This is a genomic window from Roseovarius atlanticus, from assembly GCF_001441615.1.
Lineage (GTDB): Bacteria > Pseudomonadota > Alphaproteobacteria > Rhodobacterales > Rhodobacteraceae > Roseovarius > Roseovarius atlanticus.
This window is the reverse complement of sequence record NZ_LAXJ01000008.1, coordinates 56845-110440: the sequence shown is the minus strand read 5'-3', so window position 1 is coordinate 110440 and position 53596 is coordinate 56845. Positions and strand designations below refer to the sequence as shown.

Below are 53596 nucleotides of genomic sequence, written 5' to 3'. Positions count from 1 at the left end.
CCTGCACATGGCCACCTTCAAGTCGCGCGACCTCGACCGCGTGATCGACGCCATCAACGGCACCGGCTATGGCCTGACCTTCGGCCTGATGACCCGCATCGACGACCGCGTCCAGCACGTGACCGAGGCGGTGCACGCGGGCAACATCTACGTCAACCGCAACCAGATCGGCGCCATCGTCGGCTCCCAACCCTTTGGCGGCGAAGGGCTTTCCGGAACCGGCCCCAAGGCGGGCGGCCCCAACTACCTCGCCCGCTACACGTCCCGCCCCGCCGAGCAGACGGATGCCACCTGGGACAGCACGATGGACGCCAAGGCGGTCCAATCGGCGCTCGACAAGACCGCCAAAAACCACACGCCCCAGCCGGTCGAGGCCCTCGTGCTGCCCGGCCCCACCGGCGAGTCGAACCGCCTGACGGCCCATGCCCGCCCGCCGCTGCTCTGCCTTGGTCCGACCACGGACATGGCCGAGGCGCAGGCCAAGGCGGTCGAGGCTCTGGGTGGCCGCGCCCTGCGCACCACCGGCCAAGTCGAGCCGGACGCCCTCACCACGCTTTCTGGCTTCTCGGGCGCGCTCTGGTGGGGCGATGCCGACACGGCCCGCGCCTATGCCAAGGCCCTCAGCCAGCGCAAAGGCCCGATCCTGCCGCTGATCACCGGCCTGCCCGATACCGGCCACGTCATGGGCGAACGCCACGTCTGCGTGGATACGACGGCGGCGGGCGGCAACGCGGCCCTGCTGGGCGGCGTCGCCTGACACGGACAGCTCCTCCCGGGCCGCCAGCAGGCGCGGTCCGGGGGGCGGCACACCACCACCCGCCATCCCGCCCATTTTCTGCGCAGAAAATGGCCTGGAAAATACGCATTTTCCAAAACAGAATTTGCGCAAATTCTGCCCGCCCCACCTCACGCGCCCGCTTGACTGTCTCGCGGCGCGCGGCCACTTTGCGCCCATGATCCCGATCCGCGACCATAACCCCTCGGGGCGCACCCCATTCGTCACCTACGGGCTGATGGCGCTCAATATCGGCATCTTCCTCAGCTACTTTCCGGGGCTCTCGAGCGATCCGCGTGCACTGATGGCGTTCTATTACGACTGGGCCATGGTCCCGGCATTGGTCACCGCCGAAGGCACCTACAGCACGCTCATCACCTCCACCTTCCTGCATGGCGGCTGGATGCACCTCGCGGGCAACATGCTTTTCCTGTGGATCTTCGGCGACAACATGGAAGAGGAGTTCGGCCATATCGGCTACCTCCTCTTCTACCTCGCCTGCGGGCTTGCCGCCAGCGGGGCACAGCTTGTCTCGGCCCCGCTCAGCCAGGTGCCCACGGTCGGCGCCTCGGGGGCCATCGCGGGTGTGATGGGCGGCTACCTGCTCCTCTTTCCCAAGGCCAAGATCGACATCTTCATCTTCCTGGTGTTCATCATCCGCATCATCTCGGTCCCGGCCTGGATCATGCTGGGCCTGTGGTTCATCTTCCAGCTATTCGGCGGCGCGGGCAGCAGCGCCGACGATGGCGGCGTGGCCTACTGGGCCCATGCCGGCGGCTTCGTCGCCGGGCTCGCCCTCACGCTGCCGCTCTTTTTGCGCCGGGGCGGCCCCGCCTATTGGGACCGCACCGAGGGCCATCCGCCCCACCCCGAGGCGAAATACAAGCTCAGCCGCACGAATATCCCCAAGGTCACGCGCAAATGACCCTGCACAATGCCAGCTGCCATTGCGGCGCCGTGCGCTTCACGGTCGATATCGACGGCCCCATCGAGGGCGCGATGCGCTGCACCTGTTCCTTCTGCCGCCGCCGCGCGGCCCCCAATATCAGCGTCCCGCTCGAACGCCTGACCATCACCGATGGCGCCGACAACCTGACGCTCTACACCTGGGGCACCGGCACGGCACAACACTATTTCTGCAAGACCTGCGGGATTTATACCCACCACCAGCGCCGCTCGGACCCCAATGAATACGGCGTGAACCTGGGCTGCATCGACGGCCAGAACCCCGCCGAACACGAGCCGATCCCATGGAACGACGGCGTCAACCACCCCTCCGATGCGAAACCGGGCTGACCGGCCTCAGGTGTTCCGGATGATCCCCGCGAACTTGTCGAAAATCGCCTCGTTGGCGCACACCACGTCGCCCCGCTCCAGCAACTCGGCGCCCGGTGTCAGCGACTCGACGAACCCGCCGGCCTCTTTCACGATGATCACACCCGCCGCGATATCCCAGGCGTTCAGCTTGCGCTCCCAGAACCCCTCGTAGCGGCCCGCCGCCACATAGGCCATGTCCAGCGCCGCAGACCCCCATCGCCGCACGCCCGCGCAGGTCGGCATCAGCCGCGCCAGGTCCTGCAACGTCGCCGGCAGGTCGCCGCGCCCACCGAAGGGCACGCCGGTGGCAAAGATCGACTCGATCATCTTGCTGCGCCCCGACACCCGCAGGCGCTTTTCGTTGATGAACGCGCCCTCACCCTTCTCGGCCAGGAACATCTCGTCTTTCGCGGCGTCGAAAATCACGCCCGCCACGACCTGCCCCTTGTGCTCCAGCGCGATCGAGACGCACCAATGCGGCAGCCCGTGCAGGAAATTCGTCGTCCCGTCCAGCGGATCGACGATCCAGCGCCGCGTCGGGTCCTTGCCTTCTTCGCCGCCGCCTTCCTCGGCCAGCCAACCATAGGTGGGCCGCGCGCCCATCAGCTCTTCCTTCAGGATCGCCTCGGCCGCGATGTCGGCGCGGCTGACGAAATCGCCCGCGCCCTTCATGCTGACCTGAAGGTTCTCGACCTCGCGGAAATCCTTGACCAGCGACCGCCCCGCCTTGCGCGCGGCTTTCAGCATGATGTTGAGATTGGCACTGCCAGGCATGTCACGGGGCTCCTTTGGGGTCAGGCCGCGCGTATACGCGCGCCGGTCGCGCACCGCAAGAGGCCGCAAACGCCCGCACGGCGACGCCCCCTTTCCACCCGGCCGCCCTGCCCCTAGGCTGGCTCCGAAACCCGCAATAGGAGTCGGCGCCATGGACAAGGTCAGCTTCACCCAGATGAAGGACGGCACGAAGGAAGATTACGAATTCCTGACCGCCCACGAAATCGACCACACGAAACACACCGCCAAACGCCTGCTAAAGGCGCTGGTCGAGCTGGACGAAGGCCTCTCGGGCTACCAGATCACGCGTCTCGGGCATTCCCTGCAATCGGCCACCCGCGCCTGGTGCGACGGCGCGGATACCGACTGGGTCGTGGGCGCGCTCCTGCACGATATCGGCGACATCTACGCGCCCTACAATCACGACGAATACGCGGCCACGATCCTGAAACCCTTCGTGCGCGAACAGGTCACCTGGTGCGTCGCGACCCACGGCGATTTCCAGATGCTCTACTACGGCCACCACCTCGACGGGGCCGACCCGAACAAGCGCGACCGCCACGCCGGCCACGCCTATTTCGAAGACTGCGCCGAATTCTGCGAACGCTGGGACCAGGCCTCGTTCGACCCAGGCTATGACACCCTGCCATTGGAGTTCTTCGCGCCCATGGTCGAAGAGGTCTTCGCCCGCACGCCCTATGACCCGGATGTCATCCGCCCAGGCGCGCGCGAACCGCTGGTCAATCCGGGCATAGCCGCCGAACGCGGCTGAAACCGCCGCGCCCCGTCACCCGGGGCGCGACCTTGGCGGGCTAGTCCGCCGATACGATCGTCGGCGCGTCAGGATAGCTGGTGCAGGTCCCGTGGCTGCCCGCCGGGTCCTGGCAGGCGGCATTCAGGATGCCCCAGATGAAATCGATCTGCGTCGCCGTGACCGTGGGCCCGCCCACGCCATAAAACCAACTGGGATTGGGTGCGCCCATCTCGACCTGCTGATAGCCCATCAGGTTGGGCCGCCAGCCCGATCCCACCCCGGCGAGGGTCGAAGTGCCGTCCGCGTCCGCCGCCGCCTGCGAATGACAGGTCGTGCAGCTGGCCGAGTTGACGAACCCGCCCTCGGTGATCGTGGCACCCATGCCCGTGGGGATGCCCGTGGCCGTGGTGAACGTGGTCTGGGTGCCCTTCAGACGGTAATTCGCCCACGCCGGATCCTCGGCGCTGATCACCCGCGGGTCCGGATCTGTGGCCGCGGTGGCGATGCCCATCTCCTGGAACAGCGCCTGCAACTCGGCCGTGCTTTCCTCGCCCGTCTCGGCAGGGTCATAAACCTCGCCACTGACGAACAGAGGGTCATTCCCCGTCACCTTGTCGTCGTTCAGCTCGATCTTCGGCGGGATGAATCCGGTGCCGAAATTCGCGCCCTCCTGCGCCGTCGGGTTCACGGCATAGCCGAAACTGTCATTGCACCCGATATAGTCACAACGCCCTTGGTTGGCGACATGCTCCACCGCGTACCAGTGCCACGTTGGCAGGTCCTTCGACGCGTTCGTCATCGCCAGCATGTAGTAATAGCCCGGCACCTGCTCCTCCCCGCCATCGCCGTCCAGATAGACGGTCAGATAAGGATAATCGGGGTTGTTGGGCACGTCGCTGCCGTCGATATCCTGGATAAGCCCCTGGTCCATCAGTATATCCTGATGCAGGAAATCCACCTTCACCATCACCGCGTCGATCGGGAATCGCACCTCCAGTGCATGTGCGCCCGCGATGTCACCCGCCTTGATCGCCGCGTTCTGCGCCCGGTTGCGTGCGCCCAGCCCCTCGCGGGAATAAAGGTCGTTTCGATAGATGTAGTCGGTCATCGACTTGTTGCGGAACACCAGCTCCAGCTCCAGATCCCGCAAGAGTCGCCCGGGGTCGATCTCGTCGGCGGGCACAAGGCCCCGGTGATTGATCACCCCCTGTGCCGGCTTGCCGTTGGGCGTCGCGGGCAGCGGACTGATGGGGTCGTAATCCGCCCTGAAAACCGGGCACTGCGTCGGCTGATCGCCTTGCACCGGCGCCGCGTCGGGATCACAGCAATTGCTGGTCACCTCCGCGCTGCACAGTGGCAGCGGGCTCTCGGGCCAGATCGTCTGGTCGATCCCCCAGGTCCAAAATTCCGCGGCCACCGCGTTGACCAGCTGCGCCCAGGCAAAGGCATCCGGACAGGTCGCCGCCCCCGACACCGCGTTGATCCCGGCGATTGCGGCCGTGCCGTCCGTCACCTCCACCGCGCAGGTGTCCGCATCCTGCACGAAACTGCGATACAGCATGAACTTTTGCAGCCCGTTCGGCCCGTCCTGCGCCTGAACCGGCAGCGCCGCCAGTCCCGCAACGCCGGCCAGAATGGCGGCCCGTCCGGTGAATCTCGATATCATCATCTGAAAAACCCTTCGTTTGCTTGAAATAAACCTGTCGGTCACTCGCACCCAATGGGCTTACCTTACGTAAGTCCGCGATTCCCGCTAAGGTTTATTTTGATTTTTTTGTTTACCTTTAAATTGTTCCGCTGCACCGCGCCGCGCCGCGCCCCAAGAAAATAACGCCCGCGTCTTTCCCTCGCCCTGCCATTTGGGTATTCCGGCCAAGACTACATTTTCCAAGCACGGGACCCGCATCATGGCGATGGAAAAGACCTTCAACGCAGCCGAGGCCGAACCGCGCCTCTCGTCCGCCTGGGAAGACAGTGGCGCCTTCAAGGCCGGCGCCAACGCCAAGCCCGGCGCCCAGCCCTATTCCATCATGATCCCGCCGCCCAACGTGACGGGCAGCCTGCATATGGGCCATGCGTTCAACAACACGTTGCAGGATATCCTGATCCGCTGGCACCGGATGCGCGGCTTCGACACGCTCTGGCAGCCCGGCACCGACCACGCCGGCATCGCCACGCAAATGGTGACCGAACGCGACATGGCCGCGAATGGCGAGCCCACGCGCGTTGAGATGGGCCGCGAAGAGTTCGAAAAACGCGTCTGGCAGCAAAAGATCAAGTCGCGCGGCACAATCATCGGCCAGCTCAAGCGCCTCGGCGCCTCCTGCGACTGGTCGCGCGAGGCCTTCACCATGTCCGGCGCACCCTCCGCCCCCGAGGGCGAAGAGGGCAATTTCCACGACGCCGTCATCAAGGTCTTCGTGGACATGTTTGAGAAAGGCCTGATCTATCGCGGCAAGCGCCTGGTCAACTGGGACCCGCATTTCGAGACCGCCATTTCCGATCTCGAGGTCGAGAACATCGAGACGGCAGGCCACATGTGGCACTTCAAGTACCCGCTGGCGGGAGGTGCAACCTACACCTATGTCGAGCGGGACGAGGATGGAAATGTCGTGCTGGAGGAAGAGCGCGACTATATCTCTATCGCCACCACGCGTCCCGAGACCATGCTGGGCGACGGCGCGGTCGCGGTTCATCCGTCGGATGAAAGGTACGCGCCAATCGTTGGAAAACTCTGCGAAATTCCCGTCGGCCCAAAAGAACACCGTCGCCTCATTCCGATCATCACCGACGACTACCCAGACCCGAATTTCGGCTCGGGCGCGGTCAAGATCACCGGCGCGCATGACTTCAACGACTACGCCGTGGCGCAGCGCGGCGGCATCCCCATGTATCGCCTCATGGACACGCGCGGTGCGATGCGCAACGACGGCGCGCCATACGCCAAGATGGCCGAGATCGCCATGGCCGTGGCCAAGGGCGAGCGCACGCTGACCGAGACCGAGGCCGACACGATCAACCTTGTTCCCGACGACCTGCGGGGGCTCGACCGGTTCGAGGCGCGCGAGAAGGTCGTCCAGCAGATCACCGACGAGGGTTTGGCGGTCATGGTCCCCGTCCAACACGAGGACAATAGTAGGCCGGGGTTCACCCCGGCCCCCGAGGACGGCGCCGAGCCGGGGTCAACCCCGGCCTACCTCCCACTCGTTGAATCGAAACCCATCATGCAGCCCTTCGGCGACCGCTCGAAGGTCGTGATCGAACCGATGCTGACCGATCAATGGTTCGTGGCCACCGACAAGATCGTCGGCCCCGCCATTGAGGCGGTCAAGTCAGGCGAGGTCACCATCCTGCCCGAGCAGGACCGCAAGGTCTATTTCAACTGGCTGGAGAATATCGAGCCCTGGTGCATCTCGCGCCAGCTGTGGTGGGGGCACCAGATTCCGGTCTGGTACGGCTTCGACCTCAGCGCGCCCGAGTTCCGCGATGACGAAGGCGACGGCGCGCTCGATCTTGTTGAAATGCTTGACGTTCTCAACGAAAGCCACTTCGCGCCGCTGATGGAATGCGGCCATGACTTCGAGGCTACCGCACAAGCCTTCGCGGCACAGCTCACCGACCTGCCCACGCCCCTGCAATCCATGACCGTGGTCGAGGCCAAGGACCGCGAGGATGCCCTGCACAAGCTCGCCTCCAGCCTTGCCGACTACACCGCCAGCCAGGATCCCACACATCTTGTCTACCCGGTCTGGCGCGATCCCGACGTGCTCGACACCTGGTTCTCGTCCGGTCTCTGGCCCATCGGCACGCTGGGCTGGCCCGAAAAGACCCCCGAGCTGGAAAAATACTTTCCCACCAGCGTCTTGGTTACCGGCTTTGACATCATCTTCTTCTGGGTCGCCCGGATGATGATGATGCAATATGCCGTCGTCGGCGAAAAGCCGTTCTCGGATGTCTATGTCCACGCGCTGGTGCGCGACGAGAAGGGCAAGAAGATGTCCAAGTCGCTCGGCAACGTGCTCGACCCGCTGGAACTGATCGACGACTACGGCGCGGATGCCGTCCGCTTTACGCTCACGGCCATGGCCGCCATGGGCCGTGACCTGAAGTTGTCGCCGCAACGCATTGCAGGATATAGGAATTTCGGCACCAAGCTCTGGAACGCCGCCCGTTTCGCCGAAATGAACGAGGCGGTCGGCAGCGCCGGCGTGATTCCGCAACCAAAGCAGACCGTAAACCGTTGGATTCTCGGCGAAACCGCGAAGACCAAGGCGCTCGTCGATACGGCACTTTCGCAATACCGCTTCAACGATGCCGCCAATACGCTCTACGCCTTTGTCTGGGGCACGGTCTGCGACTGGTACGTGGAGTTCTCCAAGCCGCTTCTGCTCGACGGCGAAGGCGACGTGAAAACGGAAACGCAGGACACCATGGCCTGGGTCATCGACCAGTGCCTGATCCTGCTTCACCCCATCATGCCCTTCATCACCGAAGAGCTCTGGGGCACGCTTGCCAGCCGCGACGGGATGCTGATCCACGCCGACTGGCCCACCTACGGCGACGAGTTGATCGACGCAGAGGCGGACGCCGAGATGAACTGGGTCATCGCCCTGATCGACTCCGTCCGCTCCGCGCGCGCGCAGGTGCATGTGCCCGTCGGTCTCTACACGCCACTCCTCGTCACCGAGTTCTCCAAATCCGCGCGTCTTGCTTGGGACAACAATGCCACCATGATCAAGCGCCTTGCCCGGATCGAGAACCTCGAAGTGGTCGAAAGCTTCCCCAAGGGTTGCATCACCATCCCCGCCGAGGGCGCCAGCTTCGGCCTGCCGCTGGCCGACGTCATCGACGTGGCCGAGGAAAAGGCCCGGTTGGAAAAAACCCTGGGTAAGCTGGAAAAGGAACTGGGCGGCCTGCGCGGCCGACTGAACAACCCCAAGTTCGTCGAAAGCGCCCCCGAAGAGGTGGTCGAGGAAGCCCGCGAGAACCTCGCCGCCCGGGAAGAGGAAGAGAGCAAGCTGCGCGCCGCCCTCGACCGTCTGGCCGAACTGGGCTGACCCCGCACTTTCATTGTTCCAAAAATACTCATGACGCCACGTCCACCCCGGGCGTGGCGTTAACCTTTCCAGGCATTGACGCCCGACACCGACGCCGTGCCACTGGAATACCGACGCGATACCGACACGCGGTTTCACCGGTAACCATTACACCCTTCGCCTTGCACCCGGTCCGGCTTTGACGTTACCTCTCCGCATGACCGGCCCACGCTATACCGATATCGTCCGCGCCCTGCCCGCCTCCGTGCCCTTCGTCGGCCCCGAGGTCCGCGAGCGCGAAACTGGCAAGGCTTTTGCCGCCCGCCTCGGCGCCAACGAGAACGTCTTCGGCCCTTCGCCCAAGGCCATCTCGGCGATGCAGGAGGCGGTAGGCGACATCTGGAAATACAGCGACGCCACCAGCCACGATCTGCGCCACGCCCTGGCCGTACATCACAATGTGGACGCTGAAAATATCGTTGTGGGCGAAGGGATTGACGGCCTTCTGGGGTATCTCGTCCGCCTGCTGATCGAGCCCGGCGATTCCGTCGTCACCTCTGACGGTGCCTATCCCACCTTCAACTACCACGTGGCGGGGTTCGGCGGAGAGCTGCACAAGGTGCCGTACAAGGACGACCACGAGGATCCGGCCGCGCTCTTAACCAAAGCGAAAGAGGTTGGCGCGAAACTCGTCTACCTCGCCAACCCCGACAACCCGATGGGCACCTGGCACGACGGGTCAAAAATCCGCGCCGCGCTTGACGATCTGCCCCACGGCTGCCTTTTGATGCTGGACGAGGCCTATATCGAATTCGCCCCCGACGGCACCGCGCCGGAGATACCCATAGACGACCCGCGCGTCATCCGAATGCGCACCTTTTCAAAGGCTTACGGCATTGCGGGCGCCCGCATCGCCTATGCAATGGGTGCGCCCGACCTGATCCAGAGCTTCGACAAGATCCGCAACCATTTCGGCGTCAACCGCGTGGCCCAGGCCGGTGCCCTGGCCGCCCTTCAGGACGAAGACTGGCTTCAACAAACGATCCATCGCATGGCCGAGGCCCGCGACCGCATTGCCCAAATCGCCGCCGCCAATGGCCTGCACAGCCTGCCGTCCGCGGCCAATTTCGTCGCTGTCGATTGCGGCCGGGACGGCGATTTTGCCCGCGCCGTCCTGAACGAACTGATCGCACGCGACCTTTTCGTGCGTATGCCAGGCGTTGCCCCTCTGAACCGCTGCATCCGCATCAGCTGCGGCCGCCCGCAAGACCTCGATCTGCTTGAATCTGCGCTCCCCCAGGCGCTTGCCGCCGCGCGGGCATAGAAATTAGCTGACAGACCCCTTGGGCGTATTACTATCGGTGTCATGCAACGCCGCCAGATGCCCGAAGCACCGAATTACACCAATGCCGCATTGATAATGGGGCTGGTCAATTTGCTTTGGATTTTCATGGCCTTGTGGATCATGTTCGGCCTGCCGGTGGTGATGGCGGTGGGCTACGGGCTGAATCTGCTGATCACGCGATTCCGTCGTTCCAACGCCTAAGGCGCAGCCAGAACCTGCGCCGCTGCCTGCACCGCACCATCGCCATGCGCGATATTCAGCGCACTCAGCCCCGCCTCCACCGCCCCCAGCACGCCCAACAGCGCGTGACCGTTCAGGTGGCCCATGTGCCCGATCCGGAAATATCCCGTGCTGCGCGGATCGTCCTCGGTCTGCATCCCCAGCCCGATGCCCAGCGTGACGCCCATATGCGCCTCGACCCACTGGCGCAGCTCTTCGCCCAAGGGCTTGCCGATCGCCAGAGAGGTCACTGCCCGGCTGCGCTGTGCCGCGTCCGCGATATTCAGCCGCAGCGGCCCCTTTGCGCCCCACGTCTCGCACGCGGCCCAGACCGCGCGGGCCAGCCGCTCGTGCCGGGCCCAGACCGCCTCGATCCCCTCTTCGGCAAGCATATCAAGGGCTTCGCGCAGACCGTAAAGGTGATGCGTCGGCGCCGTGCCGCCGAAATACTGGTAGAAAAGCTCCGGCTCGGTGCGCGGCACCCAATCCCAATACCGGCTGACGCGCGGAACCGTCCGGCGCACATCCGTGGCCTTGTCGTTGAAAAAAACGAACCCCAGCCCCGGCGGTGTCATCAGCCCCTTCTGGCTGCCCGCGACCATCACGTCGACACCCCACGCGTCCATCTCGAACCGGTCACAGGCCAGCGAAGCGATGCAATCGGCCGCCAGCAGCGCGGGATGCCCCGCCGCGTCCATCGTGGCGCGCACCCCGGCCACATCGTTCAGAACCGACGAGGAGGTGTCCACGTGGGTGACCAGCACCGCCTTGATTTCATGCGCTTTGTCCGCCCGCAGCGCGTCCTCGACGGCCTGTGCATCGACCGGCGCCTGCCGCCCGAAATCCAGCATCTGCACCTCGATCCCGCGTGCCTCGGCCACCTCGGCCCAGCCATGCCCGAACCGCCCCGTGGCCAGCACCAGCACCTTTTCCCCGGGCTGCACCGTGTTGGCCAGGCTCGCCTCCCACGCCGCGTGGCCGTTGCCGATATAGATCGCCGCATGTCCCTTGGTGCGCGCCACGCCGCACAGGTCCGCCACCAGCTTCGGCATCATGTCCACCAACTCGCCCGCATAGATATTGGGCGAGGCACGGTTCATCGCCCGCAGTACCCGGTCGGGCATGACCGAAGGGCCGGGAATGGCCAAGTAAGGGCGTCCGCCGGCACCACTCATCACGCGTCTCCATCTCAAGAATTGCGTGCAACTTAGCCGCATCGCCAGCGCCGTCAATCGCCCTTGCTTGCCATGGGCGCGGCCTGCCCCTACATGGGGGCGTCACGGCAGACGGCGAAGGGCCTTCATGAAGTTCATCAAGCGGATCACCGATTGGGAGCGCGCCTTACGCGCCTCCTACAACACGGACCTGTCGACGCCGGAAAACCGCCGCCGGGCGCGAATCTACAACCTGTGGTTTGACCACGAGATCCTGCGCGGCGTCTGGACCAACTTCTTTCAGGTCGCGCCGGGCGTCTACCGATCCAACCACCCCACGCTCAAACGCTTCGCCAAGATGAAGGAAAACGGCATCAACACGGTGCTGAACCTGCGCGGCGATTACCCCTCGGCGCATTACCACACCGAGGTCGAGACGTGCCGCACCCTTGGCCTGAACCTCGTCAGCATCAGCCTTCAGGCCCGCCACGCGCCGCCCGCCGAGGACCTTTTGAAGCTGATCGACACATTCCGCACGCTGGAAAAGCCATTCGTCATGCACTGCAAATCGGGTGCCGACCGTGCCGGGCTCGCCTCGGCCATCTACCTTCTGGTGATCGAAGGCGCGCCGCTCGACGTGGCCCGCCGCCAGCTTGGCCTGCGTTACCTGCATGTCCGGCGCTCCAAGACCGGCACGCTCGACCATATCTTCGACGTCTACGAGGCCCGCAATGCCCAGGCGCCCATCTCGTTCGAGGATTGGCTGAAGACCGAGTACGATCACTTGGCCCTGCAAGCCGATTACGAGGCAAAGAACAAACCCTGGTTCTGAGCGCGTTCAGTATCGCCGTGCCAGCTCCTCGGGCCGGACCCCGCCAAGGTAGCGCAACAGCAGCCACAGGTTCCGCCCGCCCCGGCGCAGCCAGCCGTCGCGCCTGTAGCGTTCCGCGCTGGTCGTCACTGTCGCCGGTAAAAGCGCGACCCGCCTCCCCAACGCCCGCGCAAGCGCCACATCCTCCATCAGCGGAATGTCCGGATAGCCCCCGGCGGCATCGTAGTCGGATCGCGACAGCAAAAGCCCCTGATCGCCATAGGGCAAGCCAAAGACCTTGCTGCGCAGGTTGGCCCAACCCGCTACGATGACCGGCGCCAGCCCCCTGGCGTCGAAGGACAGCCGGAACGCCGCCGCACCCTGCCCACTTGCGATATGCGCCTTCACCACCTCTGGCCATCCCTGCGGCAACGCCGTGTCCGCGTGCACCACCAACAGCCACTCGCCCCGCGCCACGCCCACGCCGCGCCGTAACTGCCCCCCGCGCGACGCCGCCCCGGTGACCAGCACCGCGCCCGCGGCCTCGGCAATCCGCGCCGTCGCGTCGTCCGATCCACCGTCCGAGATCACCAGCTCGCGGATCAACCCTGCCTCCAGCCCCTCGGCCAGTGCGGGCAGCGCCCGCGCCAGCCCGGCCTCGGCGTTCAGTGTCGGCATCACCACGGAAAGTTTCGCCCGCATCGCTGCAAACCCTGTCATTTCATCGCCGGTTTCTTATATGACGCCCATGACAAAGACGAGGCCCCCGATGACCCGCAAGATATTCCAGATCACCGGCGCCGATTCCCGCTCCTTTCTTCAGGGGCTGGTCACCAACGATATCGCCAAACTGGACCACGGGCTGGTCTATGCCGCCATGCTGACACCGCAGGGCAAGTACCTCGCCGATTTCCTGCTGGTACCATGGGACGGTTCGATCCTGCTCGATGTCGACGAAAGCCTGGCCGACGGGCTGCTTCAACGGCTCAACATGTACAAGCTGCGCGCCGATGTTCAGATCGCGCAGACCGACCTGGCCGTCTGGCGCGGCACCGGCGACCGCCCCGAGGGCGCCTTTGCCGATCCGCGCCACCCCGCCTTGGGCTGGCGGCTTTACGGCGCCGAGGCCGGCGATGACGGCTCCGATTTCGAGGCCATCCGCGTGACCCACTGCATTCCCCGCACGAATGTCGAGCTGACGCCTGACACGTTCATCCTCGAAGCCGGGTTCGAGCGTCTGAACGGCGTCGATTTCCGCAAGGGGTGTTATGTCGGGCAGGAAGTGACCGCGCGGATGAAGCACAAGACCGAACTGCGCAAGGGTCTCGCGCCTGTCGCGGTCGAGGGCAGCGCCCCGGTCGGCACGCCGATCACCGCCGACGGCAAGACCGTGGGCACGCTCTTCACCCAAGCCGGCGACCGCGGTATCGCTTATTTGCGCTTTGATCGTGCGAAAGGCGCGATGCAGGCCGCATCGGCGACCGTCACCCTGCCAGAGTGACGCGACGTCTCGACGCAGCCGGCGCGCGCGGCACCCGCCCGTGGGTCAGGCGCGTTCGGCGTATTCCATCGTCTCGGTGTTGACGACGATTTCCTCGTCGGGGCCGACGAAGGGCGGCACCATGACCTTCACGCCGTTGTCCAGAATCGCCGGCTTGAAGCTGTTGGCGGCCGTCTGGCCCTTGACCACCGGCTCGGTCTCGACCACGCGGCAATTCACTTTCTGCGGCAAGGTCGCGTTCAGCGCCTCGCTTTCATAAAATTCGACGGTGATCGTCATGCCGTCCTGAAGGAAGGGACGGCGCTCGCCCAACAGGTCGGCCGGCAGTTCGATCTGCTCGTAAGTCTCTGAATCCATGAAGACAAGCATCCCGTCCGTCTCGTACAGGAACTGCTGATCCTTCTGCTCCAGCCGGACGCGCTCGACTTTGTCGGCGCTTCTAAACCGCTCGTTAAGCTTTGATCCGTTACGAAGGTTGCGCAACTCCACCTGGGCGAATGCGCCGCCTTTGCCCGGCTTCACATGATCCACTTTGACGGCACTCCAAAGGCCGTCATTGTGCTCGAGGACATTACCGGGACGAATTTCGTTTCCGTTGATTTTGGGCATTGTGGCGAAACCATGGCAAGAGGTTGATCAGTGTTCGGCCAAACCTATATCTAGCGAAGCGATGGCGTGCAAGACGACCATATATCGTGCTGCAAATGCAGCAAGCCATGCGCAAGATGCAAGGGTGATATGCGATTGGGGACTATCCGAATCGATGAAAAGCCGTCATAACCGGCGGCACGCCTGAAACACAAGAGCAATAAAAACAAGGACGAAACATGAAAGATTTCGTTGACGGTACGGCTTTCAACGCTGAACAAGGCAACCGTGCCCGCAAACTCTTCGCAGCCGTCGTACTGGCTGCACTGGACGACGCCATTGCCGATGACAAGAAATATGGCAATGGGCCGGAGCAGATTGCTCGCTGGGCGCGCTCGCGCGACGGTCGCGAGGTCCTGTCCTGCGCCGGGATCGACCCGAACGAACGTGTCGTTACGGGTCTTATGGAATTCGTGGGCAAGGGTGTGCGCACCTCTGTCGCCCTGTCGCGTGAGGAAAGCGAGCGTCGCAATGCCGCCGCCGCGCAGGCCGAAGCTGCCTGACACGCGTCTCTTCCGAAATTGAAATAGCCCTGCCCTGACGGCAGGGCTTTTTCTTTGCGCGCTCAGGTGGCGAACACAAAGGCCCAGATGAACAGCGGGAACAGTTCCAACCCCGCCAGCCCCGCGATCACCAGCCGCGACCGCACGCTGGGAAACCGCCACATCAGCACCCCGCACAGCAGCGCCGACAGGCCCATCTCGATCGGCCCGACCACCCCGGCATGGTACGCGCGGTCCCAGTAACTGATCGGGCTTTGAAACACCCAGTCGGTGAGCGGCCAGAAATGCGGCCGTCCGTCATCGTGGTGCAAGGGCAGGTCCAGCGCCAGGTGCATCAGCCCCGAGGCGGCGAAGACCATGCCGTTCCGCGCGCCCCGCCACCACGCCAGCCCGAACACCGCGCCCCAGACAAGAAACGAATTGTCGATGCGAAACACCTGCTGCCAAGCGTCCGAGAAATACAGCGTGCCAAAGACATATCCCGCATCAAGCCGCAGCAGGTAAAGCGCCACCGCAACCATGAAATACAGCGACACATCCGGCGCCAGACCGCCGGCCACCGCGGCAATCGTGCGTCGCCGGTCATGCGGGCGGGCAAAGGCCGCAGCGGCGAAAATCACGTGGGCCGGCGTGTTCATGTCTTCCCTTTCTGCCGGGGCGACGTTTTGCGGCCTTCGGGTGACAAACCGTGGACGTCGCAACATCCGCCCTGATCCGCAGCCTGTCGGTTGTTTTGGACCGGCCACGCACTGTGCTGAACAATACCGTCAAAAGACCGGGTCACGATCATCACCGCAGGCCTAGGCGCAGACGTTTCGTGGCGGGCAGCTTTCTCGCGGCCTTTGTCGCCGGTGTCAGGCAACCTTCGGACATGGCGTTCGACGCATCTGCTCACGCCGCCGGCCAATCAATGAAACATCGCTCTGACCACCGACAGTCGTCCGCCAGGGCAGAGCCGCGCAGGCGTTATTCCAGGTTCTGCCCCATCATCGCGCGATGAATTTCGCGGCGGACCAGCTTGCGGACGTTGCGCGTGATCCGTTCGCCCAGAGTGCCTTGCAATTCCTGCCGCACGATCTCGCTCACCAGGTCGCGCAACGCGTCCTCGTCCAGAACCGCGTCGGCATCCTCGCGGTACCAGGACGTGTCCTCGCTTTCGGCACCCGCCCGGGCCGCAGAGGGCCCATTCGCCTGTGCGTGCGTCGCAGGATCCTCACGCTCCACGCTCTGTCGGGTTGCCTCGGCCTGCTGTGATGCCTGATCCGAGTCCAACGCGGCCGCGTCTTCACTGCTTTGCTGGGCGTCCGGTTCGGCGTCGTGCGATGTATCGCCCCTGGCCGTGCGCGACGCAAAGACCGGCTCCGCCGGTTCCAGGTGATCTTCCCACGGAAGCGGTTCGGTCTGTCCGCCCGCATAGGCGTCTTCCGACGCGCCGTCAGGCTCCCACTGGTCGTCACGCGCGGCAACGGCGGCCTCGACCTCCGCAATCCGCGCCTCCAGTTCCGACGTCACGACCTCACGCTCCGGCGTGTCGTCCGCGCTGCCCTCGCCGTCCTCGGCAGATGTCGCGTATTCGAACGCAACATCATCGTCTTCGGCAAAGGTCTCGTTCTCGAAATCGTCGTCCTGTTCGTCCGCAGCTTCGGACAGACCGTGGTGCGCCGCGTCCGCTCCCTCGTCGGGATCGGTCTCTGCGCCAGGATCGTCTTCGGCCGTCAACCATTCCTTCAGATGTGCGTCATCAGTGTGCGGGTCGGCGTCAGGCGACTCGCCCGACATCTCGAATGGTTCCGCGTCATCGTCCTCGTGCAGCGCGGCGCTGTCTTCCGCCTGCCCGGTCTCGACTTCTTCGGCAGGCGCGTCGGACGGGATCTGCCACTGCTCAAGCGTCAGGTGTTCCGGTTCTTCCTCCGGCAGCGGCTCGTCGTCATGATCTGCATCGTGCTCGAACCTGGCCGCATCGTCGTTCGGCGCGCCCGGCTCGACCCGGAACGACTGCGTCAGAACCAGCCGCGCATCCCCCGCAGGCGTCGCGGCCTCCGGCGTGACATCATCGGACGGTGCAGGATCGACCTTCGGCGCGCCCGCGCCGGCACGATTTGGTCCCGTGTCCCGGGATGCGGCGGATTTTTCGACCGACACAAGCCGGCGAATAGACGACAGAACGTCCTCTATTTCCGCATTCGAGACGGGATCAGACATGCTCAACTACCATTCTTGCCTGCGCTCCAGTGTAGCGGCTGCCGCAAATTCGCACAACATTTTAGAACGCCGCCTTTTAGGCGCTTTTGCCGTTCCTGTCCCGGCTTGCCCGCGTCGTCACTGACGCCCGAGCGATTTCAGAACCCGGTCCAGCTGCTGCCCCTGCCGACTCAGCGGCACCGGCGCATCCTTGACCAGGTTGTAATAGGCCGCCGGGTCGTAGGTCTGGACGTTCAGGTTCAAGTCCTTCGCCGTCAGCTGCCCGATGGCTGAAAGCACCTGGTAGGCCGCAATCGCCACGTCGACATCCGCGGAAATCAGAGTACTCCGCGCGTCCAGCAATTCCTGCTCGGCGTTCAGCACGTCCAGCGTCGTGCGCGCGCCCAGCGTCGCCTCTTCGCGCACGCCGCGAAACGCCACCTGCGCGGCCCGCACCTGCTCTTGGCTGGCCTCGCGCACCACCCGCGCCGATTGCAGGATGGCAAACGCGTTGCCGACGTCCTGCACGACCGCACGACGCACCACGTGAAGGTTGCCCCGCGCCGCGTCGCGCTGTGCCTGCGCCTGGCGCTTGGCCGAGCTCAGCAAACCGCCCTGATAGATCGGCGCGCGCATGTTCAGCCCGAAACTGCCCGACCGGCCATAATCGCTGGTGTCCAGTTCTTCGCTGATCCCAAGCGTGCCCTGGGCGGTGAACCTGGGTTTCATCGCGGCATCCGCGGCCAGGATCGTCAGATCGGCCGCGGCCACCCTGCGCTGTGCCTCCAGGATGTCGGGATGGTTGCGCACCGCGATGTTCTTCGAGGTTTCGATCCCGCCGGACAGATTCGGCAGCTGGCGCGGAGATTGCAGGGTCCCGGGCTCTCGGCCCACCACGGCGATGTATTCCTCGATCGCCTGCGCCAGGTTGCCTTGCGCCTGCGCAAGCTCCCCCTGGGTGCTGGCCACACGCGCCTCGGCCTGGGCTACATCGGTCCGGGTGACTTCGCCCACTTCGAAACGGTCCCGGGCGGCGCGCAATTCCTGGCGCAACAGGCGCAGGTTGTTCTGGCGCAACGACACGAATTGCCGGTTGCGCTGCACGTCGTAAAAGGCAGCCACCGCCCGCAACAACACCTGCTGCTCGATGCTGCGCAGAGCTTCGCGCGTGGCCAGCACCGTTTCCTTGGCGGCGTCGATCTGGAACCGCGTCTGGCCGAAATCGAACAGCAACAGCTCCAGCGTGACACCGGTGCTGAACGTGACATCGCGGTTGGTGTTGATCAGGTTATTGGCGCGCGCCTTGCCGAAATCCCGCGTGATGTCGGCCGTCCAGTTGATGATCGGCCTCAGCCCGGCCACCGCCTGCGCCACATCCTCGTCCGCCGCCCGCAACAGCGCGCGGTTCTGCTCCAGCAGGCCGCTGTACTCGTAAGCCCAGGCCAGCGTTTGACCCAACGTCTCGGACTTCGCGGCCCCCGGCAGCGCGGTCATGCCCGCGAGCGCTACAAGGCCCGCCGCCACCCAATGCTTCAGCCCGGTAAACCGCGTGGCCGCCGCTGTGCGTGCCGGTTTGCGTCCGGCTTGCTCCTGTACCATCATAGGGTAAACGCCGCGTGCCGCTCGAAGCCGGCCAGAACCGGCGCACCCGCGTTGAATGCGAATCTCCAGCTCATCTCGCCATCAATCTTGTACCCCACACGCATCGCGCCCAGCCCTCCCTCGGCGAACAGGCAGGCGATGCGTCCGCCTTCCTTGATCTGGTCGGTGATCGCCTCGGGCAGATGCTCGACCGCGCCCTGCAGCATCACCACGTCATAGGGGCCGTGCTCCGCCGCGCCCTCGGCCAGCGGGCCTTCGTGCACGATGACATTGTCCGCACCTTGCTCTGACAGGATGCCGCGGGCCTCTTCAGCCATGTCCTCATTCTCTTCGACGGCGACCACGGCCTCGGCCATCCGGGCGGCGACCGCCGACGAGTATCCCAGCCCGCAGCCCAGGTCGAGCACCAGCTCGTCAGCCCGAATATCCAGCGCGTCCAGCATCTTGGCCAGTGTTCTGGGCTCCAGCACCACACGTCCGCCGCCAAGGTCGACATTCTCTCCGACATAGGCCGCCTCGCGCAGGTGGCGCGGTACGAAAGCCTCGCGCGCGACCGACAGCATGGCGTCGATGATCGGAAACTTGGTGACATCGGAGGGGCGCACCTGGGTGTCGACCATCATGGTCCGGCGCACGGCGAAGTCGGTCATTCGGTCATCCCTCTCGCTGTAGAATCCTGCCTTGGGTTTTGCCACAAACCCCCGCCCCTCACAATGGCCATAAACCGAGCGGTACAGATTGCCTCGGCAAGTGTATCCGAACGGTCCATTTTTCCGTCATTTGGAAGCTGCTCACCCGGCCGGTCGCCACGTCGCCGTCGTGCAATTCCTCGCTCTGCCGGTGAAAGATCGGTTTCCAAACTGATCGGGCTCCGATCTCCGCACACGAGGTCTGGACATCGCCGCAGCGAAACTTTAAGCAAGCATCTCAGGCCGAACGGCCCACCACGGACGGCGAGTTGGCGGAGTGGTGACGCAGCGGATTGCAAATCCGTGTACACCGGTTCGATTCCGGTACTCGCCTCCATTTATCTCCAAAGATTTTGACGGATCTTGATCAGCGCGGCGATGCGGGTCGAGACATTGGTCTCAACTGACAATGGGACGTCGCTGAAAACCCGCCCTGCGTCTTCGCCGGCACGTGACGTCCCTGTATGATGGCTGAGTACCTTTATGCGGAAAGTATAGGCCTTAGACGGCTTGATGATGCCACGCCTCGTGATCGCCAAGAGAGCACGCGCATCGCCACGCAATATTGCCGTGCCGTCCAATGTCGTGACCGGCCATGTCACCCTCCGCCATAGGTCCGCTCCTCCAGACCGACGCGCGACAAATCGCTTTCGACCGCCTCAAGGAATTTCGCCTCGGCCTCGGATTGGCGGCGGGCCGGGTTGCTCAGCAGGTAGATATCGACCATCGGCAGGGCGTCATAGGGCGGCAGCTGGCGGATATGTCCCGCCGCCACATCCTGGGCTGCCACGTGCAGCGGCAGCGCCCCGATCCCGACATTCGCCATGATCATCCGCCTTATCTCGTTCAGGCTGGACGACACGCCGCGCCAGTTGCGCGACAGGTTCAGCCGGGCCCGCAACTTCGAGATCACTTCCAGCGGCCCGCCTTCGGCTTCGGTCTGGAACGCCACGAAAGGCTCGCCCTCCAGGTCCTCGGGCCGGATCTCCTGCGCTTTGAACAGCGGATGCCGCGCCCCGCAATACAGCCCGAAATACTCGCGATAGAGCACCCGCGTGGTCAGGCTCTTGGGCTGGCTCGACAACAGGCAGATCCCGAAACTGGCCCGGTTGAGCTTGATCATCGTCTCTACCTCGTCGCTTTCATAGACCGTGAAGGAATAGGTCACGCTGGGATGCGCCCGAGCAAACCGGTTCAGGATGCTGTCGAAATGCTCCGAGATGACCGAACTGGTGATCGCGATGGAAAGGTGGCCGCGCAGCTCGGCATTGTCCTCGTCCAGGATCGCGGGGATCTGCGACACCGTGCCGAAGATCGTCGCGCATTCGGTGTACAGCACCTGCCCCGCCCGGGTGATGGTGAACTCGTTGGGCTTGCGGATCACCAGCGTCTTGCCGATCGTCTGCTCCAGCCGCTTCAGCGCCGCCGACACCGTGGGCTGTTTCAGCCCCAGATGGGTCGCGGCCTTCGAGATGCCGCGCTGCTCGACCACCACCATGAAGGTGCGCAACAGGTTCCAGTCCAGATTCCAGGGAAAACGGGGGCGCTGCGGAAGGCTCATAGATTTCACCTATAATTAGAATGCTTATTATTTATTTGCGCGATAACCCTCCCCATGCAAGGCTTTTGCAGGTGCGGCGCACGCTGCCGATGATGTGTGGGCGCAAGACCCGCCACTTAAAACCAACATGGAGAGACATATGACATTCCGCCGAACCGTTCTGAAATCCGTTGTCGTGGCGATGGGCCTTGCCGTGGCGGGCCTCGCGCCCGCTGCCGCGGAAGAACTTGAAACCCTTAAGGAAAAGGGTGTCATCCGCATCGCGATGTCCGGCGCCTACCCGCCGTTCAACTTCGTCAACGACCAGAACGAGGTGGTGGGCTTCGACCCCGCCATCGGCACCGAGATCGCCAAGCGCATGGGGCTGGAGGCCGAGATCGTCACCACCGCTTGGGACGGAATCATCGGCGGGCTTCTGTCCAACAAGTACGACGCCATCGTCGGCTCCATGACCATCACCGAGGAACGGGACGAGGTCGTGGATTTCGTCGGGCCCTACTATTCCGACAAGCGCGCCATCTTCACACAGCCCGGCTCGGGCATCACCAGCCTCGAGGATCTCGAAGGCAAGAAGGTCGGCCTCACCCTGGGCGAGACGCACGAGGACTGGGCGCGCGAGCGTGGCTACAACGTCAGCACTTACAAGGGCCTGCCCGAACTGCTCTTGGAGCTTGAGAACGGCCGCGTCGACGCCATCGTGAACGATTCCATCGCCGCCATCCTCGCCATGGGCGAGAAGGGCCAGGAATACGAGATGTTCGCCGATCCCACGACCGATCCCTTCGGCGCGGGCATCGCCATCCGCGAAGGCAGCCCCGAACTGGCCGCCGCCATGCAGGAGGCGCTCGACTCCATGATGGAAGACGGCACCTACCTCGAACTGGCTGAAAAGTGGGTCGGCGCGGACATCCGCTAAACCCTCTCTAGCCCCGCCGCCATCCCAGGTTGGCGGGGCCTTCCGGCACCCTGACTCCGATCGGACCGGCTGACGGACCGCGCGCATCGCGCCGTGCCCGGAATCCGTCCAAGCACGTACCCGGTTTTGCCGGACAAGAGCCTCGCGCTCGCCCCGGCCCCGCGCCCTTCCAGAAGGACACGCCATGGACATAGAGTTGATGCAAAGGGTCTATCCCTTCTTCCTGCAAGCCGCCTGGGTGACGATCCAGCTGTCGGTCCTGACGGCCCTGCTCGGCCTGACCTGCGGCGCGCTCGGTGCCGCCATGCGGCTGTCGCGCCTGGCTGTATTCCGCTTCCTCGGCGCCGCCTATGTCAGCGTCTTTCGCGGCACGCCTGCGCTCATCCAGCTCTTCATCCTCTATTTCGGCGGCCCCCAGGTCGGCATCCAGCTCGACGCGTTCGAGGCGGGCGTGATCGGCCTCGGCGTCAATGTCGGCGCCTACATGACCGAAACCATCCGCGGCGCGATCATCTCGATCCCCAAGGGCCAGCGCGAGGCGGCCCGCACCCTGGGCCTCAGCCGGTGGCAAGCGTTCTACAACGCCATCCTGCCTCAGGCCGCGCGCCTGATGGTCCGGCCCCTGGGCGTCAACCTCAACATGCTGATCAAGTCCACGGCGCTGGTCGCGGCCATTTCGGTTGTGGAACTCACCTACACCGCGCAGCGCTACATCGGCTCCACCTACAAGCCGTTCGAGATGTTCCTGCTCGCGGGCATTCTCTACATGATCATCATCTACGCCACCGGCCGGGCCGTCGCCTGGCTGGACCGCCGCGTCCAGATCAACTGACCGGAAAGGAAAACCAGAATGGGCCTCGACTTTACAGTTGTTCCGGAACATCTCGACGTGATCCTGCTGGGCTGTCTGTGGACGATCTTCATCGCCGTCGCCGCCGCGCTGGTCAGCTTCTTCGGCGGGATCATTTTCGCCGTTATCGCGCTTTACGCACCGTGGATCATTCGCCAGCCCTTCCGCCTGATCGAATGGGTCTTCATGGGCACGCCGCTTCTACTGCAGCTCTTCCTGATCTATTTCGGCCTCGTGCAGATCGGCATCGACCTGCCCGCCTTCGTCGCCGGCATTATCGGGCTTGGCCTGCACTTCGCGGTCTACAATTCGGAACTGATCCAGACCGCCATCCTGTCCGTCGACAAGGGCCAGATGGAGGCCGCCCGCACCGTCGGCCTCAGCCGTGGCCAGGCGCTGCGCAAGGTGGTCATTCCGCAGGCCGTGCGCGACGTGATCCCGCCCATCGGCAACAACATGATCGCGCTTCTGAAGGACAGCGCGCTGGTCTCGGTGATCGGCGTCAGCGAGCTGACCCTTTCGGCCCAGCGCGTGATCGGAGCCACCTACAGGCCGTTCGAGTTCTACCTCGTCGCCGCCGCCTTCTATTACGTCATTAACCTCTGCATGGAATGGGTGCAGCGCCGCATCGAGCGCCGCATCGCAATCTCGCGCTGATCGTCAGGAGACAGACCATGACCGACACCGAACATTTCGTCGAAATCAAGCACGCCCAGAAATCCTTCGGCAAGCTTGAGGTGCTCAAGGACATCAGCCTCAACGTCGCGCGCGGCCAGATCGTGGCGATCATCGGCCCCTCCGGCTCGGGCAAGTCCACGCTTTTGCGCGCCATCAACGACCTCGACGCGCTGACGGGGGGCGAGATCTGGCTGGACGGCGTGCAGGTGAACAAGAACCTGCCGTATCGCCAGTACGAAAAGCACATCAACCAGATGCGCCAGGACATCGGCATGGTGTTCCAGCACTTCAATCTCTTTCCGCACATGACCGCCCGCGACAATGTCACCATGGCGCCCAAGCTGCTCAAGGGTCTCAGCAAAGCTGACGCCGACAAGCTGGCCGAGGAACAGCTCGACAAGGTCGGGATGCTGGAACGGATCGACTATTATCCCTCGCAGCTTTCCGGCGGCCAGAAACAGCGCGTCGCCATCGCCCGCGCCCTCGCCATGAAGCCCAAGCTGATGCTCTTCGACGAGGCCACCTCCGCCCTCGACCCCGAACTGGTGGACGAGGTGAACCAAGTCATGAAGAAGCTGGCCGAGGAACACATGACCATGATCATCGTCACCCACGAGATGGATTTCGCGGCGTCGGTCTGCGACCGCGTGCTCTTCATGGACAAGGGCGTGGTGGTCGAGGAAGGCCCGCCCAGCGTCGTCTTCAAAAACCCCACCAAGGAACGCACCCGCGAATTTCTTCGCAAACACCTCGCAGGCGCCAAGTGACCGACACGCCCTCTTACCTCTTCTACCAGTCGCGCAACCCGCGACCCTTCCTCGACCACGGCGAAGGCATCTACCTGATCGACGAGTCGGGCAAACGCTACATCGACGGCTCGTCAGGCGCGATGGTGTCCAATATCGGACACTCCAACCCCCGGGTGTTGGCAAAGATGAAGGCGCAGATGGACAAGGCCACATTCGGCTACCGCCTGCATTTCCGCACCCATCCGTCCGAGGATCTGGCGGCGAAAACCGTCGCCATGACGCCCGACGGCCTCGACCGCGTGTTCTTCGTCTCCGGCGGGTCGGAGGCGGTGGAAAGCGCCGTGAAACTCGCCCGCCAATACGCCCTGACCCAGGGCCATAATGCCCGCTACAAGGTCATCTCGCGCTTTCCCTCCTACCACGGCTGCACCTTCGGCGCGCTCGACCTCACCGGCTACGCCCCCCTGCGCGACCCCTTCGCCCCGATGATGAGCGAAATGCCCAAGGTCGCCGCCCCCACCACCTATCTCGACCGCGACAACCTGACGGAAGAGGCGCGCGGCCTCAAATACGCAGACCTCCTGCGCGACAAGATCCTGGCCGAGGGCCCCGACACCGTGCTGGCCTTCATCATGGAACCTGTCGGCGGCGCCTCCACCGGCGCGCTCGTCGCGCCTGACAGCTATTATGGCCGCATCCGCGAGATCTGCGACGAGTTCGGCGTGCTGCTGATCTATGACGAGGTCATGACCGGCGCGGGCCGCACCGGCCGCTTCCTCGCCGCCGAACACTGGGGCATCACCCCCGATATCGTCTCCATGTCCAAGGGCTTCGGCGCGGGCTATGCGCCGCTGGGCGCAATGGTCGCCGGCCGCCGCCTTGTCGATCCGGTACTGGACGCCGGCGGCTTCGCCCACGGCTTCACCTATGCCGGCAACCCGCTGGCCTGCGCCGCCGGTCTCGCGGTGCTTGAGGAAATGGAGGCGCACGACCTCATCGGCAACGCCGCCCGCATGGGCGACGTGCTGATGTCCGAACTGCGCGCTCTGATGGACCGCTACCCGTTCATCGGCGACGTGCGTGGCAAGGGCCTCCTGACCGCGTTCGAGTTTGCCTCCGACCGCACCACGATGGAACCGCTCGACCCCGCGCTCAACGCCCACGACCGCCTCGTCGAACTGGCCTACGAACGCGGCCTCATCATCTACTCCCGCCGCACCCGGGGCGGCACCAAGGGCGACCATTTCCTCGTCGCCCCGCCCCTCATCATCACCGAGCACCAAATCGCCGAAATGATGGCCATCCTCCGCGACGCCCTCGACGCCTTTGCGTCAGAGATCGGCCTGCCGGTGGAGTCCGCAGCATGAGACTCCCCGACAAGCGCTGCAGCATCGAAGACGCCATTGCCCAGATCAAGGACGGCGCCACCGTCATGGTCGGCGGCTTCGGCGTCCCCGGCACGCCCATGACCCTGATCCGGGCGCTGGTGGCCCACGGCGCCCGCGACCTCACGCTGATCAAGAACGACGCCAACGAGCCCGGCATGGGCATCGATCACCTGCTGCAATCGGGGCAGGTCAAGCGCCTCATCACCACGCATCTGGGCCTCAACAGCCACGCCATCGGCCTGATGAATTCCGGCGCGATCGAGGTCGAATTCAACGCCCAGGGCATCCTCGCCGAACGCATTCGCGCAGGCGGCGCTGGCATTGGCGCGATCCTCAGCGATATCGGCATCGACACGGAGCTCGCCCGCGGCAAACAGGTGGTCGAGATGAACGGCACGCCCTACCTCGTCGAGCCCGCCCTGCGCGCCGACGTGGCCCTCATCCATGCCGACACCGCCGACCCCTTCGGCAACCTCGCCTATGTCGCCACGGCACAGAACTTCAACCCGCTCATGGCCATGGCAGCACCCCTGGTCATTGCCGAGGCCGAGCGCGTCGTGCCGTTGGGCGACCTCGACTCCAACACCGTCCACACCCCCGGCGTCTTCGTCGATCACGTCACGGAACTGCCCGAAATATCAGAGGATTACGCCGTTGTCCGACGCTAGGGATCGCATGGTCGCCCGCGCCGCGCGCGAGATTGCACCGGGCATGGTCGTCAACCTCGGGATCGGCCTGCCGACCAAGGTGGTGAACCACCTGCCTGCCGATTTCCCCGTCTGCCTGCACACCGAAAACGGCATGACCGGCATCGGCCCCGCCCTCACGCCCGAGCGCGCCGACCGCAACCTGATCGACGCGGGCGGCGCCTATGTCACGCCCGTCCCCGGCTCGGCCTTCTTCGACAGCGCCACCAGCTTTGCCGTGGTCCGCTCCGGCCGGCTGGACCTCACCATGCTCGGCGCCTTCGAGGTCAGCCAGACCGGCGACCTCGCCAACTGGAAGATCCCCGGCAAGTTCAGCCCCGGCGCGGGCGGCGGTATCGAACTGGCGCAAAAGGCCCGCCGCGTCGCCGTGCTGACCACCCACACCGACCGCGCCGGGAACCCAAAGCTGAAGCAAACCTGCACCCTGCCCCTCTCGGCCAGCGCCTGCGTCGCCCGCATCTTCACCGACCTCGCCGTGATCGACGTCACCCCCACCGGCTTTGCCCTTGTCGAACACGCCGCAGGCACCAGTATCGAGGACGTGACAAAGGCCACAGACGCCCCCCTCACGATCCCCGACGCACCAATTCCGACCTTCTGAGCTCCCATGACCGAAGATCTCAAAACCCGCCTCTGCGCCGCCGTCGACGCCGCCTTCGACCGGCAGGTCGCGTTCCTGACCGAACTGACCTCCCACCCCTCGACCCGCGGCAACGAACAGTCGGCGCAGAACTTCATGGCGACCGAACTCAAGACCCGCGGCTACGACATCGACCGCTGGCAGATCGACCTCACCGACATCCAGCACCTGCCCGGCTTCTCCCCCGTCCTCGGCCCCTACGAGGACGCCGTGAACGTAGTCGCCACCCACCGCTCCAAAACCGCCAAGGGCCGGTCCCTCATCCTCAACGGCCATATCGACGTGGTCCCCGCCGGCCCGCTCGACATGTGGGATAGCCCGCCTTTCGAACCGCACGTAAAAGACGGCTGGCTCTACGGCCGCGGCGGCGGCGACATGAAGGCAGGCCTCACCTCCAACCTCTTCGCGCTCGATGCGCTCACCGCCTGCGGTCTCGCCCCCGCGGCTGACGTCCACTTCCAATCGGTCGTCGAAGAGGAATGCACCGGCAACGGCGCCCTCGCCTGCCTCGCCCGCGGCTACAAAGCCGACGCCGCCTTCATCCCCGAACCTTTCGCCGAACAACTGGTCAGCGCCCAGCTCGGCGTCCTGTGGTTCCAGGTCCACCTCAAGGGCCTGCCAACCCATGTCGCCTATGCCGGCACCGGCGCCAACGCCATCGAGGCGGCCTTTCCTCTGATCAAAGCCCTGCACGACATGGAGCATCGCTGGAACGCGAAACGGAACCGCCCGCCCGAATACGCCCACATGGACCACGCGCTCAACCTCAACATCGGCAAGTTCCAGGGCGGCGACTGGACCAGTTCCGTCCCCGCCTGGGCCGTCTTCGACGTGCGCATGGGCCTCTTCCCCGGCCAATCCCTAGACGCCGCCAAACAGGAAATCGAGCAGGTCATCCGCGACGCCGCCCAGCAAAACGCCTTCCTGCGCAACTCTTTGCCCGAGATCGTCTACCACGGCTTTCACGCCGAAGGCTACGCGCTCTCCCGCGACAGCTCGCAGACCGCCACCAACGCCGTCACCAAGCTTGAAACCGCCCACCAAACCGTCACCGGCACCCCCCTCACCCGCGAGCCCATCACCGCCACCACCGACGCACGCTTCTTCGGCCTTTACGCCGACACGCCCGCGCTGGTCTACGGCCCCCGGGCCGAGGCGATCCACGGCTTCAACGAACGGGTCGACCTCGAAAGCCTCCGCCGCGTCACCCAGACCACCGCACTCTTCATCGCCGACTGGTGCGGCACCGAGGAGGCCTGATCCATGCGCGACGCCGTCATCGTCTCGACCGCCCGCACGCCCATCGGCAAGGCCTATCGCGGCGCTTTCAACAACCTCACGGCCCCCAGCCTCTCCGCGCCCGCCGTCCGCGCCGCCCTCGAACGCGCTGGGCTTGAGGGGGCCGAGGTCGAGGAGGCCATCTTCGGCTCCGCCCTCACCCAAGGCACGTCAGGTGTAAATGTCGCCCGCCATATCGCGCAGGCGGCCCACTTGCCCGACAGCGTCGCGGGGGGCACCATCGACCGCCAATGCGCCTCCGGCCTCAACGCGCTCGCCATCGCCTCGCACATGGTCCGGGCCGAGGGCGTGGACATCGCCCTCGCCGGTGGCCTCGACAGCATTTCCCTCGTCCAGAACGACCACTGGAACGCCCACCGCTACCGCGACCCCGCCGTGCCCGACAGCTATTACATGGCCATGCTCGATACGGCAGAGGTCGTCGCCGCCCGCTACGGCGTCACCCGCGACGCACAGGACGCCTACGCCCTGCAAAGCCAGCAGCGCACCACGCAGGCGCAGGACGCGGGCGTCTTCGCCGACGAGATCATTCCCGTCGAAACCACCAAACTCGTCACCGACAAGGCGACGAAAGAAACCCACGAAGAACCCGTCCGCTTGGAACAGGACGAATGCAACCGCCCCGGCACCACCGCCGAGGGGCTTGCCACCCTCCAGCCCGTGCGTGGCCCGGACAAAACCGTAACTGCCGGCAATGCCAGCCAGCTTTCCGACGGCGCCGCCGCCCTCGTCGTGATGTCCGAAACAGAGGCCACCCGCCGCAATCTCACCCCTCTCGGTGCACTGCGCGGCTTCGCCGTTGCCGGTGTCGCGCCGCAGGAGATGGGCATCGGCCCCGTCCACGCCATACCCCGCCTGCTCGACCGCGCGGGCCTGACCGAAGACGACATCGATCTCTGGGAAATCAACGAGGCTTTCGCCGCGCAACTCCTCCATTGCCGTGACACGCTGGGTATCCAGGATGACAAGCTTAACGTCAACGGCGGCGCCATATCCATCGGCCATCCCTACGGCATGTCCGGCGCCCGCATGGCCGGGCATATCCTGCTCGAAGGCCGCCGCCGCGGCGCCAAGTGGGGCGTCGTCTCCATGTGCGTCGGCGGGGGCCAGGGCGCCGCAGGCCTCCTGGAAATCTTCTGAGGCTTTCATGATCACGCTCCCCTCCAACCAGATCGCCTACCTCACGGCCCTGCGCCACGACCTGCACCGCCAGCCCGAGGTCTCGGGTGCCGAGGTCGAGACCGCCCAGCGTATCACCCGCGAACTCACCTCCCTCGGGGCCGACCGCATCTGGCAAGGCCTCGGCGGCCACGGCGTCGCCGCCGAATTCACCGGGCGCGCGCCCGGCCCCACCGTCCTATTGCGCTGCGAACTCGACGGTCTGCCCATCCGCGAGATCAACGACATCCCCCATGCCTCGCAGATCGACGGCAAGGGTCACCTTTGCGGCCATGACGGTCACATGTGCTCGATACTGGGCGTCGCCATGCGCCTTGCCAGCCGGCCTGCCAAGGGTCGCGTCATCCTGCTCTTCCAACCGGCCGAGGAAACCGGCGCGGGCGCACAGGCCGTCATCGAAGACCCGCAATGGCCCCAGATCCGCCCCGACTACGCCTTCGCCTATCACAACGTGCCGGGCCGCCCCCTGGGCGAGATCGGCCTGCGCTCCGGCCCCGCCAACTGCGCCTCGCGCGGGATGCAGATCCTGCTGACCGGCAAAAGCTCTCACGCCGCCGCCCCCGAGGACGGCCTGTCGCCCGGCCCTGCCATGGCGGCCCTGATGACCGCCCTGCCCGCGCTCAGCCATGGCACCATTGCCGACGCCGATTTCACCCTCGCCACCCTCACCCATGCCAACCTGGGCGAACCTGCCTTTGGCATCGCCCCCGCCGACGGCGAGCTGCGCGTCACCCTGCGCACCATGACCAATGACGGCATGGACGCGCTTCTGGACACCGCGTTGCACAAAGTCGCCGAGGCGCAGGGCGATCTTGTCACCGACATCCACTGGCATGACGTCTTTCGCGGCGTGGTCAACGACGCCGACGCCACCGACATCGCCCGCCATGTGGCCCATGACCTCGGGCACGCGGTCAACGAGATGCCAACGCCCATGCGCTGGTCCGAGGATTTCGGGCGTATCGGCGACGACGGCGCCAAGGCCACGATGCTCTATGTCGGCGCGGGCACCGACATGCCCCAGCTGCACAACCCGGATTACGATTTCCCCGACGCGCTCCTGCCCGTGGTGATCGACCAGTTCACCGGCATCGTCGACCGCATCCTGGGCCTGCCCGACACATGACAGACCCCGCGATCCCCGACGCCTGGTGCGAAGTGCATCGCGACCGGATCGACGCCAACATCCGCATCGCGCTCGGCCTCGTCCCCAAGGGCCGCCGCTTCTGCGCCGTGCTCAAGGCCGACGCCTATGGCCACGGCATCGCCACCGTCGTCCCGCTCGTCCGCGCCCACGGCATCGACTGTATTGCCATCACCTCGAACGCCGAAGCCCGCGCCGTGCGCGCCGCCGGCTATGGCGGCCAGCTCATCCGCCTGCGCGCCGCTACGCCGATTGAGACCCGCGCCGCCCTGCCCGACCGGGTCGAGGAACAGGTCGGCACGGTCGAGGCCGCCGACAACCTCGCCACGCTCAAAGCGTCCGGCGCGCCTGTCCGCGCTCACCTGCCGCTCAATGCCATGGGCATGTCCCGCGACGGGCTGGAAATCGAGACCGAAGACGGCCGCGCCGCCTGCCGCGCCATCCTCGACCGTCTGGGCGACAGCATCACCGCCATCTGCACGCATTTTCCCAGCAATGTTCCCGACCAGCTGCGCGCCAGCGCTACACGGTTCCAACAGCACGCCGACTGGGTTCTGAACCAGGGTCCACTGATCCGCGAAAACCTTCTGATACATGCGGGCAGCTCTTTGACCCTCGTCTCCGATGAACCCGTCGAAACCGACATGTACCGCTGTGGGGCCCTGCTCTATGGCATCCTCAAGCCTGACTGGCGTTTTCAGACCACGATGACCCTCAAGACCCGCGTCGTCAGCATCGGCGACTACCCGGCAGGCGCCACCGTGGGCTATGACCGTACGTTCGTTCTGGACAGTCCCCGCCGCCTGGCCTGCCTGTCCATCGGCTATGCCAACGGCATCCGCCGCGCCGGGCACAACTGCGGCACCGCCCTGATCGGCGGACACGAATCCCCCATCCTGGGCCGTATCTCGATGAACACCACCGTGGCCGACGTGACCGGCCTCGACGGTATCTCCATCGGCGATCCGGCGGTGATCTTCGGCGGCCCGCGCGACACGGCGACGTCCCTTGAACAGGCCGAGGCCCAGTTCGGCACCATCATCGCCGATCTCTATACCGACTGGGGCCAGCGCAATCACCGGATCATCCGGTAAGCCCGGTCAACTGCCCTTGATGTTGATCGAGAAACTGGTGCGCGCCCCGGCGGGCGGCGGCGGGAACGGGGCAGCCCGCTGGATCATTCGCACCGCCGCCCGGTCCAGAGCCGACGAGCCGGAACTGCGCGCGATCGACACGCCGGCCAACCCGCCATTCCCGCCGATGCGAAACGCCACCACGGCTGTCCCCCGGCTGCCCACCCGTGGGCGCGGCACGCGAGAGATCTTGCGCATCACCTGCCCGGGATAGTTGCTGGCCGCTGCATTGCCGGCGGCCTGCGATTGGCCCGAACCTTGCGCCGCCGATCTGGTCTGCGCCTGAGACCCCGTGGCACTGCCCGCCCGCGCGTTCTGCTGCGCGTTGCCCTTGGGCTGCGCCTTCGGCTGCGACTGCGTCGTGCGTTGCGGCTTGGGCGGTTCGGGCTTGTGCGCGTCTTCGAACTCCGCGCTGCGCGGCTTGGGCCGCAACGAACGTGTCACCGCCGTCGGCGCCTCGTCCACCGGCTCCAGCATCTCGGACGGCTGCGGCTCCGCCGCCTGCACGCTTTCCTCCGGCACGGTCTCGGACGGGGTCACCGGGACCAGTGGCACGTTGGGCGTGATCTCTGCCTGCTCGACCGGGTCAGGCACATTTTCGGCCGGCGTTTCGGTGGGCGTCACCGGCGCGGTCTCGGCCTGCTCGACAGGTTCGGCGGCTTCCTGCGGCTCGACTTCAGACAATGTGTCCTCGGGCCGCTCCTGTACGGCTTCCTCGGGCGTGTCCTGCGCCGAGACCTCTTCCGGGGGCGTCTCCTCGACGACCTCGTCGCTGGCATCCGGCGTCACCACCCCCGCGGCCATATCGGCAAAGCTGTTGCCGATGCTGGCCTCAACGCCGCCCGCATCGCCCTCGATCTCGATCGCCTCACCGTGAAACACCGCGGCCACGACCGTGCCATGCAGCACCAGCGCCGCCGCCGCGGCAACAGTTTTCACTAACCGCGACGACGCAATCATTCCAGCCCCCGCTGCGTGACGATCAGCACCCGCTGCGCCCCGGCCCCGCGCAGATCCCGCGCCAGGTTCACCAGCGTTTGCGCGGGCAGCGCCTGGTCCGGCACCACGCGCACCACCTCGCGCTCTTCCTCGCTGCGCCGCGCCAGGAAATCCTCTGCCGACGCGATATCCTCGCCGCGGAAACTCATCCGCCCGTCGGGATGCACCACCAGCGTGTCGGGCGGCGACCGGCCGTCCAGGTCCGCCGTCCGCACCAGGCTCAGCTCCTTGTCCAAAGGTTGCGACAGCGTGCCCGCCACCATGAAGAACACCAGCATCAGGAAGACGATGTTGATCAGCGCAATGGTCGGCTCCCGGCGCGAGGATATCCTGGCCTTGCGCATCTCAGGACCCCAGCACGCTGATGCTGACCCGCTCGATGCCGCGCAACACGACCAGCAGATCGGTCAGGCGCTGCGACGTGACACCGTCGCGCAGGCTCACCACCACCGGCCGCGCCTCGTCGCTGGCTGGCATCTCCGCGAAAGCGGCGCTCAGACCGTCCAGTTCCACCTCGCGCCCGTTCAGGCTCAGCCCCTCGTCGCTCAGGCGCAGAAAGCTGATCTTGGCGTCGCTGCTGCCATTGCCGCCCGCGCCCGCCGCCGCCAGCTCGACCTCGGCAAAGCGCGAGAAGGTCGAGGAGAGCATGAAGAACAAGAGCAACAGGAAGATCACGTCGATCAGCGACGTCATCGACAAGCGCCTGCGCCGCGAGGTCTTACGCACGGCTCGGCTCCGCCTCGAATTCGGCGGCATGTCCGGCCCGGCCCTGCGGATGCAGGACCGTGGAAATCGCACGCTCCGCCGTCACCCGTTCGCCGTCCATTCGACCCTCGAACCAGCTCAGCACCATCGAGGTCGGCATCGCCACGGCCAGCCCCACGGCGGTCGTCAGCAGCGCCACCCAGATGCCGCCCGCCAGAAGCGACGGATCGACCTGCGATCCGGCCTCCTGCAAGGACTGGAACGCCTCGATCATGCCCAGCACCGTGCCAAAGAGACCCAGAAGCGGTGCCAGCTGCGCCACGCTGTCCAGCAGGCGAAACCCGCCTTCCAGCCGGGCAAAACGCGATTCCGCCTCCGCCTCCAGCCGCTTTGCGTCCTCGGGCCGGGCCGAGAACGCCATCTCGATCACCGGCGCCAGATAGCTTTTCGACTGCTTCAACGCCGCCAGCGCCGCCGCAAGGTCGCCCGCGTCCCAGGCCGCGACCGCGTCCTTCAGCGCCTTGTGCCGCCCGACACCGGCCGCCGAGAATTGCCACAGCTTGTAAAGGATCGTCGCCAGCGTGATCACCGACACCGCCAGCAGGATCAGAACGACCGGGCCGCCCAGTTCGGCGATCTGGCCCAGGCTTTGCAATATCGCGTTCATCCCGTCACCTCGATATCCGTGCGCGTGTCCAGTTTAAGGTCGGTCTCGCAAGCACTTTCCGGCAGCTCCGCCGCCTCGCAAGTATGCGCCCCATTGACCAATACCTGGCCCAGCCCGTCACAGGCCATGCCCGGCACGGTGAATTGGCGCACCCGCGGGCGGCCCGGCGGCAAGGTTCCGAAATCGAATAGGGTCAGACGGTCCACCTGGCCGCCGGTGTCAAACAGGACGGTTTCATAGACCGCCTTGTCGATCTGGCTCGGGTGTCCGTTGATCACCAAAAAGGTCAGCGTGCAGCCGCCCTCATTGGCCTTGGTCGCGTTCAGCTCGATCAGCACGGCCTCGCCCAACTCTTCTTCCTGCGCCGACGCGGCCTGCGCCCCGGCCAACCCCACGGTCACCGCCGCCAGAACGGTCACGATCCATTTCATCTCGCGTCTCCCTTTTCACATGCGCCGCTTACTGTCCGTGCTGACCGGACCGCAGGCATGGTTCAAATCAATTCTTCGCAAGGCCGGCGCCTCGCGGTCACGACATTAGCCAGGTTTCGGGGAAAATAGCACCACGACCGTGCCGCAACCGCCAAGCGCGTTTCGCTCCATCCCCCGGCCCTCGGCGCCGGTGCCATGTTCGCGTCGGCCTTGCCGCGGGTCAGACCCGGCTGGGAACGCTTTGCGATGCATGTCCCATGAATCGCGGCAAATCTCAATACCCAAATGAATCGATCAGGAATTGACGTATCCTCGGCCACGCCACCCCGCAAAACGCAAATGGGGCGCACCCAGTCCTGGGTGCGCCCCGAAAATCTTCATGCGGCTACGGCTTATACGTTTCTTGCCGTCGCACTGCGCGGTCCTGCGATCAGCCAGATGATGAAGCCGATAATCGGCAGGATGATCACCAGCAAACTCCACAGCACCTTCTTACCGGTCGAGGCGCTGGACCCGATGATATTCACCAAGGCCCAGATATCCAGGACCAGAACGATAAGGCCTCCAAGGCCACCAACTTCCAACATTTTTATTCTCCTTTACTGCGTGTCTAACGCGTCAGTCTCTCGTTTGTTTCAGGCTTTGCGCACTTCGCTGGCGCTTTTCAGCACCTCGTCGCCGTCTTCCTGTTCGATCAGGTACGCCGGGCAGTCGTCGTCGGCGTCCCGCGTAATCTCCGATCCTTTGATCTTGACCGTGGTCTTTAGGGTGTAGATCTTCTTGACCTCACCCTGACCGGTGCCGTTGCCCCAGTCCCACTCGACCGTGTCACCCTTCGAGATCGCCATCTCAGTCGCGCCTCAGGGCGTCGATCAACTCATCCTTGGTCATGTCCGACCGGCCTTCGATCCCGACATTCTGCGCCTGGTCATACAGCTCGGCCTTCGACCATTGCTCATAGGGCGGCGCCTTGCCGCCCTTCTTCGAGGGCGCCATGTTGTCATTCGCCTGCGCATTGGCGATCCGCGCGGCCTTGGATTTGCTGTAGCCCTTGTCGCGCAGCGCCTCGTATGTGTCTTCGTCCTTGATGGACGACTCGTTCGACTCAGCCATGACGGTCTCTCCGAATTATGCTGGGGATAAAACGTCGCGCCGCCCTATTTGTTCCCGCAAACGCGGTGTAACCGCGATAAGTGCAGGCCACGTGCCGAGGAGCCGGAGTAGGTAATGTCGAAGACCGATAACGAACTGATCAAGCAGGAAAAAGAAAAAGAGGCCGTCGAAGAGGCCGCAGCCCTGTCACCACGCCTGATTTTCGAGTCCATCCGCCGCAACGGAGAGGAAGAGCTGGAGCGTCCGATGACCGCGCTGTGGTTCTCGGGCATCGCCGCCGGCCTCCTGATCTCGTTCTCGGTCCTGACCGAGGCGTTGCTGCGCGCCCACCTGCCCGACGCGGACTGGGCCTATATCGTCGAGAATTTCGGCTATTCGCTGGGCTTCGTGCTGGTCATCATGGCGCGCCTGCAACTCTTCACCGAAAACACCATCACAACCGTTGTCCCCGTGATGATCGACCCCTGCACCCGTACCATAGGCCGCACCGCCCGGCTGTGGAGCGCGGTGTTGGTGGCCAACATCATCGGCGCCTTCATCGTTGCCGCTTTCTTTGCCTATGGGGGCGTCCTGTCGGATGACGTCACCGCTGCCTTCACCGAACTCAGCGAACACGCCACCAGCTTTCCGCCGCTCGAGGGCTTCATGCGCGGCATTCCCGCCGGTGTCCTGATCGCGGCGATTGTCTGGATGCTGCCCTCGTCCAAGCGCAACGAGATCGGGTTGATCGTGCTTTTCACCTGGCTGATCGCCTTGGGCGATTTCACCCACGTGATCGCCGGTTCGGTCGAGATGGCCTACCTCATGGTCCAGGGCCAGCTCTCGGCCGCCCCGGCCGTCACAGGGTTCTTCCTCCCCGTCCTTCTGGGCAATGTCGTCGGCGGAACGATGATCTTTACCGTCCTGACCTACGCTCAGGTCATGCCCGAGGTCGACGAGCCACGCTGACGCGGGCACAAACAAAAATGCGCGTGTCCAGGGATGGGCACGCGCATCTGAATATTCACAGCCTTTGGAGCCGGCGTCAGTTGTACGATGCAAGACCGATCTTCGCCTCGCCTTCGTCCAGCGGACCACCATGGATGTCAACGTCGCGCAGGGCATCGTTCCGGTCCAACACGGTATGTACGCTCAGCACTTTGTTTCCGTGGCTTTTGTTTGGGTCTTCGATGATGGTCCGAAGCTCGGAACGAGCCTCGGTGTCCAAAGCATCCATGTCCACCGCGACCACGTAATTTTTCAGGTCTTCGGCCAAGGGTGCGGCGGTCGCGGCCACCGGTGCCGCGGCGATCAGAAGGACAAGTGCAAAGCGTTTCATCGTTACTCCCCTTTCATCAGGTTCACCCTGTAAACGCCTGAAATCTCTGACGGTTCCCAAAAAGTTAAGCACCGCAGCCTGGGACGGGCTGCGGTGCTGGGCGCGCGTTACGCGCCGCGCTGACAGGGGACGGGGGATGCCGTCAGCGCTTTCTCGCGGCGTCCGGCTCGATGGTCGAGCGGTCACGCCTATGATCTTGCCGCTTCACGTAAACCGCGAAGCAAAGGATTGCCACGTTCGCGGCGATAAACAGCGCGGGCACGAATATGTCTGCCGCAGTTCCTGTCTGCATCGCCTAGTTGCTGGTGTCGGAACCGGCAGATGTCTCTGTGCTTGCTGCAGGCGCCTGCACGCCATTGCCGGTTTCCTCACCGTCTGTGGCCAGAATGTAGAACACGCCGAAAAGGATCGCCGCGAAAGCTACAACCAGCAGCATCCCGCCAAGGGGACCGATGTGGCGTTTCTTTTGACGTTCCAAATTTGTTTCGGGTGCGGACATGCTGTCTCCTTGTCACTTGTTTCATTCGATAAACGCCCCCCGTCGTCGCGGGTTCCAAAAAAATGTCGCCGTCAGGAGATAAATTTTATCAGCGCCTCTTCGCCCCGCCGGAATCCATCCGCCGGCGTGCCGATCTTCGGCAGTTTCGCGCCATGGGTTCCCGCCTCCAACCGCGCAAGCTCCAGAACCTCGGGGTGGATATAGCTCTTTCGAGCGATGGCCGGCGTGTTGTGCAACCGCTCCGCCGCGGCCTCGGCCAGCGCCTTGATGCTGATCTCGTCCGAGCCCGCCGCCACCGCGAAGGCCGCCAGCGTCCCGTGCCAGGTGCGCAGAGTCTTCGCCGTGGCCTCGGTCTCGCACAATTCGTTCAGCTTTGCGTTCAGCTGGTCCGACGACACGCCCCGCGCCGTGCCCTCTTCGTCCAGCCACGACACCAGCGTCGGCCCCGGCAGGTCCTGGCAGGCCTCCATGACCTTGGCCAGTTTCCTGCCGCGCAGGGTCTTTTCCACCGGCTTGCCACCCTTGCCCTTGAAGGCCAGCGAAATCGCGTCGCCCTCGATGCTCAGGTGCCGCCGCTTCAGCGTGGTCGCCCCGTAGGTCCGGTTTTCCTCGGCATAGGCCCGTGATCCGGGCCGCAGCGCCGCGCGGTCGATCAACGCCAGCGCCGCCGCCACCGCGGTATCTTCGCTGCCCACTTCGCCCGAAAGATGATGATCGATCCATCGCCGCAGCCGCGGCAGGCTCTGGCCGAACGCACCAAGCCCCTCGAACTTGGTCTGCGACCGCTGCGCCGACCAGTCGGGGTGATACCTGTACTGCTTGCGCGTCCGCGCGTCACGCCCGGTGGCCAGCAGATGCGCATTCCCCATGGGTGCCATCCACACATCCGTATAGGCCGGCGGCACCGCCAGCGCCTGCAATTCGCGCCGCTTCTTCGGACAGTCGATCAGCGTGCCGTCGACATTGATGTACGAAAATCCCCGTCCACGCTTTTCCCGGCGAATGCCGGGGTTGCTGTCGGGGTAATAAACCAGCCGCTCTGCCACGGGCGATATCCTCCATCACTCAGATAAGAGGACGCGCCGATATCGATCCTGGTTCCACGTTGCCCAGCCGGGCAAGCTCAACTTCTTTGTGAACGACCAGCGCATCGTCCTGCCAGGTGGCCACCCCGGCCTCTCGCAGGCGCGTCAGCGTCTTGTTTGTATGCACCAGCGACAGGCCGACCGCATCCGCTAGGTCCTGCTGGCGATAGGGCAGCGGCACGCGACCATTTTCGATCAGCTCCAGCGCCTTCAGGCGCTGATAGAAACGGTAAAGCGCCCAGGCCACGCGGGCGATACCGTTCATCTGTCCCACCGTCACCAGCGCCTCGCCCAGCAACTGCTCTTCGCGTGCCGCCAAGTGTGTCAGGTCAAAGGCCCGTTGGGGTTGCGACTCGAACAACCGCCAGAAATCCGAGCGATTGAACACACACAGCTTCATCGCCGTGGTCGCCTCGACCGAATGCTGCATTTCGCCCATCACGCCGCTTTGCAACCCGACGAAATCGCCCGGCAGGACAAAGCCCACCACCTGCCGCCGCCCGTCCGGCATCGTCTTGTAACGGATGCCCATGCCGCTCAGCGCGGTGTAAAGCTGTGTCGAAGACGCGCCTTCGGCCAGGATCTCGGTGCCCTGCTCGGCGCGCAGTTCCCCGGTCTTGAAGCTCTTCATGAACTCAAGTTCTTCGGCCTTGATCGGCGCGAAAAGTTCCAGTTCCCTTAGCGGGCAAGTCCCGCAGTCGATCGCCATTTTCGGTATATGTCGCAGTTTAATGTCGGCGTCATGATTCTATGCAATGATTGACCCATACCGAGGGGGTAGTAAATGCAAAATGTTGCGCCGCGCGAGGACCTTGTTCTGGTTTCTTCGCGCAAAATTTTCGAAGCTGCAGATCTTGCGGACTTCGCCAAATCGCGTTCGCTCGGAGAGGTGATCGTCGAGAGCGATACCGAGCGCGCACAAGTGCTTTTGTCCGAAAACCACTTCTCTTTCGCCTTCATCGGCCTGCCCGATACCGAACGGCGCGGTACGCTGCTGTCGGCGCTGGCCGCCGGGCACACCCATATCGTGCTGGTCGACGACAACGGTGCGATCCCGGGATCGCCCGGCCTGCGGGTGCTGTCGCGCCCCTTCACCGACTCCGATCTGGAAGGCGCGATCCGGGGCAACGACGGCACGTCTGCCTGCGTCCACACCGCCAGCCAAACTTCGCCTGCCGCCTGAAATTCTTGGGAACCCGCCTGTCGCTTGGCTGTTTATGTCGCAGAAACGACATGAACAAAGGATCAAGCAAATGCTTCAATGGGCCCTTATTTTCCTGGTTGTTGCCTTGATCGCCGGCATCTTCGGATTTGGCGGCATCGCATCGGCCTCTGCCGGAATCGCACAGGTGCTGTTCGTCATCTTCCTGGTGCTGTTCGTTGTGGCGATGGTCGCCCGCGCCCTGAACGGCCGCACTCCCTGACCCGCCAACCGAACCGGCACCGCACATTCCGCACGGGGCTGACTGACATCGTCAGCCCCTTTCTGCGTCAAGCAGACCGCGCAGCACCTATCCAATAGAAAACGCCCCCATGCTCCGGCACGGGGGGCGTTGAACGCGATCGTCGGCAAAACGCCTCAGGCTTTCAGCGTCTCGGTCGACGAAAAGAACATGGCCTGACTGACAGCCGAACGCACTTGGTCCGACTGGTACGGTTTGGGGATCAGGAAGGCCGGCTCCGGCCCCTCGCCCGTCAGCAGACGCTCGGGGAAGGCGGTGATAAAGATCACCGGGATCTCCGGCGCATTTTCCATGATCCGGTTGACCGCATCGATGCCGCTCGACCCGTCGGCCAACTGGATGTCCGACAGAATAAGATCCGGCGTTTCGTCGTTGAACAGCTTCAGCGCATCGCTTTCCGTGCGCGCGATGCCCGTCACCCGGTGGCCCATGTCGCTCACGATACCTTCCAGGTCCATCGCGATGATCGCTTCATCCTCGATGATCATCACCCGTCCCGACAACACGCTCGACATTTCGTCGTAGGCGATATCGACCAGCGACCGCGCCTCGTCTTCGCTGACATCCATGATTATACCGACTTCGGAAAAACTGAATTCCTCGATCGTGTGCAACAGCAACGCCTCGCGCGTGTTCGTCGTCAGTTTGGCCAGATGCGCCTGGGCTTTCGCCTGCAATCCGGTGTCGTCGTCCGAGAACACCGCACCCGACGACGCCCAGATAGGCTGAAACACCTTGAAGAGTGCCGTCTTCGGGGAAATCGAGGTGTCGAACACGTCGCGGTCACTCAAAACGGCCTCGAGCGTCGCCATGGCGTATTGGTCGCCGCGCTCCTGCGACCCTGTCAAGGCGCGCGCGTACCGGCGAAGATAAGGCAAATTTGCACCGATTTTCTCGCTAAGATCATCGGACTTGTTTTCGGTCATTTGATTACTTCCGGTTTTTTTCTACTATCTTGGAACCCAACACGTTTGGACGCGTTTGGTTCCAGACACAGTGCACAGATGTCAAACACAGAGACAATAATGACCCGAGCAAAACGGACTTCAAGTGTGGAAAATACAATTGATGAAAATCTGAAGCGTGCGTTTGAAGATGTGGCCAGCGAACCGCTTCCCTCGCGTTTCACTGACCTTCTGGAACAACTCAAAACCAGTGGCACCGCCGATGGTGCCAATTCGGAATCGGACGACAATACATGAGCGATCCTCGCGACGAACTGGTTGAACACCTGGGCCCGATGCGGGCCTTCGCCATGAGTCTCACCCGCAATTCCGCGCTGGCCGATGACATGGTGCAGGACGCGCTCGTCAAGGCCTGGACCAATATCGACAAGTTCCAGCCCGGCACGAATATGCGCGCCTGGTTGTTCACGATCCTGCGCAACACCTACTATTCGCATCACCGCAAGGCGCGCCGCGAGGTGTCCGACACCGATGGCGAACTGGCCGCATCGCTGGCCAAAAAGCCCGATCACGATGGCCGTTTGCAAATGCGCGATTTCCACGTGGCCTTCGACAAGCTGCCCGACGAGCAGCGCGAGGCGCTGGTTCTCGTCGGTGCCGGTGGCTTCTCCTACGAGGAAGCCGCTGAAACATGCGGGGTTGCCGTCGGCACGATCAAAAGCCGCGTCAACCGTGCACGTGCGCGGCTGGTCGAACTGATGCATCTGGACGAGGATCAGGTACTCGAAACGACAGACGCGGTCACCGCGGGCATCGTATCGGCGAACAAAAGCGTTGCCTAAGAAGTCCAAAGCCCTGCTCGACGCATACGGAACGATGGTCAACCGACTGTCGTTTCGTCTTTTTGCGCTTATGGCTCTGGCGCTTTTTCCCTTGGGCGTCATCGCGGTCTACCAGACCGATCAGGTCCTGGACGAAACCGAGAACCTGCGCCTCAACGCGCTCTTCTTCGAAACCACCTCCGCCGCACGGGACGAACGCGAGCTGATCCAGCAAACGCTGGGCTCGGCCGAAGGGCTCGCGGCGCTGTCCATCCTCGATGACGCGCCCGCCTGCCGCGAGGTCATGCGCGAGTTCGCGGAAAGCAACGCGCATATCGCCTTTGCCGGATACACCAAGATGTCGGGCATGATGGAATGCAGCTCGGACAGCGACGAGGTACGGGATTTCAGCAAGCTGGAGCGTCTCCAGCGCGCGCTCAACGCCGACGGCCCCAGCGTCTATGTCGCGGCCCTCGGCTCGGTCACGCAACAGCCTGTTCTGGTCGTCAACCACCCGGTCTACATCGACCGCAGCCTTGCGGGCGTCGTGTCGCTCTCGGTTCCGCTGCGCATGACCTACCAGCCGCTCACCTCCCGCCGCTTTGATCACGAACTGCGCTTCGTCACCTTCACCCGCGACGGCCAGGTCGTTTCGGCCAGCGGCGGCCGCGAAAACGCCGAAGATATCCTGCCACGGCTCATCGCCCCCCAGGATCTCAACCGCCAAGTGGGCACCACCTTCACTGGCGTCAACGGGCTGGGCGAGGAACGCATCTATGCCGTGGCCAGCATCTTTCAGGATCAGGTCAGCGTCATCGCAAGCTGGCCCGCCCGCGCCTCTGCCTGGGGCGGCGGGGCGTTATCCTACTACGTGCTCAACCTGCTCTTTCCCCTGGCGATCTGGGCCGCCGGCCTGGCCTTCGCCTGGTACGAACTGCGCCGCGTCGTGATCCGCCATGTCCGCGACCTGCGCTCGGCCATGCGCCGCTTCGCCCTGGGTCAGCGCGACGGCTTCCCCCTGCGCCTGCAAAACCCGCCCGAGGAATTTGCCGAGGCCGAACGCGCCTTCAACCGCATGGCCATCATCATCGCCGAATCCGAGGCGCGGCAGGACAAGGATCTCAAGGACAAGGAAGTGCTGCTGAAAGAGGTGCACCACCGCGTCAAGAACAACCTGCAAATGATCGCCTCGATCATGAACATGCAACTGCGCAGCGCCAAGACGCCCGAGGCCAAGTTCATGCTGGCCAGCCTGCAACGGCGCGTCAACGGCCTCGCCATGCTGCACCGCACGCTGTACACCACGCCCGACCTTCTGACGATCGAGGCCAACGAGCTGCTCGAGGCGGTGGTCACCGACATCTCCACCATGATGACGGTGCCCGGCATCGAAATCGAGCGTGACATCGACACCCTGCCGCTCTACCCCGATCAGGCCGTGCCACTCTCGATGCTGCTGGCCGAGGCGCTGACCAACGCGCTGAAATATGCCGGTGCGGATCAGGGTGAAAAACCGTCGGTCAAGGTGACGCTGAAGGAACAGGACGACGGCCGCTACCGGCTTAGCGTCACCAACTCCAAGGGCCCCGTCAGGCCCCAGCCGATCCCCGATGTCGAAACCGTCAGCGGTCTGGGCACCAAGCTGATGCAGGCCTTCGTCAGCCAGCTTGAAGGCGAACAGCAAGTGACCGACGACGATACCCATTACGCTCTGCATGTCGTCTTCGAACGAAAGGATTTCGAGGCCCCCTCGTGACGCACGCTCAGGACGATCCAGACTTCCAGGTCATGATCACCGCGTCCGAGGCGTGGCCGGTCTTCGAGCGCGCCGTTCTTGCGGCCAGGTCCCATATCGTGGCCTCGTTCCGCATCTTCGACCTCACGACCCAGCTGCGCAGCCCAGAGGCCCGCGAAATCGGCGATACCTGGTTCGATCTTTTCGAGCATCTGCTCTGCCGCGGCGTCACGATCGATCTGACCGTCAGCGATTTCGATCCCGTCTTCGCCACCGAATTGCACCGCCTGACATGGCGCACCGTGCGGCAGGCGGCGGCACTGGCCGAAATCTCCGACTGTCCCATTCACAACCTGCGCATCCGCGCCGACCTGCACCCGGCCAAGGCCGGCCGCCTGCCCTGGCTGGCCTTCCTCCCCGCCGTGCTGCGCCGAAGGTCCAAGCGGCTGATGGCGCTCAACGACGACCAGAAACTGCGCGAAGCGGTGCGGCTTGACGACGGCACGCTGCCGGAACTGCACACCACCTCGCACCACCAGAAAATCGCCGTAATCGACGACGAAGTGCTCTATATCGGCGGGCTCGACCTGAACGAGCGGCGCTACGACACGCCCCAGCATGACCGCATCGCCGCGCATACCTGGTCGGACGTGCAACTGCTCATCCGCAACGGCCCCGAGGCGAAGGAGGCGGCGCACCACATCAAGACCTTCCTCACCAGCATCGAGGCCTGCCGCAAGCCCGCGCCGATGAAGCACATCCGCCGCACGCTCTCCGCGCCGCGCCCCACTCAGCTGCCCTACGTCTCGCCCAAGACGCTCCTGCACGAGATCGAAGAGGATCACATCCGCGCCTTCAAGCGGGCCAAGGACATGGTCTATATCGAGACGCAGTATCTGCGCGCCCGCGGCCTCGCCAAGCGTCTGGCCAAAGAGGGGCGTCGCCGCCCCGATCTGCACGCCATCATCATCCTGCCCGGTCTGCCCGACGAGGTCGCGTACTCCAGCGAGGTCGGCATCGACGCCCGCTTCGGCATGTCGCTCCAGCACGACGCGATCGAAATGGTGCGCGACAGCTTCGGCGACCGCGTCGTCGTCGCCACGCCTGTGCAACCCCGCTTCGCCGCGCGCGACACGATCCAGACGCTCTCTGGCTCGCCGCTCATCCACGTGCACAACAAGGTCCTCGTGCAGGACGACAGCTTTGCCCTGGTCGGTTCGGCCAACCTCAACGGCCGCTCGCTCTATTGGGATACAGAGGCCGCCGTGCGCATCACCGACCCCGCACGCATCGCCACCTTGCGCGAACGGCTGATGTCGCACTGGTGGTTCGACGACCTGCCGCCCGAGGCGCGGGCGCATGACACCATGTTTTCCTGGTGGTTCAAAAAGATTGCCGAGAACAGCGTCATGAACCCCGAGAACCGCCACGGCTTCCTCGTGCATCATGACAGCGCGCAATTGCGCGATACTTGGCTCAACCTGCCCGGCGTGACGGAAAACATCGTCTGATCCGCTGCGCACGCCGGAACTCCCGGCCGCTCCTCCGCGTTTATCTTGTACAGATGAGACAACCGGCCGCCCCACTGTCGGGACGGCTTAAATCCCTGATATGCTAGGAGAAATCGAGATGGACCAAGATCGCATCGAAGGCAACTGGACCCAGATCAAAGGCAAACTGCGCGAGATCTATGGCGACCTCAGCGACGACGACATCGAAGAAGCGCGCGGCGAGCGCGAGCAGATGATCGGCAAGCTGCAAGCCAAGGTCGGCAAGGACAAGGACGAAGTCCGCCGCGACGTCGACAACATCCTCGCCGGCTTCTAAACCGGTCCTCATACACGTCAAAGGGCGCCCTCGCGGCGCCCTTTTTCATGCGTTCTCCAACGCTGCGTCCACCTGCGCCCGCGCGTCGCGATAGGCCCCCGCCGCCGCGACCAGTGCGCTGAACAACAGCCGCTGGCGCCGCGCATAGAACAGGTGCTCGGGATGCCACTGCACCCCCACCGCAAACGGATCGGCCCGGCGCTCGATGGCCTGGATCATCCCGTGCGTGTCCCGCGCCGCCACCCGCAGCCCCGCGCCCAGCGCCTGCACCGCCTGGGTGTGCAGCGCGTTCACCCGCATCGGCGCGGGCCCGCAAATCCGTGCCAAATGCGTGTCCGCCACCACCTCGACATCGCGTTTGGGCAGGATGGTCTTGATCTTCTCGGCCTTGCCGAAGGTCTGCCAAGCGTTCTGGTCCAGCGTACCGCCAAAGGCCACGTTCATCATCTGCGCGCCACGGCAGATCCCCAGAACCGGAACGCCAAGCTCCAACGCCTCGGTGGCCAATCCCCGCTCCAGGTCGTCCCGCGCCCGGTCCAGCGTGGCAGACACGCCCAGCACACCACCGTACAGCTCCGGCCCCACATCGTCGCCGCCCCCGATGATCAGCCCGTCCACCGCACCCAGGTCCGCCGGCCGCCCCACGCCCCAGCGCACGGCTCGTGCCCCGGCCAGCCACAGGTTGAACCGCACCAGCGGAAAAATCCGCCACCCCGACCGCTGCGAGGTGGTCACCGCGATCACCGGCCGGCTCATCGCCTGTCACTGCCCAGGATGTCGCTCGCGATCCTCACCCACGCGCTTTCCCGGCGCAGCACCCCGCCCGAGCGCGCATGATCCTGCCACGCCTCCTCCAGCGCCTCCAACTGCGCGCTCGCGGCCACTTCCTCGACCAGCCGCCACATCTCCCACGGCTCCTGCAACGACCAGCCTGTCTCGTTGATCCGGCTGTCGGGCAGGCGAAAGTGAAACGCCGGGCGCGCCTTGGTGCTGTGCTCGTCGGGATAACTCGCCTCGAACAACCGCGGCAGCGCGTGTTTCATCAGCGGCAGCAGATCCAGAGCGTGATTGCGCGTGCGCACATGCGGATCCATCAGGTCCAGCAGCAGTTCCAGCCGGTCCGGTTTCTCCGCGACCAGCTCATCGACCAGCGCCCGCGGCCACGCGTTGACGAACGGCAGCACGCGGCGCGTCATGTCGATGCCGTTCTCGGCCCGCAAGACCGGATCCAGCAAACCAAAGGCCCGCACCGTGCGCAACGTGTGCGGATCGGCGGGCGCGACCACCTCGACATTCAGATGCACGCCGAATCCCAGGAACACCCCGTTGCGCGACCCGCTTGCCCCGGCCTCGCGCAGCGCCGGGATCGCCTTGTCGAACTGCGCCACCTTCTCGGGTGTCAGCGGTTCTGTCACGATCTCGACCGGCACCAGCCCGCGCAACAGATCTTTGACTTGCACCCCGGCCAGCCCGCCGCTCTTTTTCTTGCCAAGGGTCGTGTCCAGCTCGATCTCCAGATCGCCCAGCGCACTGTCCCGCACGAACAACAGGTGCGGATCCGCATCATCCAGGTCTCCGCCGAACTGCTCTTGCAGGATCGACGCCGCACGGCGCTCGCACAGGCCCGAGAACTCCACCTCGATCCCGGTGCGCCGCACGGCGCCCTTGGCATTGGTCTCTACCGGTAATGGCGCGAACAGATGTGTGTCAGCATCCTGCCATGTCATGCAACCTGATCCATCTAGTATTCAGAGGCGGTCCCGCGCTTGGATTGAGCCGAAACGAGAGCATAGGCCCAGACGACCACCGGCAGGGCGACGATACCCCCAAGCGGTCCCCAAAGCCACAGTCCAAATACGATGGAAAGAAAGACGACCAGCGGATTGACCTTCAGCCGCTTGCCGACCAGCGCAGGCGTCACGAATTGCGCCTCGATCGCGTTCAGCATCAGGAAAGACACCGGCGCGACCAGCGCATAGGCCGAGTTGAACGCCAAAAGCCCGGCCAGCAACAGCGAGAACACGATTGTCAGCGGACCGAGATAGAGAACGAAGTTGGCTATGAACGCCGCCGCCCCCCACAACATCGGGCTGGGCAGCCCGATCAGCACCAGCACGCAGAACAGCGAGACGCCAAGCCCCAAGTTGATCAGCGTGATGGTCACGAAATAATGCGACACCGCGCGATCCGCCTGCTTCAGCGCCACCCGATACTGTGGGATGGCGCCGTAGATATCGTCGCGCGTCATCAGGAAAAAGAACAATGTCCCCGCGAAGATCAGCAATTGCCCAAACAGGTTCGGCGCCAGCCACAGCGCCTCGGCCACCGACGGGATCGCCTCTTCGACGGCGTTCTCGCCGCCTTGGGAAATGGTGCGCTCCACATCGAAATTGATGCCGCCGATGCTGCGCAACATGAACGTCAGCTCGTTCATCCAGCCGCGAAACTGCTGCTGAATGCGCGGCACCTGGTCGATCAGCGCCGACAGCAACGGCCCCAGCGCCACGATCAGCAGAAAGATGACCACGGCCCCGAAAATCAGCGCGAAAGCCGCACTGACGGATCTGGGCACACCAAGAGAGTCCAGCCGGCTGACCACCGGCGACAAAACGACGCCCAAGACAAGGGCGAACGTCGCCGGAGCAAAGAGGTTCTGGGCCTCTTTTGCCGCGGCGACGACTGCGATGAATGTCAAGGTGATAAGGCAGGCCCTTACCAGCTTCGACGGGGCGTGATCTACCACCTTGGGTCTTTACCTTTATTTAGCCGGCTTTGGAGTGAAACTGTTCGGTGCCAGCACGGACCGCTTCGTTGACCGCAGCCTTGCCTCTGGTTTCCAGTTCAGAGATTTCCGCCGACAGGCGTTCTTCGGCGGCGCGCAGAAACGCATCCCGACGCGCACCCAAAAGTTCGGCCTCGCGCCGCGTGCTGGGCAGCATCGCGCCCAACAGCCCACCGACACCGGCGGCGACCAGCCCGGTCACCAGCGGTTGTGCGTTATGCGTGTCCACAGCCGACTTGGCCGCCCCGCGGGCATAGCGTTCGGCCGCTTCCTGCGCGTCCACGGCCTTCAGCCGCAGCGAGATCACGCGATCCCGCGCTTCCGGTCCCAGCCGCTCCAGCCCGCTGTAAAGCTTCTTGCGCATCCGCGACGCCGAGGCCGAAACGCGGCCCGCCGCGATCTGCGTGCGCTTGGCGTTGCGCTCGGCGGCGCGGGCAATGCGCTCATCCTGGCTCAACCCGGTCGAGCTGCGTCCCACGTTGGAAAACGCGCCCTTCTGGTGTGCCGCGCCACCGGCCAGCAGGATTGCGGCGCCGATGCCGACAAGCGCCAGGCCGACGGGATTGTCCTTGGCCGATTGCGTGATGCTGCTCGCCGCACTCCGGCCAAACTCCGCGGCGTCGTCGATGGCCTGACGGCCAAGGCGACCGGGGTTCACACTTTCGGCGAAATCCTCCAGCGCATCGGCCAGTCCGGCGCGGTGCTGTTTCGCGTCATTCTCAAGCTTTTCCATAGACTTCGCGGTCATCATGACTCTCCTCGAATAATGCTATATCTGATTTCAGGCTTTCGATCGTGCGCCGGGGCATCATCGCCCGCGCCGAAAGGCACCGCATTCCCACCGCGCCCAGAATGATCGTCAGCACGACGAACACGCCGAACACGATGGCTGCAGCGGCGCCCAGCCCAAGGCCCATATCCGCCAGTGCCAGCACGGCCACCACGCCCAGCGCGTGAACACTGACCAGCGCGAACAACAATGCAGCGGCGATCAGGATCAGCCCGGCCTTGGCCGACCGCAGATTCTGGCGCAGCTCCCGCTGCGCCAGGTCGGCATGGGCGGCCAGCAGGCCCCGCGCTTCGCGCAGGATGCGGGCCACAACCACGCCGAACGGTGGTTTGGGCGCGTCTTTCATCAGTCGTGCGTCCCCGCGCGCGGAGCTTCGGGCAGGTAGCCCGACCAGACGTCATCGTCTGCCGCGATCAGCTCGGGGCCATCATCCGACGGCGCGCTGGCGCTCAGGAACCGTGCCGCGGCAAACCCGGCCAAAGCGGCACCGCCCAGAAACAGCAGCGGGTTGCGGCGGGCAAATGCCGACACGTCCTCGACCATGTCCGGCAGCGACCGCTCGCGCAGACGATTGGTCGCGTCCTCAACGGCTTCGCCGGCTTGCGTCAGGAACGAATTGACGGCGTCATATTCTTCGAACTCGCCTGCCGCCTTCTTGGCAGCGCTCGAGATCGTATCCCCGTGCTCGGCCACGTCGTCGCGAAACTCCGCCGCGCGGGCCTCGGCTTCCTTGGTGACGGCTTCACGGCCTTCGTCCACCATTTCCTTCGCTTTGGTCTTGGCGCTCATTTTCGGTCTCCTCACAAATATGTGACGCATTGCGATCTGTATTGCCTGTTCAACGCAATCGCGCGTCAGAGGTTCCGATGCGGCAGCAATATCTTTGGCCGCACCTGATCCGTGCCGCGGACCATCCAAGACATGGTAAGTAACGAAAAAACCGGGGCGCATGGCACCCCGGTTCATACTCGTCACGTCACAACTGGCGTTAGCCGCGGTTGATCGCGTCCGCGATGCGGTCACGCAGGTAGTCCAGCGAGAACGCATACTCAAGCGCTTTGCCCTGGTTCGTCGTTTGCAACGACTTCACCTGAATGCCGACGGTCGGCACCTGGTATCCGCCTGCGGGGTCAAGGTCGACGAACACCAGACCGCCCATTTCACCGCTGTCTTCGGTATAGGACACGGTACCCACCGGGTCACCCGTCACGGTGTAGATCATGGCGCCGGGCTCCGCGATCTTCAGGATGTTCTCGGCCTCGGTGTTTTCCGAGCCAGTTTCGTCCTGTGCGACTTCGTCGTCCTGACCTTCATCGGCCGAGCCGGACGTCTGGTTTGCGATCACGACGATGTCGTCGCCATCTTCGGAATAGGTTTTCGCTTTGACTTCGGTGTCACCGTCTTCGACTTCGGCGGCGTTTTCCAAAACCTGGCCTTTGTTGGTCAGGTCTGCGTCCACGGCGGACTCGGACTGCGCATAGGCGGCAAGAGCGCCTGCGGTCGAGAATGCGGCTGCGAGTGCAATCGTACGGTTAAACATAGTAATCTCCTTCGCTAGTGCAGCACCGTGCTGCGATCTGGGATAAGAACCACGTGCCCCCGTCCAGGTTCCCAAAAATTTCTTGCATGGATGATTTTGTCCGATCGGTCACGGTGAACACCACTGCGAGTGCTTGACTCAAAAACCCCCTAAACCTCTATAAAAAATAAATATTTTCTTCACCCCCAAGCAAAATCTCATGCATCTTCCTCACTGCCGAAAACAATATCGTGAACCGTCGCAACAGCCGCAGACGCACCGCCCCGCGCGCAATTGTGCGTCTTTTTGCCGAGCTTGGCGGTGTCATTCCCCGACGCTCCGGGCTAACCTGCGCGCCGCATCATCTCGAACGGAACCCGATCATGCACGCCTACCTCTCCACGGCCCAGTCCGACCACGCGCCGCAAACGTTCCTGCATCAGGGCGTGTTGAAACCCTCGCCCGAGGCGCCCGAACGCATCGGTATCCTCAAGGACGCAGCCCAAGCCGCGGGTTGCAGTTTCACCGCTCCGCCCGACGCCGGCCTCGCCCCCATCGCCGCGGTCCACAGTTCCGAATACATCACCTTTTTGCGCACGATCCACGCCCGCTGGTCGGCCCTCGACGGCGCCGCGCCCGAGGTCGTTCCCAACATCCATCCCCGCGCGCGCGCCGACAGCTACCCCAGCTCGCCCGTCGGCCAGGCCGGCTATCACCAGGCCGACACCGCCTGCCCCATCGGCCCGCACACCTGGAACGCGGCCTACGCCTCGGCCCAATCCGCCATCGCCGCCGCCGACGCGGTGACGTCCGGCGCGCCGCACGCCTACGCGCTCTGCCGCCCGCCCGGGCACCATGCCTACACCGACCAGGCCGGCGGCTTCTGTTTCCTCAACAACTCCGCCATCGCCGCCCAGCGCCTGCTCGCTGCGGGCCACCGCCCCGCCATTCTGGATATCGACGTGCACCACGGCAACGGCACCCAGGGTATATTCTATGACCGCGCCGACGTGCTCACCGTCTCGATCCACGCCGACCCCGCCGATTTCTACCCGTTCTTTTGGGGCCACGCGCAGGAACGCGGGGCCGGCCCCGGCCTCGGCGCCAATCTCAACCTGCCCCTGCCGCGCCTGACCGGCGACGAAGGCTATGCCCCTGCCCTCGACGCGGCCCTCGCCCGCATCTCGGATTTCGGCACCACCGCGCTGGTCGTGGCCCTCGGCCTCGACGCCCACGAAGCAGACCCTTTCAAGGGCCTCGCCCTCACCACCCCCGGCTTCACCCGCATCGCCCGCACCCTTACCGGCACCGGCCTGCCTCTCGTGCTGGTACAGGAAGGCGGCTATGTCTCCGACCACCTGGGCACGAACCTATCGGCCTTCCTGTCGGGCCTCTGACACCTGTCACAAAACCATCAAACTCCCCCGCTAGACCCGACCGAACCGCCACGAGGGACCGCTTTCATGACCCGTTTCACCGCCGCCGTGTTCGACTGGGCCGGCACCACCGTCGATTTCGGCTCCTTCGCGCCCATGGGGGTTTTCGTCGAGGCTTTCGCCCAGTTCGGCATCACCGCCACGATCGCACAGGCCCGCGCCCCGATGGGCGCGCCCAAGTGGGACCACATTCGCACGATGCTCGACATGCCAGACCTCGCCCGCCAATGGCAGGATCAGTATGGCCGCGCCCCCACGGACGCTAATGTCGATGAGGTCTACAAAGTCTTCGTGCCGATGAACGAGAAGGTGGCGGCCGACTACGCCACCCTCGTCCCCGGCTGCGCCGACGCCATTGCCGAGCTGCGCCAGATGGGCCTCAGGATCGGCTCCACCACCGGCTACACCCGCTCGATCATGACCCACGTCCTGCCCGTCGCCGCCGCACAGGGCTACGCTCCCGACAACCTGGTGTGCTCCGACGACCTGCCCGAGGGCCGCCCCGGCCCGCTTGGTATGTACAAATGCATGATCGACCTTGTCGCCTATCCGCCCGAGACGATCCTCAAGGTCGACGACACCCCCCCCGGGATTAAGGAAGGCGTCGCCGCAGGCTGCGTCACCGTGGGCGTCGCCCTCTCCGGCAACGCGGTCGGCAAGACGCCCGAGGAACTGGCCGCGCTCACCGAGGCCGAAATCGCGCCGCTGCGCGCCCACGCAACCGCGATCCTAAAAGGCGCCGGCGCCGACCACGTCATCGACACCGTGGCCGACCTACCCGCGCTTGTCCGCCGTCTCGGTCACGTCTAGCCACCCGTGATAGCGCAATATCGGCGCGCGCGCCCAAGGCAGCCCGATGGAGATCTCGAAGAGGTATCGCCCCGTCTCCGGACGCTCGCGCGCCGCGACCTTCGGCGCGATCCACCCCGGCACCGGCAGCCCCAGACACCGGAACCGCCAATCCACCAGATCAAGCCCGCCGTCCGCCGGCACCAGCCGGCTCATCGCCACCATCGCGCCCAACTGCTCGGCCAGCCTGCCCTCGGGCGTGGCCCATTGCACCGTCTCCATCACCTGACCGTCCATGCGTCGCGTCCAGACGTCCCTGTCGCCGCGCCCGCGCTTTTCTAACCGCAACTCGACATCCCGCACCGCCAGCAGAAACCCCGCCATCCGCAGGCCTGCCCGCAGCACCGGGTTGCGCGTGACCTCAACCGTGATCCGCCCGTGAAACACCCCGTCGCCCGCGTGCAGCGCCCGACACTCCGGCGCCAGCGCCGCCATCCCGCGCTCGCCCAGCAGCCGCCCATAGACCGTCACTGCAAAAGCCGCCTCTGTACCTCGGGATCCGGCAAAGCACACAAATCCCCATGTCCGAACACGGCATACCGGTTCCGCGCGATCCGCGCATAGATCCAGTCGCGCAAGCCCACTGGCAGGACCCAGACCAGCCGCGCGGGCGCATAGGCCCAATGCAGCCGCGGAAACAGCATCGCCATCCCCTCCAGCGACCCCCGCGCCCGTCCGTTCTCGATCATCAGCCAGGACGCCGGGTCGTCCGCATCCAGCCTGTAATGCATCAACAGCGCCCGCCCCAGCGTGCCCTGCATCGGCGCAATTCGCACAAGGTCCTCCGTGTCCAATCGCGCAATACGTCGCGCCGCGCGCGAACACAGCGCGCATTCGGCATCCATCACCACGACGATGCGGCTGTCATCGAACTCCGGCACCGCCGGGTCATCGCGAAAGGAATAGGGCGGACGCGCTTCGGGCTGCATCACGCCACCGCCGCCGGATCATGGCGCGGGCAGGTCTTCACTGTTCCAAAAATACTCAAAAACAGACCTCACCCCACGCCCAGCGTCTCCAGCAACGCCTTCAGCGCCGCGTGATCCTCCGGGTCATGCGCCACCCTTCGCGAGCGGAACAGTGTCGCCTGACTGCGCAG

General features: G+C 64.6%; 64 protein-coding genes and 1 tRNA gene (2 of these 65 running past the window's edge). 32 read left to right on the top strand and 33 right to left on the bottom strand.

Annotated features, from left to right (window positions below):
* The 3 genes from putA to XM53_RS09410 form a co-directional block, all read left to right on the top strand.
* Positions 1-757, top strand: partial view of a bifunctional proline dehydrogenase/L-glutamate gamma-semialdehyde dehydrogenase PutA gene (gene putA, locus XM53_RS09420; protein WP_057792643.1) — the end only. Its footprint begins 2690 nt before the window's first position; 757 of the gene's 3447 nt are visible here — the last part of the coding sequence; its start codon lies beyond the left edge, outside the window; its stop codon occupies positions 755-757.
* Between the two features lie 196 nt (positions 758-953).
* On the top strand, positions 954-1700 hold the full coding sequence (locus tag XM53_RS09415) for a rhomboid family intramembrane serine protease (protein ID WP_057792920.1): 747 nt from the start codon (positions 954-956) through the stop codon (positions 1698-1700).
* Positions 1697-2071, top strand: coding sequence for a GFA family protein (locus XM53_RS09410; RefSeq protein ID WP_057792641.1), 375 nt, complete (start codon positions 1697-1699; stop codon positions 2069-2071). Before XM53_RS09415 ends, XM53_RS09410 begins: the two co-directional genes overlap by 4 nt.
* Before the next feature lie 6 nt (positions 2072-2077).
* Here XM53_RS09410 and XM53_RS09405 read toward each other — a convergent pair whose 3' ends face one another.
* On the bottom strand, positions 2078-2866 hold the full coding sequence (locus tag XM53_RS09405; protein WP_057792638.1) for an inositol monophosphatase family protein: 789 nt from the start codon (positions 2864-2866) through the stop codon (positions 2078-2080).
* Positions 2867-3017: 151 nt separating this feature from the next.
* Here XM53_RS09405 and XM53_RS09400 point away from each other — a divergent pair, with 151 nt between their 5' ends.
* Complete coding sequence (locus tag XM53_RS09400; RefSeq protein WP_057792637.1) at positions 3018-3638, top strand: HD domain-containing protein; 621 nt, start codon at positions 3018-3020, stop codon at positions 3636-3638.
* A 40-nt stretch (positions 3639-3678) separates the two neighbouring features.
* On the opposite strand, the gene XM53_RS09395 is transcribed toward XM53_RS09400, so the two are convergent.
* Entirely contained in the window at positions 3679-5289 is a 1611-nt protein-coding gene (locus XM53_RS09395; RefSeq protein ID WP_057792635.1) for a hypothetical protein, read from the bottom strand.
* Between the two features lie 238 nt (positions 5290-5527).
* Here XM53_RS09395 and XM53_RS09390 point away from each other — a divergent pair, with 238 nt between their 5' ends.
* The 3 genes from XM53_RS09390 (at position 5528) to XM53_RS09380 (ending at position 10202) form a co-directional block, all read left to right on the top strand.
* A complete protein-coding gene (locus XM53_RS09390; protein WP_057792633.1) occupies positions 5528-8677 on the top strand; it encodes a valine--tRNA ligase in 3150 nt (1049 codons plus the stop codon).
* Positions 8678-8873: 196 nt separating this feature from the next.
* Positions 8874-9980: a pyridoxal phosphate-dependent aminotransferase gene (locus XM53_RS09385; protein ID WP_057792631.1), complete on the top strand. Its 1107-nt coding sequence runs from the start codon at positions 8874-8876 to the stop codon at positions 9978-9980.
* A gap of 42 nt (positions 9981-10022) precedes the next feature.
* Positions 10023-10202, top strand: coding sequence for a hypothetical protein (locus XM53_RS09380; protein ID WP_057792630.1), 180 nt, complete (start codon positions 10023-10025; stop codon positions 10200-10202).
* Here the strand turns inward: XM53_RS09380 and XM53_RS09375 are convergent.
* Entirely contained in the window at positions 10199-11395 is a 1197-nt protein-coding gene (locus XM53_RS09375) for a pyridoxal-phosphate-dependent aminotransferase family protein (RefSeq protein ID WP_057792629.1), read from the bottom strand. The genes XM53_RS09380 and XM53_RS09375 overlap by 4 nt on opposite strands.
* A 127-nt stretch (positions 11396-11522) precedes the next feature.
* Here XM53_RS09375 and XM53_RS09370 point away from each other — a divergent pair, with 127 nt between their 5' ends.
* Positions 11523-12206 carry a phosphatase domain-containing putative toxin gene (locus XM53_RS09370; protein WP_057792628.1) on the top strand — a complete coding sequence of 228 codons (684 nt, stop codon included), beginning with the start codon at positions 11523-11525 and terminating at the stop codon, positions 12204-12206.
* 6 nt (positions 12207-12212) lie between these two features.
* Here the strand turns inward: XM53_RS09370 and XM53_RS09365 are convergent, their stop codons facing one another.
* Positions 12213-12887, bottom strand: a complete 675-nt coding sequence (locus tag XM53_RS09365) for a TIGR04283 family arsenosugar biosynthesis glycosyltransferase (RefSeq protein ID WP_057792627.1) — start codon at positions 12885-12887, stop codon at positions 12213-12215.
* Positions 12888-12954: 67 nt separating this feature from the next.
* Between XM53_RS09365 and ygfZ the strand changes: the two genes are divergently transcribed.
* A complete protein-coding gene (gene ygfZ, locus XM53_RS09360) occupies positions 12955-13686 on the top strand; it encodes a CAF17-like 4Fe-4S cluster assembly/insertion protein YgfZ (protein WP_057792625.1) in 732 nt (243 codons plus the stop codon).
* 45 nt (positions 13687-13731) lie between these two features.
* On the opposite strand, the gene efp is transcribed toward ygfZ, so the two are convergent.
* Entirely contained in the window at positions 13732-14295 is a 564-nt protein-coding gene (gene efp, locus XM53_RS09355) for an elongation factor P (protein ID WP_057792622.1), read from the bottom strand.
* Between the two features lie 218 nt (positions 14296-14513).
* Between efp and XM53_RS09350 the strand changes: the two genes are divergently transcribed.
* Positions 14514-14837, top strand: a complete 324-nt coding sequence (locus tag XM53_RS09350) for a DUF6280 family protein (RefSeq protein ID WP_057792620.1) — start codon at positions 14514-14516, stop codon at positions 14835-14837.
* A gap of 62 nt (positions 14838-14899) precedes the next feature.
* Here the strand turns inward: XM53_RS09350 and XM53_RS09345 are convergent, their stop codons facing one another.
* From XM53_RS09345 to XM53_RS09330, 4 genes are all read right to left on the bottom strand, one after another.
* Positions 14900-15475 (bottom strand): hypothetical protein, encoded by a 576-nt coding sequence (locus tag XM53_RS09345; RefSeq protein ID WP_057792618.1) that lies wholly within the window; start codon positions 15473-15475, stop codon positions 14900-14902.
* A 328-nt stretch (positions 15476-15803) separates the two neighbouring features.
* Positions 15804-17039, bottom strand: coding sequence for a hypothetical protein (locus XM53_RS09340; RefSeq protein ID WP_057792617.1), 1236 nt, complete (start codon positions 17037-17039; stop codon positions 15804-15806).
* 117 nt (positions 17040-17156) lie between these two features.
* The gene (locus tag XM53_RS09335; protein ID WP_408006058.1) at positions 17157-18620 is read right to left on the bottom strand and encodes a TolC family outer membrane protein; all 1464 of its coding nucleotides are present in this window, start codon (positions 18618-18620) and stop codon (positions 17157-17159) included.
* Positions 18617-19270: a protein-L-isoaspartate O-methyltransferase family protein gene (locus XM53_RS09330; protein ID WP_057792615.1), complete on the bottom strand. Its 654-nt coding sequence runs from the start codon at positions 19268-19270 to the stop codon at positions 18617-18619. Before XM53_RS09330 ends, XM53_RS09335 begins: the two co-directional genes overlap by 4 nt.
* 302 nt (positions 19271-19572) lie before the next feature.
* On the opposite strand from XM53_RS09330, the gene XM53_RS09325 reads away from it, so the two are divergent.
* Positions 19573-19646, top strand: a tRNA-Cys gene (locus XM53_RS09325).
* Between the two features lie 261 nt (positions 19647-19907).
* On the opposite strand, the gene XM53_RS09320 is transcribed toward XM53_RS09325, so the two are convergent.
* Positions 19908-20870: a LysR family transcriptional regulator gene (locus XM53_RS09320; protein WP_057792613.1), complete on the bottom strand. Its 963-nt coding sequence runs from the start codon at positions 20868-20870 to the stop codon at positions 19908-19910.
* 139 nt (positions 20871-21009) lie between these two features.
* On the opposite strand from XM53_RS09320, the gene XM53_RS09315 reads away from it, so the two are divergent.
* From XM53_RS09315 to XM53_RS09265, 11 genes are all read left to right on the top strand, one after another.
* Positions 21010-21786, top strand: a complete 777-nt coding sequence (locus tag XM53_RS09315) for a transporter substrate-binding domain-containing protein (RefSeq protein ID WP_057792611.1) — start codon at positions 21010-21012, stop codon at positions 21784-21786.
* A 184-nt stretch (positions 21787-21970) separates the two neighbouring features.
* Positions 21971-22618 carry an amino acid ABC transporter permease gene (locus tag XM53_RS09310; protein WP_057792610.1) on the top strand — a complete coding sequence of 216 codons (648 nt, stop codon included), beginning with the start codon at positions 21971-21973 and terminating at the stop codon, positions 22616-22618.
* 18 nt (positions 22619-22636) lie between these two features.
* Complete coding sequence (locus XM53_RS09305; protein ID WP_057792607.1) at positions 22637-23293, top strand: amino acid ABC transporter permease; 657 nt, start codon at positions 22637-22639, stop codon at positions 23291-23293.
* Positions 23294-23310: 17 nt separating this feature from the next.
* A complete protein-coding gene (locus XM53_RS09300; RefSeq protein ID WP_057792605.1) occupies positions 23311-24081 on the top strand; it encodes an amino acid ABC transporter ATP-binding protein in 771 nt (256 codons plus the stop codon).
* Positions 24078-25430 carry an aminotransferase family protein gene (locus tag XM53_RS09295; protein WP_057792603.1) on the top strand — a complete coding sequence of 451 codons (1353 nt, stop codon included), beginning with the start codon at positions 24078-24080 and terminating at the stop codon, positions 25428-25430. The genes XM53_RS09300 and XM53_RS09295 overlap by 4 nt, the downstream gene beginning before the upstream one ends.
* A complete protein-coding gene (locus tag XM53_RS09290) occupies positions 25427-26119 on the top strand; it encodes a CoA transferase subunit A (RefSeq protein ID WP_057792602.1) in 693 nt (230 codons plus the stop codon). Before XM53_RS09295 ends, XM53_RS09290 begins: the two co-directional genes overlap by 4 nt.
* Positions 26106-26759: a 3-oxoacid CoA-transferase subunit B gene (locus XM53_RS09285; RefSeq protein ID WP_236544453.1), complete on the top strand. Its 654-nt coding sequence runs from the start codon at positions 26106-26108 to the stop codon at positions 26757-26759. The genes XM53_RS09290 and XM53_RS09285 overlap by 14 nt, the downstream gene beginning before the upstream one ends.
* 6 nt (positions 26760-26765) lie before the next feature.
* Complete coding sequence (locus tag XM53_RS09280; protein ID WP_057792598.1) at positions 26766-28058, top strand: ArgE/DapE family deacylase; 1293 nt, start codon at positions 26766-26768, stop codon at positions 28056-28058.
* Between the two features lie 3 nt (positions 28059-28061).
* Positions 28062-29237 (top strand): thiolase family protein, encoded by a 1176-nt coding sequence (locus XM53_RS09275; RefSeq protein ID WP_057792596.1) that lies wholly within the window; start codon positions 28062-28064, stop codon positions 29235-29237.
* 7 nt (positions 29238-29244) lie between these two features.
* Positions 29245-30402 (top strand): amidohydrolase, encoded by a 1158-nt coding sequence (locus tag XM53_RS09270; RefSeq protein ID WP_057792593.1) that lies wholly within the window; start codon positions 29245-29247, stop codon positions 30400-30402.
* Positions 30399-31514, top strand: coding sequence for an alanine racemase (locus tag XM53_RS09265; protein ID WP_057792591.1), 1116 nt, complete (start codon positions 30399-30401; stop codon positions 31512-31514). Before XM53_RS09270 ends, XM53_RS09265 begins: the two co-directional genes overlap by 4 nt.
* A gap of 6 nt (positions 31515-31520) precedes the next feature.
* Here XM53_RS09265 and XM53_RS09260 read toward each other — a convergent pair whose 3' ends face one another.
* The 8 genes from XM53_RS09260 to XM53_RS09225 all read right to left on the bottom strand — a co-directional run bounded on the left by XM53_RS09260 (position 31521) and on the right by XM53_RS09225 (position 35468).
* Positions 31521-32492: an energy transducer TonB family protein gene (locus XM53_RS09260; RefSeq protein WP_057792589.1), complete on the bottom strand. Its 972-nt coding sequence runs from the start codon at positions 32490-32492 to the stop codon at positions 31521-31523.
* Between the two features lie 17 nt (positions 32493-32509).
* On the bottom strand, positions 32510-32896 hold the full coding sequence (locus tag XM53_RS09255; RefSeq protein WP_057792587.1) for an ExbD/TolR family protein: 387 nt from the start codon (positions 32894-32896) through the stop codon (positions 32510-32512).
* A gap of 1 nt (position 32897) precedes the next feature.
* Positions 32898-33308 (bottom strand): ExbD/TolR family protein, encoded by a 411-nt coding sequence (locus tag XM53_RS09250; protein WP_268873920.1) that lies wholly within the window; start codon positions 33306-33308, stop codon positions 32898-32900.
* The gene (locus tag XM53_RS09245; RefSeq protein WP_057792583.1) at positions 33271-33924 is read right to left on the bottom strand and encodes a MotA/TolQ/ExbB proton channel family protein; all 654 of its coding nucleotides are present in this window, start codon (positions 33922-33924) and stop codon (positions 33271-33273) included. Before XM53_RS09245 ends, XM53_RS09250 begins: the two co-directional genes overlap by 38 nt.
* The gene (locus tag XM53_RS09240; RefSeq protein WP_057792581.1) at positions 33921-34355 is read right to left on the bottom strand and encodes a hypothetical protein; all 435 of its coding nucleotides are present in this window, start codon (positions 34353-34355) and stop codon (positions 33921-33923) included. The genes XM53_RS09245 and XM53_RS09240 overlap by 4 nt, the downstream gene beginning before the upstream one ends.
* Before the next feature lie 392 nt (positions 34356-34747).
* Positions 34748-34942, bottom strand: a complete 195-nt coding sequence (locus XM53_RS09235) for a PLDc N-terminal domain-containing protein (RefSeq protein ID WP_057792579.1) — start codon at positions 34940-34942, stop codon at positions 34748-34750.
* Positions 34943-34990: 48 nt separating this feature from the next.
* A complete protein-coding gene (locus tag XM53_RS09230) occupies positions 34991-35203 on the bottom strand; it encodes a hypervirulence associated TUDOR domain-containing protein (protein ID WP_057792577.1) in 213 nt (70 codons plus the stop codon).
* 1 nt (position 35204) lies between these two features.
* A complete protein-coding gene (locus XM53_RS09225) occupies positions 35205-35468 on the bottom strand; it encodes a DUF7218 family protein (RefSeq protein WP_057792575.1) in 264 nt (87 codons plus the stop codon).
* A 114-nt stretch (positions 35469-35582) separates the two neighbouring features.
* Between XM53_RS09225 and XM53_RS09220 the strand changes: the two genes are divergently transcribed.
* Positions 35583-36416, top strand: coding sequence for a formate/nitrite transporter family protein (locus XM53_RS09220; RefSeq protein WP_057792574.1), 834 nt, complete (start codon positions 35583-35585; stop codon positions 36414-36416).
* Positions 36417-36492: 76 nt separating this feature from the next.
* Here the strand turns inward: XM53_RS09220 and XM53_RS09215 are convergent, their stop codons facing one another.
* The 4 genes from XM53_RS09215 to XM53_RS09200 all read right to left on the bottom strand — a co-directional run bounded on the left by XM53_RS09215 (position 36493) and on the right by XM53_RS09200 (position 39001).
* Positions 36493-36786, bottom strand: coding sequence for a hypothetical protein (locus XM53_RS09215; RefSeq protein ID WP_057792571.1), 294 nt, complete (start codon positions 36784-36786; stop codon positions 36493-36495).
* Between the two features lie 295 nt (positions 36787-37081).
* Positions 37082-37285, bottom strand: a complete 204-nt coding sequence (locus tag XM53_RS09210) for a hypothetical protein (protein WP_057792569.1) — start codon at positions 37283-37285, stop codon at positions 37082-37084.
* A 71-nt stretch (positions 37286-37356) separates the two neighbouring features.
* On the bottom strand, positions 37357-38331 hold the full coding sequence (locus tag XM53_RS09205) for a DNA topoisomerase IB (RefSeq protein ID WP_236544452.1): 975 nt from the start codon (positions 38329-38331) through the stop codon (positions 37357-37359).
* Between the two features lie 19 nt (positions 38332-38350).
* On the bottom strand, positions 38351-39001 hold the full coding sequence (locus XM53_RS09200) for a Crp/Fnr family transcriptional regulator (RefSeq protein ID WP_328586667.1): 651 nt from the start codon (positions 38999-39001) through the stop codon (positions 38351-38353).
* A gap of 153 nt (positions 39002-39154) precedes the next feature.
* Here XM53_RS09200 and XM53_RS09195 point away from each other — a divergent pair, with 153 nt between their 5' ends.
* Both XM53_RS09195 and XM53_RS22440 read left to right on the top strand, forming a co-directional pair.
* On the top strand, positions 39155-39553 hold the full coding sequence (locus XM53_RS09195) for a hypothetical protein (protein WP_057792564.1): 399 nt from the start codon (positions 39155-39157) through the stop codon (positions 39551-39553).
* Between the two features lie 70 nt (positions 39554-39623).
* Positions 39624-39794 carry a DUF1328 domain-containing protein gene (locus tag XM53_RS22440; RefSeq protein ID WP_082630868.1) on the top strand — a complete coding sequence of 57 codons (171 nt, stop codon included), beginning with the start codon at positions 39624-39626 and terminating at the stop codon, positions 39792-39794.
* A gap of 155 nt (positions 39795-39949) precedes the next feature.
* Here XM53_RS22440 and XM53_RS09190 read toward each other — a convergent pair whose 3' ends face one another.
* Positions 39950-40759: a response regulator gene (locus XM53_RS09190; RefSeq protein ID WP_057792562.1), complete on the bottom strand. Its 810-nt coding sequence runs from the start codon at positions 40757-40759 to the stop codon at positions 39950-39952.
* Between the two features lie 99 nt (positions 40760-40858).
* Between XM53_RS09190 and XM53_RS23420 the strand changes: the two genes are divergently transcribed.
* From XM53_RS23420 to XM53_RS09170, 5 genes are all read left to right on the top strand, one after another.
* On the top strand, positions 40859-41035 hold the full coding sequence (locus XM53_RS23420; RefSeq protein ID WP_160321380.1) for a NepR family anti-sigma factor: 177 nt from the start codon (positions 40859-40861) through the stop codon (positions 41033-41035).
* Positions 41032-41580 carry an RNA polymerase sigma factor gene (locus tag XM53_RS09185; RefSeq protein WP_057792560.1) on the top strand — a complete coding sequence of 183 codons (549 nt, stop codon included), beginning with the start codon at positions 41032-41034 and terminating at the stop codon, positions 41578-41580. The genes XM53_RS23420 and XM53_RS09185 overlap by 4 nt, the downstream gene beginning before the upstream one ends.
* Positions 41581-41614: 34 nt before the next feature.
* Positions 41615-43315: a sensor histidine kinase gene (locus XM53_RS09180; RefSeq protein WP_057792558.1), complete on the top strand. Its 1701-nt coding sequence runs from the start codon at positions 41615-41617 to the stop codon at positions 43313-43315.
* The gene (locus XM53_RS09175; RefSeq protein ID WP_328586666.1) at positions 43312-44805 is read left to right on the top strand and encodes a phospholipase D family protein; all 1494 of its coding nucleotides are present in this window, start codon (positions 43312-43314) and stop codon (positions 44803-44805) included. The genes XM53_RS09180 and XM53_RS09175 overlap by 4 nt, the downstream gene beginning before the upstream one ends.
* 118 nt (positions 44806-44923) lie before the next feature.
* Entirely contained in the window at positions 44924-45121 is a 198-nt protein-coding gene (locus XM53_RS09170; RefSeq protein WP_057792556.1) for a CsbD family protein, read from the top strand.
* Positions 45122-45166: 45 nt separating this feature from the next.
* Here XM53_RS09170 and XM53_RS09165 read toward each other — a convergent pair whose 3' ends face one another.
* From XM53_RS09165 to XM53_RS09135, 7 genes are all read right to left on the bottom strand, one after another.
* Positions 45167-45877: a gamma-glutamyl-gamma-aminobutyrate hydrolase family protein gene (locus tag XM53_RS09165; RefSeq protein ID WP_057792554.1), complete on the bottom strand. Its 711-nt coding sequence runs from the start codon at positions 45875-45877 to the stop codon at positions 45167-45169.
* Complete coding sequence (locus tag XM53_RS09160; protein WP_057792552.1) at positions 45874-46848, bottom strand: amidoligase family protein; 975 nt, start codon at positions 46846-46848, stop codon at positions 45874-45876. The genes XM53_RS09165 and XM53_RS09160 overlap by 4 nt, the downstream gene beginning before the upstream one ends.
* 14 nt (positions 46849-46862) lie before the next feature.
* The gene (locus tag XM53_RS09155; protein ID WP_057792550.1) at positions 46863-47864 is read right to left on the bottom strand and encodes an AI-2E family transporter; all 1002 of its coding nucleotides are present in this window, start codon (positions 47862-47864) and stop codon (positions 46863-46865) included.
* Positions 47865-47883: 19 nt separating this feature from the next.
* Positions 47884-48651, bottom strand: coding sequence for a hypothetical protein (locus XM53_RS09150; protein ID WP_144435499.1), 768 nt, complete (start codon positions 48649-48651; stop codon positions 47884-47886).
* On the bottom strand, positions 48623-49039 hold the full coding sequence (locus XM53_RS09145) for a phage holin family protein (protein ID WP_057792546.1): 417 nt from the start codon (positions 49037-49039) through the stop codon (positions 48623-48625). Before XM53_RS09145 ends, XM53_RS09150 begins: the two co-directional genes overlap by 29 nt.
* On the bottom strand, positions 49039-49482 hold the full coding sequence (locus tag XM53_RS09140) for a hypothetical protein (RefSeq protein WP_057792544.1): 444 nt from the start codon (positions 49480-49482) through the stop codon (positions 49039-49041). Before XM53_RS09140 ends, XM53_RS09145 begins: the two co-directional genes overlap by 1 nt.
* Before the next feature lie 199 nt (positions 49483-49681).
* On the bottom strand, positions 49682-50233 hold the full coding sequence (locus tag XM53_RS09135) for a hypothetical protein (RefSeq protein ID WP_057792542.1): 552 nt from the start codon (positions 50231-50233) through the stop codon (positions 49682-49684).
* A 362-nt stretch (positions 50234-50595) separates the two neighbouring features.
* Here XM53_RS09135 and XM53_RS09130 point away from each other — a divergent pair, with 362 nt between their 5' ends.
* Both XM53_RS09130 and phnX read left to right on the top strand, forming a co-directional pair.
* Positions 50596-51609, top strand: coding sequence for a histone deacetylase family protein (locus XM53_RS09130; protein ID WP_057792540.1), 1014 nt, complete (start codon positions 50596-50598; stop codon positions 51607-51609).
* 66 nt (positions 51610-51675) lie between these two features.
* Positions 51676-52458, top strand: coding sequence for a phosphonoacetaldehyde hydrolase (phnX, locus tag XM53_RS09125; protein WP_057792538.1), 783 nt, complete (start codon positions 51676-51678; stop codon positions 52456-52458).
* Here the strand turns inward: phnX and XM53_RS09120 are convergent.
* The 3 genes from XM53_RS09120 to hisG form a co-directional block, all read right to left on the bottom strand.
* Entirely contained in the window at positions 52423-52968 is a 546-nt protein-coding gene (locus XM53_RS09120) for a DUF4166 domain-containing protein (RefSeq protein ID WP_057792536.1), read from the bottom strand. The genes phnX and XM53_RS09120 overlap by 36 nt on opposite strands.
* Positions 52965-53426 carry a thiol-disulfide oxidoreductase DCC family protein gene (locus XM53_RS09115; protein ID WP_057792534.1) on the bottom strand — a complete coding sequence of 154 codons (462 nt, stop codon included), beginning with the start codon at positions 53424-53426 and terminating at the stop codon, positions 52965-52967. Before XM53_RS09115 ends, XM53_RS09120 begins: the two co-directional genes overlap by 4 nt.
* A 68-nt stretch (positions 53427-53494) precedes the next feature.
* Positions 53495-53596, bottom strand: partial view of an ATP phosphoribosyltransferase gene (hisG, locus tag XM53_RS09110; RefSeq protein ID WP_057792532.1) — the 3' portion only. Its footprint extends 594 nt past the window's final position; only the last 102 of its 696 coding nucleotides appear in the window; its start codon lies beyond the right edge, outside the window; it ends in the stop codon at positions 53495-53497.

Coding starts and splice junctions, on each gene's coding strand:
- XM53_RS09415 (WP_057792920.1), top strand. CDS start 954: ATGATCCCGATCCGCGACCATAACCCCTCGGGGCGCACCCCATTCGTC.
- XM53_RS09410 (WP_057792641.1), top strand. CDS start 1,697: ATGACCCTGCACAATGCCAGCTGCCATTGCGGCGCCGTGCGCTTCACG.
- XM53_RS09405 (WP_057792638.1), bottom strand. CDS start 2,866: ATGCCTGGCAGTGCCAATCTCAACATCATGCTGAAAGCCGCGCGCAAG.
- XM53_RS09400 (WP_057792637.1), top strand. CDS start 3,018: ATGGACAAGGTCAGCTTCACCCAGATGAAGGACGGCACGAAGGAAGAT.
- XM53_RS09395 (WP_057792635.1), bottom strand. CDS start 5,289: ATGATGATATCGAGATTCACCGGACGGGCCGCCATTCTGGCCGGCGTT.
- XM53_RS09390 (WP_057792633.1), top strand. CDS start 5,528: ATGGCGATGGAAAAGACCTTCAACGCAGCCGAGGCCGAACCGCGCCTC.
- XM53_RS09385 (WP_057792631.1), top strand. CDS start 8,874: ATGACCGGCCCACGCTATACCGATATCGTCCGCGCCCTGCCCGCCTCC.
- XM53_RS09380 (WP_057792630.1), top strand. CDS start 10,023: ATGCAACGCCGCCAGATGCCCGAAGCACCGAATTACACCAATGCCGCA.
- XM53_RS09375 (WP_057792629.1), bottom strand. CDS start 11,395: ATGAGTGGTGCCGGCGGACGCCCTTACTTGGCCATTCCCGGCCCTTCG.
- XM53_RS09370 (WP_057792628.1), top strand. CDS start 11,523: ATGAAGTTCATCAAGCGGATCACCGATTGGGAGCGCGCCTTACGCGCC.
- XM53_RS09365 (WP_057792627.1), bottom strand. CDS start 12,887: ATGCGGGCGAAACTTTCCGTGGTGATGCCGACACTGAACGCCGAGGCC.
- ygfZ (WP_057792625.1), top strand. CDS start 12,955: ATGACCCGCAAGATATTCCAGATCACCGGCGCCGATTCCCGCTCCTTT.
- efp (WP_057792622.1), bottom strand. CDS start 14,295: ATGCCCAAAATCAACGGAAACGAAATTCGTCCCGGTAATGTCCTCGAG.
- XM53_RS09350 (WP_057792620.1), top strand. CDS start 14,514: ATGAAAGATTTCGTTGACGGTACGGCTTTCAACGCTGAACAAGGCAAC.
- XM53_RS09345 (WP_057792618.1), bottom strand. CDS start 15,475: ATGAACACGCCGGCCCACGTGATTTTCGCCGCTGCGGCCTTTGCCCGC.
- XM53_RS09340 (WP_057792617.1), bottom strand. CDS start 17,039: ATGTCTGATCCCGTCTCGAATGCGGAAATAGAGGACGTTCTGTCGTCT.
- XM53_RS09335 (WP_408006058.1), bottom strand. CDS start 18,620: ATGATGGTACAGGAGCAAGCCGGACGCAAACCGGCACGCACAGCGGCG.
- XM53_RS09330 (WP_057792615.1), bottom strand. CDS start 19,270: ATGACCGACTTCGCCGTGCGCCGGACCATGATGGTCGACACCCAGGTG.
- XM53_RS09320 (WP_057792613.1), bottom strand. CDS start 20,870: ATGAGCCTTCCGCAGCGCCCCCGTTTTCCCTGGAATCTGGACTGGAAC.
- XM53_RS09315 (WP_057792611.1), top strand. CDS start 21,010: ATGACATTCCGCCGAACCGTTCTGAAATCCGTTGTCGTGGCGATGGGC.
- XM53_RS09310 (WP_057792610.1), top strand. CDS start 21,971: ATGGACATAGAGTTGATGCAAAGGGTCTATCCCTTCTTCCTGCAAGCC.
- XM53_RS09305 (WP_057792607.1), top strand. CDS start 22,637: ATGGGCCTCGACTTTACAGTTGTTCCGGAACATCTCGACGTGATCCTG.
- XM53_RS09300 (WP_057792605.1), top strand. CDS start 23,311: ATGACCGACACCGAACATTTCGTCGAAATCAAGCACGCCCAGAAATCC.
- XM53_RS09290 (WP_057792602.1), top strand. CDS start 25,427: ATGAGACTCCCCGACAAGCGCTGCAGCATCGAAGACGCCATTGCCCAG.
- XM53_RS09280 (WP_057792598.1), top strand. CDS start 26,766: ATGACCGAAGATCTCAAAACCCGCCTCTGCGCCGCCGTCGACGCCGCC.
- XM53_RS09275 (WP_057792596.1), top strand. CDS start 28,062: ATGCGCGACGCCGTCATCGTCTCGACCGCCCGCACGCCCATCGGCAAG.
- XM53_RS09270 (WP_057792593.1), top strand. CDS start 29,245: ATGATCACGCTCCCCTCCAACCAGATCGCCTACCTCACGGCCCTGCGC.
- XM53_RS09265 (WP_057792591.1), top strand. CDS start 30,399: ATGACAGACCCCGCGATCCCCGACGCCTGGTGCGAAGTGCATCGCGAC.
- XM53_RS09255 (WP_057792587.1), bottom strand. CDS start 32,896: ATGCGCAAGGCCAGGATATCCTCGCGCCGGGAGCCGACCATTGCGCTG.
- XM53_RS09250 (WP_268873920.1), bottom strand. CDS start 33,308: ATGCCGCCGAATTCGAGGCGGAGCCGAGCCGTGCGTAAGACCTCGCGG.
- XM53_RS09245 (WP_057792583.1), bottom strand. CDS start 33,924: ATGAACGCGATATTGCAAAGCCTGGGCCAGATCGCCGAACTGGGCGGC.
- XM53_RS09240 (WP_057792581.1), bottom strand. CDS start 34,355: ATGAAATGGATCGTGACCGTTCTGGCGGCGGTGACCGTGGGGTTGGCC.
- XM53_RS09235 (WP_057792579.1), bottom strand. CDS start 34,942: ATGTTGGAAGTTGGTGGCCTTGGAGGCCTTATCGTTCTGGTCCTGGAT.
- XM53_RS09230 (WP_057792577.1), bottom strand. CDS start 35,203: ATGGCGATCTCGAAGGGTGACACGGTCGAGTGGGACTGGGGCAACGGC.
- XM53_RS09225 (WP_057792575.1), bottom strand. CDS start 35,468: ATGGCTGAGTCGAACGAGTCGTCCATCAAGGACGAAGACACATACGAG.
- XM53_RS09220 (WP_057792574.1), top strand. CDS start 35,583: ATGTCGAAGACCGATAACGAACTGATCAAGCAGGAAAAAGAAAAAGAG.
- XM53_RS09215 (WP_057792571.1), bottom strand. CDS start 36,786: ATGAAACGCTTTGCACTTGTCCTTCTGATCGCCGCGGCACCGGTGGCC.
- XM53_RS09210 (WP_057792569.1), bottom strand. CDS start 37,285: ATGTCCGCACCCGAAACAAATTTGGAACGTCAAAAGAAACGCCACATC.
- XM53_RS09200 (WP_328586667.1), bottom strand. CDS start 39,001: ATGAAGAGCTTCAAGACCGGGGAACTGCGCGCCGAGCAGGGCACCGAG.
- XM53_RS09195 (WP_057792564.1), top strand. CDS start 39,155: ATGCAAAATGTTGCGCCGCGCGAGGACCTTGTTCTGGTTTCTTCGCGC.
- XM53_RS22440 (WP_082630868.1), top strand. CDS start 39,624: ATGCTTCAATGGGCCCTTATTTTCCTGGTTGTTGCCTTGATCGCCGGC.
- XM53_RS09190 (WP_057792562.1), bottom strand. CDS start 40,759: ATGACCGAAAACAAGTCCGATGATCTTAGCGAGAAAATCGGTGCAAAT.
- XM53_RS23420 (WP_160321380.1), top strand. CDS start 40,859: ATGACCCGAGCAAAACGGACTTCAAGTGTGGAAAATACAATTGATGAA.
- XM53_RS09185 (WP_057792560.1), top strand. CDS start 41,032: ATGAGCGATCCTCGCGACGAACTGGTTGAACACCTGGGCCCGATGCGG.
- XM53_RS09180 (WP_057792558.1), top strand. CDS start 41,615: ATGGTCAACCGACTGTCGTTTCGTCTTTTTGCGCTTATGGCTCTGGCG.
- XM53_RS09170 (WP_057792556.1), top strand. CDS start 44,924: ATGGACCAAGATCGCATCGAAGGCAACTGGACCCAGATCAAAGGCAAA.
- XM53_RS09165 (WP_057792554.1), bottom strand. CDS start 45,877: ATGAGCCGGCCGGTGATCGCGGTGACCACCTCGCAGCGGTCGGGGTGG.
- XM53_RS09160 (WP_057792552.1), bottom strand. CDS start 46,848: ATGACATGGCAGGATGCTGACACACATCTGTTCGCGCCATTACCGGTA.
- XM53_RS09150 (WP_144435499.1), bottom strand. CDS start 48,651: ATGACCGCGAAGTCTATGGAAAAGCTTGAGAATGACGCGAAACAGCAC.
- XM53_RS09145 (WP_057792546.1), bottom strand. CDS start 49,039: ATGAAAGACGCGCCCAAACCACCGTTCGGCGTGGTTGTGGCCCGCATC.
- XM53_RS09140 (WP_057792544.1), bottom strand. CDS start 49,482: ATGAGCGCCAAGACCAAAGCGAAGGAAATGGTGGACGAAGGCCGTGAA.
- XM53_RS09135 (WP_057792542.1), bottom strand. CDS start 50,233: ATGTTTAACCGTACGATTGCACTCGCAGCCGCATTCTCGACCGCAGGC.
- XM53_RS09130 (WP_057792540.1), top strand. CDS start 50,596: ATGCACGCCTACCTCTCCACGGCCCAGTCCGACCACGCGCCGCAAACG.
- phnX (WP_057792538.1), top strand. CDS start 51,676: ATGACCCGTTTCACCGCCGCCGTGTTCGACTGGGCCGGCACCACCGTC.
- XM53_RS09115 (WP_057792534.1), bottom strand. CDS start 53,426: ATGCAGCCCGAAGCGCGTCCGCCCTATTCCTTTCGCGATGACCCGGCG.